Raw genomic sequence first — 45,174 nt, forward strand, 5'->3', positions numbered from 1 at the left:
GTGCTGGGGGTACAAATGGCTGTTTTGGTGTTTTGTACCCTCGGAAATTCTTGGTGCGTGGGTACAGAAGCTTATTTTGGCAATCTGTACCCAAGAAATCTGGGAGAGTTTTGGGTACAGAAGCCGATTATAAGCTTAGTACCCAAAGAAATACAGAAAGTTTGGGTACAGAAGCCGAAAATGAGCTAAGTACCCAAAGAAATTCAGAAATTTTGGGTACAGAAGCCGAAAATGAGCTTAGTACCCAAAGAAATACAGAAAGTTTGGGTACAGAAGCCGAAAATGAGCTAAGTACCCAAAGAAATACAGAAAGTTTGGGTACAGAAGCCGAAAATGGGCTTAGTACCCAAAGAAATACAGAAAGTTTGGGTACAGAAGCTGAATATGAGCTTAGTACCCAAAGAAATACAGAAACTTTGGGTACAGAAGCCGAAAATGAGCTAAGTACCCAAAGAAATACAGAAAGTTTGGGTACAGAAGCCGAAAATGGGCTTAGTACCCAAAGAAATACAGAAAGTTTGGGTACAGAAGCTGAATATGAGCTTAGTACCCAAAGAAATACAGAAATTTTGGGTACAGAAGCCGAAAATGAGCTAAGTACCCAAAGAAATACAGAAAGTTTGGGTACAGAAGCTGAATATGAGCTTAGTACCCAAAGAAATTCAGAAAATGTGGGTACAGAAGTGAAAATAGGGCTCTGTACCCAAAACTCTGCGAGTGCGAGGACGTAGAGGAAGGAGTATGGCAGCTGCTCGAAGATCAGGAGCCTGAGGTGATGAAACAGCCACCCGTAGGGCTTGTCCTTGAGGCTCAAAAATCAGGGCGCTACGATGAAGTGAGTGATGGCGCCACTCTACAGCTGCTCATGAGTCTATCGCCATCGGTGAAAGCGGGGCAGCGCCCTGATTTATGAGGGTCAAGGATGGCGTCCGCTAAATGCGCATTCGCGCTGAAATCTTTGATGTATTCTTTCTTTTCCTCTAAATGTTCACAGTGGACTAACTTCATTTGCTAAAAACACATATGTAAACCACATTTTCGCCTGGTGAGCATATATGTAAACAGAAATATTAATATCCATCAAGAAAAATGGATAATATCACCATGTTTTATTTGCAATAATTTGTGATAACATAAGAATTATCAAAAAACATGTGCAAATTTAACATCGCTCTATTAATTTCTATCAAACAAACCGATATATATTAATATAGCAAGATAAAAAACATCAACTTTTAACTATCTGTATCTCCAAAAACAGTAATAACAAGATCAAAAACAGTAATAACAAGAATATCTGTGATTCATAACAATGACAGATACAAAGAATACAAAATATCAGCATCGGAGGGGAAGATTATGAAGAACGTCGAGAAGTACCAGCGCCAGTATTTTATGCCACCTAAGTCAACCTATGACTGGGTTAAAAAAGACTATGTGGATCATCCACCAATTTGGTGCAGTGTTGATCTTAGAGATGGAAACCAGGCACTTATTGAGCCTATGAGCCTTGATGAGAAGCTTGAGTTCTTTACAATGCTTGTGGACCTTGGCTTTAAGGAAATTGAGATTGGATTCCCAGCTGCGTCAGAGACAGAGTTTGAGTTTGCAAGAACTCTTATCGAGAGAAACATGATTCCTGATGACGTAACAGTTCAGGTTCTTACTCAGGCAAGAGAGCACATCATCAAGAGAACCTTCGAGGCAGTAAAGGGTGCGCCAAAGGCCATCATCCATCTTTACAACTCAACTTCTGTTGCCCAGAGAGAGCAGGTTTTCAAAAAGAGCAAGGAAGAAGTTAAGAAGATCGCTGTAGACGGAGCAAAGCTTCTTGATAAGCTTGCTAAAGAGACAAAAGGTAATTTCTCCTTTGAGTATTCACCGGAGAGCTTCCCTGGAACTGAGGTGGACTACGCAGTAGAAGTCTGCAACGCAGTTCTGGATGTTTGGAAGCCAACAGTTAAGAATAAAGTTGTTATCAACATCCCTACAACTGTAGAGATCGCAATGCCTCACGTATTCGCAACTCAGGTTGAGTATATCAGTAAGAACCTTAAGTACAGAGAGGCTGTAACTCTTTCCCTTCATCCACACAATGACAGAGGAACCGGAATAAGCGATGCAGAGCTTGGTTGCCTTGCAGGAGCTGACAGAATCGAGGGTACCTTGTTTGGTAACGGAGAAAGAACAGGAAACGTAGATATCGTTACTCTTGCTCTTAACATGTACTCCCACGGCGTGGATCCAGGACTTGATTTCAGTAAGATCACAGCCATCGGCGAGACCTATGAGAGACTTACAAGAATGCACATCTACGAGAGACAGCCATATGCTGGCCAGCTTGTGTTTACAGCATTTTCTGGATCTCACCAGGATGCTATCTCCAAGGGCTTTGCATGGCATGAGCAGAAGAAGGACAAGGGAATATGGTCTGTTCCATATCTTCCTATCGATCCAAAGGACCTTGGCAGAGAGTACGACGGAGACGTTATCAGAATCAACAGCCAGTCTGGTAAGGGCGGCGTAAGCTACATCCTTAAGACCAACTATGGCATGATGGTTCCTAAGGAAATGCAGGCAGATATCAGCTACACCATCAAGGATATCTCTGACAGAGAGCACGCTGAACTTTCACCAGCCAGAATATATCAGATATTTGAAGATAAGTACGTTCACAATGACAACGTATTCAAGATTACAGATGTTCATTTCAAGCAGGTTGACGGTATCCTTGCAGAGGTTAACATCATGCATGCTGATAAAGAGCATATGATAGAGGCCAATGGTAACGGCCGTCTTGATGCTGTAAGTAACGCTATCAAGCAGTACTTCAATGTAAGCTATGAGCTTTCAACTTATGAAGAGCATGCTCTTTCAAGAGGATCATCTTCAAAGGCCTGCTCCTATGTGGGAATTACCTGCGATGGAAAGAAGTACTGGGGCGTAGGAATTGACGAAGATATCATCAAGTCCTCCATCAATGCCCTTGTTATTGCAGTTAACCAGATCGAGGCAGTAAGAGACGTCAAGAACACTAAGGATGAGAGAATCACTTCTATCATCAATTACATTCAGGAGAATTACTTAAGCGTTACTCTTGATGATCTTTCAAACCAGTTCTACCTTTCAAAGCCATATCTTTCTAAGTACATCAAAGAAAAATCTGGCATGACCTTTGGTGAGAACGTTAAGAGAATCAGACTTAATAAGGCCAGCACACTTTTAAGAAACGGCAACATGAAGGTTGAGAAGGTGGCTGAGGCCGCTGGATATCAGAATGTTGAGCATTTCAACAGACTCTTTAAAAAGAAATATGGTATGACACCTGTTCAGTACAGAAGTAGTAGATGATTCTGATATATCAGACATGAATCACAGCCAAAAACAGGCTGGTTTGTAACCATATCAACGAACCCAGTAAATAAGCTGCATGTTATAGATTTCACATGCAGCTTATTAATATGTTATAATAACTTGCTAATGTATTATTTGATATGGTATTATTTTTGTCCTTTGGTATCAGTATCAATTTATTAAATAGAGAGATGGCAGCATTTCTCTATATGGAGGTTTTATGTCAAGAGAAGTAGATGTAATTATTATTGGTGCAGGCCCTGGTGGTATTTTTTGTGCCTATGAGTTAATGGAGAAAAGACCTGATCTTAAGGTTCTCATGATAGAAAAGGGACGCTCTATTGAAAAGAGAAATTGTCCTAAGAGAGTAACTAAGACTTGCGCAGGTTGTAAGCCTTGTTCCATCACAACTGGATTTGCAGGAGCTGGAGCTTTTTCTGATGGAAAGCTTTCTCTTTCACCTGATGTAGGTGGAACACTTCCAGATATTCTTGGTTATGATGAGGCTACTAAGCTTATTCACGAGTCTGACGAGATCTACCTTAAGTTCGGCGCTGATACAAGCGTATACGGTGTTGATAAAGAGGCTGAGATCCGTGAGATCCGTAGAAAGGCCATCAACGCTAACCTTAAGCTTGTTGAGTGCCCAATCAGACACCTTGGAACAGAGGAAGGCTACAAGATTTATGCTAAGCTTCAGCAGCACATTCTTGATGCTGGTGTAGAGATCGAGTTCAACACAATGGTTACAGAGATCATAGTTGAAGATGGCGTATGTAAGGGTGTTGTAACAGACAAGGGCGAGACCTATTATGCTAAGGAAGTCGTAAGTGCAGTTGGTCGTGAAGGAGCTGACTGGTTCAAGGATAAGTGCGAAGAGATCGGCATTGAGACTAAGCCTGGTACAGTTGACGTTGGTGTTCGTGTAGAGGTAAGAGACGAGGTTATGCAGTTCCTTAATGAGAACCTCTATGAGGCTAAGCTCATCTACCACACACCTACCTTCGATGATAAGGTTCGTACCTTCTGTACTAACCCATCAGGCGAGGTTGCAACTGAGTATTACGAGGGCGGTCTTGCAGTAGTTAACGGACATGCTTATAAGGGAAAAGAGCTTAAGACTAACAATACAAACTTTGCTCTCCTTGTATCAAAGAACTTTACTAAGCCTTTCAAGACACCTATCGAATATGGTAAAAAAATTGCAGAGCTTTCCAACATGCTCTGTGGCGGTAAGATTCTTGTTCAGACCTACGGTGATTTCAGACGTGGAAGAAGAACAACAGAAGAGAGACTTTGCAGAAACAACCTTATCCCAACACTTAAGGATGCGGTTCCTGGAGATCTTTCACTGGTATTCCCACACAGAATCATGGTAGACCTTGATGAGATGATTCAGGCCCTTGATAAGGTTACACCTGGTATTGCTTCAGATGAGACACTTCTTTACGGTGTTGAAGTTAAATTCTATTCTAATAAAGTTATTGTTAATAAAGATTTTGAAACCAGCATTAAGGGACTTCGTGCAATCGGAGACGGAGCTGGTGTGACTAGAGGATTGCAGCAGGCATCAGCAAATGGTATAAGTGTTGCCCGCAGCATTATGAAAACACTTGAGGCTTAAATTTATTATGAATCTTTATAAGAGAACAAATAATAAAATAGATAAACGCGCTTGTTCACTCATGCGCGTTTTCTCTATATTACTGGTAATTATATGTCTGTCCAGCTGTGGCTTTGACTCTGAGAATAAGCCTAAGGTGGTATTCACCACAGGCTTTTCTGATAGTGAGGTGTTCAGGATCGAGGACTCTGTCTGCAGTATTCAGGAGATGATGGTATATCTTGTTAATACCCAGAATGGTTACGAGGATACCTTTGGAACTGATATCTGGAGTAAGGAGACTGATAATGGCACTGTTGAGGATAAGCTCAAGGAATCTGTCCTTGCCAAGGTGGCCCAGATAAAGGCAATGAATCTTTTGGCAAAAGAGATGGAGATAGAGTTGGCTCCTGAAGAAATCGAGAAGGCAGAAAATGCAGCAACAGCCTACTATGACACACTATCAGAGGCTGATATTACAGCAATGAAGCAGGTTACAAAAGATCAAATTGCGCAAATATACACAGAATATGCCTTGGCAGATAAACTATATGATTATATAATCAAAGACATTAACCCTGAGATTAGTGACGATGAGGCCAGAACCATCACCGTTGAGCAGATCCTTATAAAGAACTATTCCCTTGATGCCAATGGAGAAAAGGTTCTTTACTCAGATATTGAGAGGGCTGAGGCCAGACATAAGGCTAATAATGTCATAGCTCTTTTAGAAGAGGGCAGCAGCTTTGAGGAACTCATGGCTGAGTATAACGAGGCGGATGAGGGCACAATCTCTTTTGGTAAAGGGGATATGGAAGAGATCTACGAGACCACTGCCTTTAATCTTGGTAACGAAGAAATAAGTAATATAGTGGAAACTTCGGAAGGATATTGTATAATAAAATGCATCAGTACCTTTAACCGAGAGGAAACTGAGGCTAACAAGGAGAAAATCGTTACCCAGAGAAAGCGTCAGGTCTTCGGTGAGAAGTACGATGCCTACGTAGCTACCCTTACCAAGGAGCTTAATGTAGATCTTTGGAACTCCATTACAGTGACACCGGATGAGGCTGTCACAACTTCAAATTTGTGGGATGTGTATGAGGAGTTCTTTTAAGATAAATGTTTTAAAAGGAGAAAAATTATGAAGAAAAAAGTTATTGCGTTGGCACTGGCTCTATCTATGGTAGTTGCTGGATGCACACCGGCAAAGCCAGGTGACAACAATGGCGGAAGCGATGCTTCTACAGAGGCTTCTACTAGTGCAGATGCTAGCAGCGATGCCAGCAGCCAGGATTCAGCAGACGACCAGCAGGCCGCAACAGATGCTACTGGTGGAATGCCATGGATTGATTCAGATATTCAGGAGAATATCCTTAGTGTTACTAATCCATCCTACAAGGATGACTTCAATGTAGCTGTTAACCAGGAGTGGGCTAAGACTGCTTCTATTCCTGACGGATACTCAAGCTATGGAGAGTTTTCTGCAGTAAGCGATATCATCAAAGAGAAAGGTATCGCAGCTCTTGAGGATGATTCTATCGAGGGACATGATGCAGAGCTTGCAAGAGCTTACTACAATGCTTACAAGGACTGGGATCAGAGAAATGAACTTGGTCTTACACCACTTAAGGAAATCCTTGATGATATCAGCACAATCTCAACCCTGGATGACCTTTCAGCTTTCTTCTGCGATCCAGAGAGAAGCTTTTATGTAACTACTCTTGTAGGTGTTGGCAACGATACAGACCTTGTTGAGTCAGATAAGTATGTTACTTACGTTACAAATCCAAGCTTTTTGCTGGGTGATGCAGCTGAGTACTCAGAGATGACTGATACAGGTGAGGCTTTGAAGGCTGGTTATTTAGATCTTTTTACAAAGCTTATGACCCGTATGGGATATACAGAGGATGAAGCAAGCGCTATGTACGACAGCAGCTTTGAGTTCGAGACACAGCTTGCAGAGTCTTCACTTACTAACGAAGAGGGTAACTCACCTGATATTTACGACAAGATCCTTAACTACTACGCTCCAGACGAGCTTGCAGATCTTGCACCTAACTTCCCAATTGTAGATGTTATTGCATCTGTTGGATATGACAAAGCTAATAAGTACCTTGTAATGGAGCCAGATGCTATCAAGAAGATCTCAGATCTTTATACAGAGGAGAATGTGGCTCAGATCAAGGATTACCTGTTTGTTATGACAACTCTTTCAATGGCAGGAATGCTTGATGAAGAGAGCTTTAATGACTACCTTGAGATGGAGAACTCAGTATACGGTTCAAGTGGAAGACTTTCAGATGAAGAGTACGCTTACAGCTCAGCTAAGAGCAACCTTTGCGAGCCTGTGGAAAAGCTCTACATGGCTAAGTACGATGCTACTGAAGTTAAGGCTGACGTAACTGGAATCTGTGAGGATGTTGTTGATGTTTACAGAGAAATGCTTGCTGCTGAGGACTGGCTTTCAGACGAGACCAAAGAGTACGCTATTGCTAAGCTTGATAACATCAAGATCAATGTTGTTTCTCCTGATAAGTGGCTTGATTACAGCAGCCTTGATTTCACAGGCATGTCTTATTATGAGATGAAAAGAGCTTTAGCTGACTTCGAGTTGAAGCTTGATGTAAGCCACACTAATGGTGTTGTGGATAAAGAGATCTGGGATTTCTCAACTCTTGATACAAACGCTTACTACAGCCCAGTTGATAACTCAATCAATATTCTTCTTGGTATTCTTGATGGCAACTTCTACAGCCCAGATATGACCAAAGAAGAGATGTACGGTGGAATCGGTGTTGTTATCGGACACGAGATCAGCCACGCATTTGATACAAGTGGAGCTCAGTTCGATAAGGACGGTAACTATGCTAACTGGTGGACAGACGAAGATTACGCTGCTTTCCAGGATAGAGCACAGAAGCTTATTGATTACTACAATGGAATCACAGTATATGGTGATGTTAAGGTGAACGGTGCCAACATCCAGACTGAGGCTATTGCTGATATGGCTGGTATGAAGGCTATGCTTACACTGGCAGCCAAGGAAGAGAACTTCGACTACGAGGTATTCTTCAAGAGCTTTGCACAGGACTGGAGAGGTATCTGCTACTTCGAGATCGAGAGCTACTACCTCCAGCAGGATACACACCCTCTTGATTACCTTAGAACCAACGTAACATGTCAGCAGTTCGAGGAATTCTACACAGCCTTCGACGTCAAGGAAGGCGACGGAATGTACCTTGCACCAGAAGACCGCGTAGCTGTATGGTAATGTGATATTTGAGAGGTGGACAGTAATGTCCACCTTTTTTGTTGCGCAGATTTTTTTTTTGCATTAATATAGAAGTGGTTTACTAAAAAGCGTTAATTTCTTTATGAGGGCGAAATAATAATGAAAGGGGTCAAACGACTCAATGTCGAGTATTTCTCTGAGGAGCTAGAGGGGAAGCTGTCGGAGATAGTTCATTTTCCGTGCACATTAATAGAAGCACCTTCTGGTTTTGGGAAGACCACCGCTGTTAAGCATTACCTTCAGAAAATGGCTGATGAGGGTGCAAAGGTGCTGACCTACAGATTCCTTCCGGAGAATTCCGTTGAGACTTCTTGGGAAGAGCTTTGTAATGCTCTTTATGATATTCAGGTAGGCAAGGTTAGTAAACTTAAAGCTGTTGGTTATCCTAACGAGGATTCTTTGGCAGACATTCGTCACATCATCCAGGATTATACTGGGGATGGCAAAACTGCCTTCTTTTTCATCGACGATTTCCAGGCCTTTGACTGCGAATATGCAGTTGAACTAATTGATTATCTTGCAGGCCATCAGGTAAAAGGTTTCCACATAATAATTGCATCCCATCCCTTCTCTGCAGATCAGAGGGCTAAGCTTGTGCCTACAGGAAAGCTTTATCATCTTTCTGAGGAGGACTTTGTCTTTAACAAGCAGGATGTTACTGAGTACTACAAGTCTGCCGGAATAGAGCTTTCAGAGGAGGAAGTGGAGGATGTAATGGAGCTTACTGGCGGATGGGCCATAGCTCTTTATCTTCAGCTTGATTCCTATGTTAAGAAGGGAAGCTTTGAGCACGGCGGAATGGACGCCCTTATGGAAAAGACTGTCTGGAACAGCCTTAGCGACAAGGACAAGAATACATACCTGCAGCTATCTGTCCTGCCAAGCTTTACCCTGTCCCAGGCCGTTGGCTTTTCAGGCGATTCCATGACCATTTCGGAAAAGAGCTTAAGAGAGACCCACTATTTTATCCAGTATTCCAAACTGGAAAAGCGCTATTATCTCCACACCCAGCTTAAGAAGTTCTTAAATGGCAGGTTTGAGCTTCTATCTGAGGATGAGAAAAAAGAAATCTATCATACTGCCGGAAAGCTTTGCTGGGAGGCAGGAGACCATACAAGAGCCATAAGACTTCTGTATCTGTCTGGATATTGGAGCGAGATATATGAGCTTCCTACGGATATCACGGATTTTTCTGCAGTTAATGAAACCTACACAGTGCCCATGATAATTGATCTCATGGAGCATTCTGATAAAAAAGATACCTATGCCCACCCCGGAGTTCCGATCTATATGATGTTCACCATGTTCATGATGGGACATAACGAGGAGATAATCCGCTTTGCGCCCAAGATGCGTGAAAATATCAGAAACAGTAGCCTGAGCGAACGAGAGAAGGAAGAACTCATGGGCGAACTGGAGCTTCTTTTGTCATTCCTTAGGTACAACAGGATTGATGCCATGTGTAAGCTTCAGAAAAAAGCCTGGGATCTGTTACAGCGTCAGTCCAAGATGTTCAATTGCCATGGTTCCTGGAGCTTTGGAAGTCCATCGATACTGTACCTTTACTGGAGAGAGGCGGGAAAGCTCTCAGAAGAACTGGATCAGATGGATGAATGTATGCCTATATATTGCAAACTTTCGGGGAATCACGGAGCAGGAGCTGAGATAATTGCAAGGGCAGAGGCTGAGCTTAACAGAGGTAATTACGACAAGGCAGAGATAGGAGCCTTCCGCGGAATATTCGATGCTGACAGTAAGGAGCAGACCTCCATTGCCATCTGCGGTTCATTTATTCTTGCAAGGATAGCTCTTTTAACAGGGAATAAAGAGCTATTGTCGGAGGCAGAGACTAATCTTAAGAATCACTCCGGAAGAAAGCTTGAGGACTTCACCCGCTATACCTATGACATGGCAGATGGCTTCATTGCCATGATCGAGGGGGATTACGACAGGATTAAGCCATGGCTTAAGGAGGGCAAGATAGATGCCAAGCACCTGACCTTCACAACCCAGGCTTATGCGTTTATTATCTACGAGAGCTATCTTCTTAATCGCCAGGAATACACTAAGCTTTTGGGAATATCCCAGGTGGTAAAAGAGCTATCATCCACCTTCCCAAATCTTCTATCAAGCTTATACACTAGTATCTTTTGTGCAGCAGCCTATGAAGCCATTGGACAGGAGAAGGAGGCTGCTGAGGAGCTAAATACTGCCCTGGATATGGGGCTTCCGGATAAGATGTATCTTCCTTTTGCGGAGAACTTTGACTCTATCAGGAAGATACTGGTTAAATGCCATATAAAAGCTGACGACAGGATATGCATAGAAAGGATAGCAAGGAATCTTGAAGAGAGTCTGGAGGTAATGGGACTTACAGGTCCGAAGTTATCTGATAGAGAGAAGGAAGTTCTTTCTTTGATCAAGCAGGGGCTTACGAATTCGGAGATAGCCAAGGCGCAACTTGTGTCCCTGTCTACGGTTAAGAAGCAGGTAAGCTCTATACTCCTTAAATATGGCCTGGCCAGCCGTGAGCAGCTTAAAATTATAAACTGAAAAATGACCACATTAATGACCACCGACCCATAGAATCAAAAATCGGAAACCCCTATGATGGTTAATAGGGAACGCCCGCAACATCAAGCCCAGTAGAGGAAACTCTACCCGGGCTTGTTTTTTATTTTGGGTTACGAAAAAGCTTACCGGGCAAGTACCTACGAGGGGTAACATAAATTTTTTCTTTATGAGACGGAGGCATTTTTTATGAGGAACAAAAAACTATGGAAGGGAAGTTTGGCTAAGGGATTGGCTGCAATTATGGTATCAGCATTACTTGCTGGTAGTTTTGGTGGTATTACCACATATGCTGAAGGCGAGGGCGATGGCGAGCCTGTAGTCGAAGAGTACAAGGAAAAACCTTCAGAGCCTGCAAAGGATCCAGAGACACCTTCAGTAGAGCCGGAATATAAAGAACATCCAAGTGATGATCCGGATACACCACCAGAAAAGCCAAAACCTGAGGATCCAGAAGATCCAGAAATTCCACCAACAAAGCCTACTGGTGATGATCCTATAACTACAGATCCTGCATTTTCTGATCCAGAAGATCCAGATAAGCCAGATGTTCCAACTCCAGGCGAAGATGATCCGAAGCCAGATCCAGAGCCTGAGTATGATAGTGACATTACAGAAGAAAGAGATGTTCATTACGATGAGACTTTAGATGATGGAACTCATACTGCAGATGTATACGTGACAATTACTGAAAAACAGTATTATTCTGATAAAGATAGCAAGGATGAAGATGGTAACCAGACTGATGATTATCAGCGTGTAAATAAGTCAGATGTTCAGGGACAGACTCTTGATTATACTGATGCATATGTTGAGCGTGAGGGATGGACCAGCCATATTTATCTTGAAGATGAGAACGGTGACGTTGTCACAGTTAAAAATGATAAAAATGAAGATGTAAGACTTGAGCTTCCGGAAGATTTTGATGTAGAGGAAGATATAGAAGTTGTTCCAAGAATCCCTATGGAAGATGGATCATTTGAACTTCTTTTTGACATTGTAGAAGCTAAAGATATCTTCTATGGTTATTTTGATGACTTTGGACAGTTTGTAGAATGTAAGCCTTCTGATGACAAAGCCATTGCGTATGTAAATACAAAAGAGGGCATGAAGCCAACAGATACAGTTTATTATACCGTTGGTTCAAAGGGCGAAGTATATTGCCTTGAAGAGGAAGTATACAAGGCACTTAAAAATGAAAGTGACACATTAACAGCTAAAAAAGCGTACGTATATAATGGCAAAGGATATTCCAGAGAAGAAATGGAAGAGATGGAAGGAATATCACAGGTCGAAGACTGGAGCTATTGGATTGAGGGTAGAGAGGAAGTTATAGCTACAGAGCAAACACATATCTACAACACTAAGGGTGATGAAAGCTCTGGTGAAGGATATGCTGATTACAAAGCACTATGGTTTGAAGTAATAGGTGAAAGAGTACTTGACAGTGATGGCTGTGATTCATATAAAGCTAAGATTTATATTGAATACGAAGGCGAAGTATATATGTACATTGGAAAAGTAGGTGCCTATGACGATGGTAGATATTCAGGCATTGCATCTGAGTATAATCACTGGCAGATTGGCGATATCGTAGAGTATAGCGCTGGCAGAACACAATATATTAGTACACAATACTACGATCTATACAAAGTAGAAGTAGTTGGACAGGAAGAGGAAGAATCAGATCGTGTTATAGTCATTGTCTGTGATCCTGATGGAAATATGGTCGCTAAGTTTGATAAGACCCTCTTTGAAAATATCCAGACAGGTAACATAACACAGATCAACGAAGATAAGGTTGCTGTAAAAGATGTTGATGGCAACACAGTTATAATTGATGCCAAAGATTATCACAAATATGAGGAATGGGTTTACACATATAGATATATAGAGAAACACAATTACACAGTACAGGATAAGTATCAGGATAGAAACGTTCCAATTACATTGGATGGTAATGATTATAATCTCACAGTTAAGTTCTGGCAGAATGCTAGAGTTGGTATTTCTGGAGTTGAAGTTGAAGAATTTGAGGATGGAACAGCAGATGTGACTGTTTACTACAGATTCCTTGATTATGATTATAATGATCCGATAGTAACAGATATGAACATTGTTGTAACTGTATCAGCAGATAACTTTGGACCAACAAATGAAGCAATCCTTAAGCTTAGTGCATTGCCACACTACTATGCGGAGATGCAAGAATACTGTAAGGTAGCTGTAATGAAGAAGCTTAGCACTGATTCATTAAAAGCATTCCTTGCATTAGAATTATCAGATATACATGAGATCGATCTGTTAGAGGATGAGTATTGGCCAGAGTTCCCAGAGGAAGATGGACTTATGCATTGGGCAGAGATTGATGATCCAGTGTACTCTCTTGAGAAGGTAGTTCCACAGTCTAATCCAGATGGACCAACACCTGGACCAAACAATCCATCAACTCCTTCAACAAGCGTTGTAGCAACAGCTACACCAGCACAGGCAGTTCTTGGAGCAGTTAGAGAAGATACACCAGCTGACCAGAGAGCAGTTCTCGGAGCAGTAAGAGCCGGATCTACAGATGATACTACTATGAGTACACTTTATAGAATCGTTATCCTTATGGTAGCAGCATTTGGAGCAATATTCTTCGTAGCTAAGAAAAAAGAGAATTGATAGATAATAATAAATAACTATTGAGGTAAGGCGGATACTTAGTGTCCGCCTTACTTCTTTTTTGCGCTATTTATGGCAATTAACCGTTTCCAAGGGTATAATCTTCTTAATGGGAATAATATACATCTAATCGCTGATTACTATAAGGAAACGGGGGATATCTTATGGGAAGGAATCACGAAGTTGTTGATAGACACATGCTGCTGGATGAAAAGGGTGAACTGCTTGAACCAGGCTGGTCCAGGAGCCTAATTCAGACCTATGACAGGACCATGATCAAAGCACCTAAGTGGCGCATCAAGGAGTGGGACTACTATCTGGTACTGGCAGATGACTTCGCAGGAGCCTTTACCATTTCTGATGATGGCTATATTGGCCTTCAGTCTGTATCTCTTTTAACATTTGGAGAGAAGCCCTGGGAACATACTGAAACGGTGTTAAATGCCTTTCCTATGGGCAAATTATCCCTTCCTGCAACATCAGAGCAGGGGACAACTATCTACGAGGATAAGCGCATTCAAATGAAATTTGAGGCCATAGATGGCAAAAGACATATCTCCTGCCACTTCGATAACTTCTGCGATGGTAAGCCCTTTGACTGCCATATAACTCTGTCACAGCCGCCAATGGATACCATGGTCATTGCAACGCCCTGGGATCAGAAGCACGCCTTCTATTACAATCAGAAGATCAACTGCATGAGGGCTGAGGGCTTCATGGAATATGATGGCAAAAGATATGAATTCGACCCTAAAAAGAACTTCGGAACCCTGGACTGGGGTAGAGGCGTATGGACCTACGACAACACCTGGCACTGGGGATCTGGTAATACAGATATAGATGGCAAGGCCTTTGGCTTTAATATTGGCTATGGCTTTGGTAACACCAGCGCAGCAACAGAGAATGTTCTCTTTTACGACGGCAAAGTCCACAAGCTTGATGACATAACCTTCCACATCCCTGAGAGCTCCTATATGGATCCCTGGAAGATCACATCCTCTGACGGCCGCTTTGAGATGGACTTTGTGCCTGTCCTTGATAGAGCAGCCTGCCTTGATTACAAGCTGATAGTATCTGACCAGCACCAGGTATTTGGCAGACTTTCAGGTACTGCGATCCTGGATGATGGCACCAAGATAGATGTGAAGGACATGATGTGCTTTGCAGAGAAGGTCCACAACAAGTATTGAGAGGTGACAATGTACACGGAAAAGGATATAGCGGAGATTGTAACTAAACAAAGGAAGTTCTTTAGGACCGGCAAGACCCTTGATGTGGACTTCAGGATCAGGCAGCTTAAGCGCCTTAAGAAAGCCGTTCTTGATCACCAGAAGGACCTCGAGAAAGCTCTTTTTGATGATCTTGGTCGTGACCCCTTGGAGGCGTACTTTTGCGATATTGGAAGCCTTGTGCTTGAGATAAACGAGACCATACATGGCCTTAAGAAATGGGCAAGGCCTGAGACTCACTTTAGTGGTTTCCATTGTTTCCCAAGCCTTTTTACCAAGGTTTACAAGATGCCCTATGGTGTGTCCCTGATCATAAGTCCATTCAACTTCCCTGTGATATTGTCCTTTGGGGTTCTTACAGCCAGCATAGCAGGAGGTAACACGGCGGTCATTAAGGCCAGCAGCAAGTCTCCTACCTGCACTAGAGTCATGATGGACCTGGTAAAAGAGCTATATCCTGAAGAATACATAACTGTCATAGATGGAGGCCATGACGTGGCGGATATGTGCCTGGCCCAGAGGTTTGATAAGATTTTTTACACAGGATCTCCCAAGGTTGGAGTTCACGTCCTGCAGGAAGCCGCTAAGAACCTGACTTCTACAGCCCTGGAACTTGGAGGCGAGACCGGCAACTGGTGCGTTGTAAGGAAGGATGCGGATTTTAGGGATGCTGCCAGGAAGATAGCCTTTTTCAAGATCCTTAACAGCGGACAGATCTGTATCAACATCAATCAGGTGGCGGTGGCTTCTGAGGTGGCAGATGAGTTTGTAAAGGCTTTGAAGGCTGAGTTTGTAAGGCAGATTGGAGAATGGGCCCATGATAATCCCGAGTATCCAAGACTTATAAACAGAGCGGCCTATGATAAGTGCAGTAGTACTGTGGATAACTATAGAGACCGGGTTGTGTTTGGTGGAAAAGGAGATGAGAATACCCTTAAATATTCACCAACTGTCATATATCCGGTGGATATAGATGAGGAAATCGTAAAGAGAGAGCTCTTTTGCCCAATACTGCCAGTGGTGGTATACGAGGATGAGAGGGTACAGGAGCTTCTTGATACTATTGAGGACAGAGAACACGGGCTTTCGTTATATCTTTTTACCAAGGATGTGACCTGGGCCAAGAGGGTGATGCAGACCATGCAGTTCGGAGGCGGTTGTATCAACGAGGTGTGCCTTCATATGATGGTGAAGGGCGTGCCCTTTAACGGTGTTGGACATTCCGGACTTGGGGCATACCACGGAGAGTGGGGCTTTAAGGAGTTCACCCATCCGTCGGCAGTGCTGGTTGGAAGCCGTCACTTCAACCTGCCAATGCGAGAACATCCCTATAATAAGGGCTGGAAAGGCAGTCTTATCAGAAAATTTGAAAGATAAAAATAATTATTAGCACTCATATTGAATGAGTGCTAATTTTTCGTTGACTTTTGTTTATGGCGATACTAAACTAGTATTTGGCAGTATTCAGGTGATGGAATTAGAGTCAGCAATACTACCAGATTCTGGCAATTACCAATATTTGCAGAATTCAATAATACTAAATAAAGGGAGTGAGAATTATGGCTTCAAAAAAGGGAAATCTTTCAATTAACAGCGAGAACATGTTCCCAATCATCAAGAAATGGTTGTATTCGGATCATGATATTTTCTACAGAGAAGTAATTTCTAATGCGTGTGACGCTATCACCAAGATCCGCAAGATGGATATGATGGGTGAGTACACACTTCCAGAGGGCTTCAAGCCTCGCGTGGACGTTGTGCTCAATGATAAAGAGAAGACAATCAAGATTACTGATAACGGTATCGGTATGACAGCAGAAGAGGTTGAGGAGTACATCAATCAGGTGGCTTTTTCTGGTGCTACAGACTTCCTTAACAAGTATAAGGACAAGGCTAATGCAGATCAGATCATCGGTCACTTCGGTCTTGGTTTCTATTCAACATTTATGGTATCTGATTATGTAGATATCGATACACTTTCATATAAGTCAGATGCTGCATCTGTACACTGGACCTGCGATGGCGGCTCAGACTTCGAGATGTCAGATGGCGACAAGACTACAGTTGGTACTACAATCACACTTCACCTTTCAGAGGACTGCCTTGAGTTCTGTAATGAGTACAAGGCTAGAGAAGTAATTGAGAAGTACTGCTCATTCATGCCTTATGAGATCTATCTTTCAAGAGAGAACGAAGAGGGCACTGAGACAATCAAGGAATCAGAGAAGCGCGATGACGATGTAGTTATCGAGACTATAGAGCCTGAGAAGAAAGAGGCTAAGGAAGGCGAGGAGGCTAAAGAGGAAGAGACTAAGCTCAAGATTAAGAGACGCCCTCAGCTTCTTAACGACACACATCCTCTTTGGGCTAAGACTCCTAAGGACTGCACAGATGAGGAGTACAAGGAGTTCTACAGAAAGGTATTCCGCGATTTCAAGGAGCCACTTTTCTGGATCCACCTTAACATGGACTATCCTTTCAACTTAAAGGGTATCCTTTACTTCCCTAAGATCAACATGGAGTTTGAGTCAATCGAGGGAACAATCAAGCTTTACAACAACCAGGTATTCATCGCTGATAACATCAAGGAGGTTATTCCTGAGTATCTTATGCTCCTTAAGGGCGTAATTGACTGCCCAGACCTTCCTCTTAACGTTTCAAGATCAGCTCTTCAGAATGATGGCTTTGTTAAGAAGATTTCTGAGTACATCTCCAAGAAGGTTGCAGAAAAGCTTGCAGGTCTTTGCAAGACAGATAAAGAGAACTACGATAAGTACTGGGATGACATCAGCCCATTCATCAAATATGGTTGCCTTCGCGACGACAAGTTCTGCGAGAAGATGACAGATTACATCCTCTTTAAGAATCTTGATGGCAAGTACCTTACAACACCTGAGGCTCTTCAGATTAACAAGGAAGCTGAAGAGGCAGCGGCTAAGGAAGAGGCCACTGATGAGAATGGCAATAAGGTAGAGGCTGAGGTAGTAGACGATAAGAAGGAAGAGAGCGCAGACTCCAAGGAGGAGAAAGAGCCTCGTACAATCTACTACGTAACAGACGAACAGCAGCAGAGTCAGTACATCAAGATGTTCAAAGCTCAGAAGATGGAAGCTTTCATCATGAACCACTCAATTGATGTACCTTTCATGCAGCAGCTTGAGTCTAAGAACGAAGGAATCTCCTTTAAGAGAATTGATGCTGACCTTACAGATACCTTCAAGTCCAAGACTTCTAAGAAGGCAGCAGCTGAGCTTGAAGAGAAGGAAAAAGAGCTGTCAGAGAGAATCAAGAAGGCTCTTAAGAACGACAAGCTCACTGTTAAGCTTGAGAAACTTAAGGACAAGAAGATGTCTTCAATGCTTACAGTATCTGAAGAGTCAAGACGTATGGCTGACATGATGAAGATGTATGCTATGAACGGCATGGGTATGGACATGAATGCCTTTGCTAATGAAGGTCAGACCCTTATCCTTAACGCTAACCATCCTCTTGTTGAGTATGTAATGAACCATGAGGATGATGACAATACCAAGATGATCTGCGAGCAGCTCTACGATCTTGCCCGCATCCAGAACGCTCCACTTGAGGGCGAAGCAATGACCAAGTTCGTTGCAAGAAGTAACGAGATCATGATGGTTCTTGCTAAGTGATTTATTTGAGTAACAAGTTGTATAGCATATGATGTTAAATAGTTGCTTTGACAACAACATCATACAGTGAATTATTAACTGAATTTGTAATGCGCATGATCCTGAGACACAAGGTCATGCGCATTTTTTCGCTTTCCCGCGCGCTGCTGCGGCATTCCACGGTCTCGTTGACTTGAAATCTGTTAGTGACTGGCGCAATGCGGGGCGCTATGGCATTATGAGTTGTATGTGGGCTTACGGTAATGTGGAAGAAATTATCTGATTTACCGTAGTAAAAGTTGTGTGCAATTGAATTCCATTACGGTATAGGAATGATAACGTGTGTTATATGCCGTAGTATGCGGTGACAAGAGATTTTGTGACTACGGTAAAGATTGTGTATTTATCTTAATATACCGTAGGAATAACCATATTACGACAAGGTAGCTCTTGATTTATTTTTGAAAGACTGCAACATTTCCTTACCATCATCTGTGTTAATAATAGAGACTGGTAATAACAGACATAAGTCTGTGGATTGGGACATAGATGAAATGGAGGGGAAGTGGTATGAAGAGGACTCTGATAAGAATAGTTAGTCTTATGACAGTAGCTTTGTTACTGTCTAATTGCGGGAGTCAGAGTAAAGAGATACCTGTTGCAGGAGATGAACTTGTTGGAGTAAATCTGTTTAATTGCTTAGATGTTGTTGATAATAAGTGTGAAAGCATTGACCTGCTATATGTAAATAATGGTGAGATGTGTGTGGCTGAGTATTCAGTTGGTGACGAAATTGTTGTTTCCGGGAAAACCATTGAGGGCGACAAGGCTACTGAACTTACCAATCTTATTATTTTATACAGCCAGACAGTTGATGCAGGCAAGGATGATTATTGGCCAGACAGCGATGAATATCCGGCAATGATAGATTTGTTTGGATATAAAGTTGATTATATACATGAGGGCCAATCATGTTATATGAATGTGAGTGGAGGGCTTACTAAGCCAGAGGGCTATGACGAGTTTATATCACAGATAAAAGAAATAATAACTGAGGAGTAAGACATGAAAAGAAAGCTTTGTTTAATGTTAGTGGGAGCAGTACTTGCAGGAAATCTGACAGGATGCGGATTCTTTACTACAAGTAGCAACAAATCTCTAGAAGACATCATGGAGGAAGCAGAGAACGCAGATTCAGTAGATTTTGCTACAAAAGAAGATACAGAAGAGAAAGCTGATGCAGAAGAATCTGTAGAAGCATCTACAGAAAACAGTGTGGAAGAGCAAGAAAACAATGTTGAGGCTATTTCTTTTGATGACAATGCCCTTGAAAATGTTATGGTTGCCATTGATAAAGCAAAGAGCTATGAGGAAGCAGCTTATACTGGCAACGACCAGAATTCAACCCAGGCAGATATGACAGAGACTTCTGCAGATGTAAGACAGATGTGGGAAAACACCATGGATGCAATCCTTATGTGTGCTGTAGATGGAGCAGATGAGAATACTGATATGCTGGCTTTCCAGGGCGACTGGGAAGAAAAAGTTGAGAATTACATCAAAACCAAGGTAGCAGCCATGGGCGGCGGAAGTGCCAGTGGTATGGATGAGAACGAGCTTTATGCAGATGCATACAAGAATAGATGTTATGCACTTTACAGAGTAATCTTTAGAGAGCTTGAGACAGAAGAAGTTATCTATGAAAACGAAGAAGAATACATCAAATTCTCAGTCTATTGGCCAGCTCAGGAAGTTCGCCAGGAGTACAAAACTTTTATAGAAGAGAGGTTTACTGAGGAATATATAGAGGAAGGAATGTACCAGAAGGCATGGTTCCTTGATGCTGACAATGATGGAGAGCTTGAACTTGCCGTTTCTTCAATGTATGCTACTCCAGAGTCAATCTGGGATATTGAGGATGGTGAAGTTGTTCTACTGGCACAGTATGAGGGAACAGCTCTTAATCTAATGGTTACCTATGTAGGCGAGACTGCTTATGTTTGCCATTGGGACTGTTCACATGGTGGAAGAAAGTACTACAACTTTGAAAAGTACGAAGGCTACAATAACATGACTGATGAGTTCAGACTTGAGGCAATTTTTGAGGACTCAGATAACTACGATGAGAACAGCACATTCAACTTCAGAGATGAAGCCATAACCATGGAAGAGTATGAAAACCTTGTGTTTTATTACACATATGAGCGTGGATGAGACACTGGATTTTGATATTTAAATAAATTAGAAAACTGGAGGAGTTTAATATGAAAAGATTAAAAGCATTATTAGTGATGGGACTTTCACTTAGCATGACACTTACAGCATGTGGAAATGTAAATCCATCTGAGGAGACAGAGAGTGTTACTGAAATCGAGGAAGAAGATACAGAGGAAGTAACAAAGGATTCAGAGAATGAAGACGAAGAAGATGAAGAAGAATCCGAAGAAGATGCTGAAGAAAGCGATGAAGATGAGGAACAGGCAGATAGCCAGGAAGATGTAGAAGTTAAAGAGACTGTTTATGAAGTAAGTGATGATGTTAAGGAACGTCTTGAGGCACTTGATTCAGATTACAACAAGGTTAATTGGGACTATGTAACTACACCGTTTGATGATGAGGATATTGTTATTTCTACAGTAGTAGCTAAACATGACACTGTTTATACTGTTTTTGTAGGCATTACAAATTTGCATGATGAGCAGTATGATATTGAAGCTGAAGGTCTATTGAAGGACATTTCAGGAGACAAAATTGAAGATGAAGAGGTTTATCTCTATGATTACAGTATCGGATCTGGAAACACCATCATCAAAATGATTAACACACAAGAACCAACTGATGGTGAAATCGAATGGGATGACGATGACATTCATGATGCTTATAGAGATGAATTTTGCCCATTCACAATTGATTGGACAATGCCAGAGAATACAGAGGACTTTGATGGAGAGTTAATTGATGTTGAAGTTAGCTTAGAGGAAGCAATTTATTCCTTTGATATCCAGTGCCTTGTTCTCGATGAAAATGGCAAAGTAATTGGATATGGTGTTCAAGAGATAAGTGATAATGAGGAAGAAGTTTATAGTGATCAAATTAAACTCAATGCTCTTCTTGATCTAGATGTTCAAAGAGAAATGGAAGATATAGCAATGTTCTCTAATCCAACTGTTGTTGATTAAAACTAAAAAAGCTTCGCACGTAATGTGCGAAGCTTTTTTGACCACGAGCGAGATTAAAACGCCGACGTCAAATCCCAGGGCCGAGCCATAGTATCCATCATTTACGAAGGTAGATTGCGTGGTACATTGCACCGACGCACACAGCACCACCTATGATGTTACCGATTGTAACAGGAATCAGGTTGGTGATGAAGAACCCTACGAGGGAGAGGCCTTCTGCGGGTATGTTGTAGAAGTGGGAAGACAGAAGGCCCGCTGGAATAAAGTACATATTAGCAACGCAGTGTTCAAAACCGCAGATTATAAACAACATAACAGGAAGCCAAAGAGCAAATACCTTGCCTGCAAGTTCATCAGCTGCAAAAGAGCACCAAACAGCCATGCATACAAGGACATTACAAAGGATTCCACGAAGAAGTCCATCGGAAAAAGAAATATTGGACTTGGTAACAGCAGTGCTTACTACTAAGTTAGCAAGATCATTGTTGCTGAAAGTGTAGATGTGACTATAGGTTGCGATGGCAGCAATAATAAATCCGCCGATCATGTTTCCAAAGTAAACGATAACCCAGTTTCTAAGCATCTTAAGAACTGTAGTCTTCTTAGAAAGAACTGGAATAGAAATAAGACAGTTTCCTGTAAAGAGCTCAGCACCTCCAACAAGTACCATAAAGAGGCCGATTGGGAATACAACTGAGCTTATCATTCTTCCAGTAGATGGGTCAGGGGCACAACAGCTGGCAATCTGACTTCCAAGACCGCCAAGGGCGATGAAGGCGCCAGCAAGAATTCCAAGTAAAAGAGTTTTCATAAAAGGCAGATCAGCCTTTTTAGTTCCAACATTTTCATAAGTAGCAGCTATTTCTGCAGGTGATTTCATACACATTCTCCTTAACTTCAAAACAAAACTTTTTATACTTTATATAGTATACCATTATATGATAAAACACAAAATATTGTGGTTTTCAGAATGCCCTATTTTAGGGCAACGAAATGATTTTATAAAAAATTTATTATATTTACAAGGTTTTTTCACAGGAATAGTGTCAGAATATTATTGATGCTTTTTAGCAAAATCGGTGTAAAGGTGTGATAAATCAGTGTTTTCCTTTACAAACGTCTGAAAATTTAATAATCTAAATGAAGTTGGGTAAACACTGAATGTTTGAGGTTGTGTAATGAAAAAGTTAGTAGAAATCAAGGATGTATGTAAAATATACAATCCTGGGGAAAACGAGGTAAGAGCCCTTAACCACGTAAACCTCATTATCGGCGAGGGTGAATTCGTGGCGATCATAGGTCAGTCGGGATCTGGTAAATCAACGCTTATGAATATGCTGGGCTGTCTTGATACACCCACAAGTGGAAAGTATTATCTCCATGGCCAGGATGTTTCTGATATGACGGACGACGAACAGTCCGATGTCCGCAACAGAGAAATTGGCTTTATCTTTCAGGGATTCAATCTGATCCCGTCACTTACAGCATTTGAAAATGTAGAGCTTCCTCTTATATATAGAGGAGTTGGCAAAAGAGAAAGAAGCAGACTTGCAAACTACGCCCTGGACAGGGTTGGCCTGGGTAAAAGAAAAACCCATAAGCCTAATGAGATGTCTGGTGGACAGCAGCAGAGAGTTGCTATTGCAAGGGCTATAGCTCAGGCACCGCCAATACTTCTTGCGGATGAGCCCACAGGTAACCTGGATTCAGGTTCAAGTAAAGAGATAATCAGCATTATCAAAAGACTATACGCAGAGGGCAGAACGGTTATCATCATTACCCACGATCCGGGAATTGCCAAGCAGGCTAAGAGAATCATCACCATATCTGATGGTGAGATCCAGAGCGATATCATGAATCCGGATTACGTGGAAGTTTCATAAGGGAGGACAACATGGCCAAGGATAAGAATAAAGAAAAAGAGACCATTGTATATAGTGAGATTGATAAGAAAGAGAACGGATCAGAAGAGATGAAGAAAGAAGAAACAAAGACTGCATCAGAGATTAAAGATACAGCTGAGAGCAAAACAGAAGAAGCTAAAGACGTAGCAGAAACATCAGAAGCAAAAGAGAAAGAATCAGATAAGAAAGAATCAGATAAGAAAGAATCAGATAAGAAGGATTCCGATAAGAAAGAAGACAAGAAAGAGCCTGAAAAGCCAGTATACGAGGACTACGAGGAAGACGAAAAGGCTGGCAAGAAAAAGAAGAAATTCAAGCTTAAGAAAAGATACATTGCCCTTTTAGTTGCAGTTCTTTTAGTATTTTTCTTTATTTCAAGAAGTATGGCTGCAGCTAAGAATGCAGTTACCTATGTAACAGTAGATACAGTAGGTCTTGGCGACATTGAGAACATTATCTCAGTTTCCGGAACAGTTGAGAGTTCAGAGTCCATCACAGTATTCTCAGAGATCACAGCTCCAGTAAGCAAGATCAATGTGGAGGTTGGTGACAGAGTAAGCGCCGGGGATATCCTTATGACTTTTGATGAAGACGCTCTTGCCCTTGCCAAGCAGACAGCTCAGCTTGCCATCACACAGGCTAACGGAACCTATTCAAACACAATGACAGCTGGCGCTGCTGATGCATCCTATGCTGAGGGCATGACACCAGAGCAGATCAATGCAAGAATTGATACTATCCAGTCCCAGATTGATACCCTTAACAACCAGATCACTGAGAAGCTTGCAAGAATGAATCAGACCTTAAAAGAGCTTCAGCAGGTTGCCATGGATATCAACCAGAATGGTATTCAGGATGGAACAGCAGAGAGCGTTCTTGATGGTAACGACGGATACATCACAAGAACAGAGAGCGGCAACAGCGAAGATGAGTTAAGCGAAGACAACAAGCAGATGGCTCTTGCAGTTCAGGAGTCAATCCTTGAGGTTCAGTACGCTATTAACTATGACCCTGAGATCCAGGGCTGGAAGAACCAGATCACAGCTCTTGAGGAGGAAAAGGCACACCTTCAGAGCGCTAAGGCAGCCAATGTGACAGATGGCGCCAAGAGCGCAGCTTATGCTTCAAAAGAGTCAACAACCATCACTAACGAAGATACAATTGCCAAGATCGAAGAAGTTGAAGGCGGAATTGCAGCAAACTTTAACGGCGTTGTAACTGCAATCCCTGTTGTGGAGGGAGCTACCGTGGCACCTGGAACACAGATGATCACAGTTGCCAACATGGACAAGATCGAAGTAACAGTACAGATCTCAAAGAGCGATATCACTAAGATTGCAGTTGGACAGCAGGTTGACGTTACTATCAACGGCAAGGAGTATGCAGGACAGATCACCAAGATCTCTGGCGCTGCAACCAAGAACAGCAACGGCGTAGCAGTAGTTGATACAACAGTAACAGTTACAAACCCAGATGATGGAATCATTCTTGGAGTAGAAGCAAATAACAAGATCCATGCCCAGAAGGCAGAGAACACCATCGTTCTTCCTTATGAGTATGTTCACACAGATTCAGAGGGCGACTTCGTATTACTTCTTGTAGATGGTCTTGTACAGAGAAAGAACGTAACAGTAGGCATTTCATCAAGCACAGAGGCTCAGATCGTAGAGGGCGTAGCTGAGGGAGATCAGATTATCACATCAGATGCAGATATGCTGGTTGAGGGAAGCCCGGTATTTGTAATGCCAGAACAGGGTTAAGCTTTAAAGTAATATGGGAAAATTAGGCGAATACATAAAAAGTGCAGTTAAGCACATCATAAGTAATGGTTACAGAACCCTTATGACCATGCTGGGAATAGTAATTGGTATCGCTGCAGTTATCGCCGTCGTTTCTCTTGGTAATGGAATGACCGCTTTTGTTCAGGACCAGGTTAACGGCATTGCAGGTAACTACGGTATTATCAGCATTGATTCCAAGAAGACCACAGAGAAGCTCACTCCTGCAGATATGGAGCTGTTGGAGGAGCAAATGCCAGACATCAAGGGCGTATCCCCTGATTCCTCCGGCTATGGCAAGGTAAAGGGCACCAAGGGAACCTATGAGGTTCAGGTCTATGGCGGAACAGAGTCCTTCCAGTATGCCTTTGGAAATGAGGTCGTGGAGGGTAACTATTTTACCAAACAGCAGGTGGAAAGCGGCCAGAGAGTATGCGTAATGCTTCTGGACGATGCCAAGAAGCTCTTTGGTACAGAGCATGCAGTTGGCATGCAGGTTGATATCACATTGTACGGAAGTACACAGACCTATACTATTGTGGGACTTCGTGACCATATGAACGAGATGTACGAGTTCCTTATGGAGGGGCAGGATTATTATGCTCAGATTGAGATGCCCTACACCTCCATGGGTCGTGACTATGGTTATTATACAGATCAGTTCTACGAACTGGTTATCTTTGCAGATCAGGGAATCCTTAATGACAAGGTTGATGAGGCAAAAGAGATCCTGACTAACGTTCACGGACTTAGAGGCACCAATGGTCTTACAGCCTACAGTATGGCTGACTTTTCAGAGCAGCTTAATTCAATCCTTGGCTATGCATCCACATTCCTTCTTCTGGTTTCAGTTATTTCGCTGCTTGTAGGTGGAATAGGTGTTATGAATATCATGCTGGTATCTGTAGCAGAAAGAACCAGAGAAATTGGAATAAGAAAATCCATAGGAGCCAAGACCGGCGCCATTATGACGCAATTTTTGGCGGAGGCTGCCATCCTTACCTTTATGGGAGGTATCATTGGCATCATCCTTGGAATAATTGCGGCACATATTATTTGTACCACTATCGGCTTTGACGTTATCATCACTCCAACTTCCGTTTTGGGAGCAGCATTTTTCTCTATAATGATAGGTCTTTTCTTCGGAATCTATCCAGCGAGGAAGGCTGCCAAGATGAGCCCTATCGAAGCACTTAACAAGTAGGAGTCAAAATGGGAACTTTTGGTGAATATATAAAAAGCGCGTTATCCAGTATACGCAGCAATAAGGGCAGATCTTTTTTAACTATGCTTGGTATCATTATCGGTATAGCTGCCGTTCTTACAGTGCTTATCTTAGGTGATGGCATGAAGGCAACTGTTAACAGCGAGATGGATTCTATAGGAGCAGCAACAGTTTCAGTTTCCCTCGATGTGACCAAGACAGATAAGACCTTTTCTAAAGAAGACTTTGATCTGATCGAAGAGAATATAGACAACATCTACGGAATCTCCCCTTCCATTGGTAATTACTTAGGAGAGGTCCACACCAAGAACCAGGTCTATGACCTTTTAATGACTGGTGGATCAGAAGCCCTTATAAATCAGGGCCAGGTTAAGATGCTTCACGGAAGATATTTTAACAAGAACGATGTAAAAGAAGGCAAGCTGGTGTGCGTTATCAGTAAGAGCGCTGCCATGAACATATTTGGCTATGAGGAAGCTGCCGGAGAGACACTGCCTATTACAATGGCTGATATGACTGCAGAGTTTACTGTGGTTGGTGTAAGGGATGACAATACCATGGATACAGCCTATGCCAGCTATTATGATGATCCAATGTTTATGGCTGAGTGTCCATATACAGCCTACGAAAGTGGATTTGGCTTTTATCTGGACGACTATTTTACCAGCTTTACTATATACATGGACAACGACTACAAGAATTCAGTTCTTGCAAAGGCCAGATCAGTAGTTGAGAATATTATGGACCTTAGAGGAGAGAATGCAGTTAAGATCAGCTCCGGCTATGGTTTTGACCAGACCACAGAGACTATCCTTAATATCATTACCTCAGTAGTAGCCATAATTGCAGCCATATCTCTTTTGGTAGGTGGTATCGGTGTTATGAATATCATGACGGTTTCCGTTACAGAGAGAACCAGAGAGATCGGCATCAGAAAGTCCCTGGGAGCAAGGACTTCATCTATCCTTACCCAGTTCCTTGCAGAGGCTGCCATCCTTACCTTTATTGGCGGTGTTATCGGCCTTCTTATGGGCCTTGGCTTTTCATACCTTATCTGCAAGGTCATAGACTTTGTATTTACTGTTAATCCGCTTCTTGTTATTGCGGTTTTAGTAGTTTCATCTTCCATAGGTCTTTTCTTTGGAATTTATCCTGCAAAAAGAGCTGCAACTCTTGACCCAATCGAAGCACTTAGAATGGAATAATTGGCCCCACCTATGGTATACTATTAGATATATTTTTTGTTTTTTGGGGTGAATCGTGAGAGAAGTTATTAATGCGCTGCTACAGGGGAAATATGAATTTGCGGAGAGAAGCCTGGACTTTTCTGCGCCCAGAATAGAGTTATCTCTATCTCAGGGCGAGGTGGCAAGTGGCACCTTCACTATTTTCGGGCCTGAGGGCAGACCTGTAGACGGCCTTATCTTCTCATCAGATGTGCGTATGGAGGTTATTACCAAGGAGTTCTCCGGATCTCCCTATGAAGCCTCCTATAGATTTGATTCAATTGGATTATCCCAGGGCGATGTGCTGGAGGGATACTTTAAGATTATTTCTAATCAGGGAGAATATCTGCTCCCATACACTGTCAATGTAAGGCAGGATCACATTGCATCCAGCCTTGGCGACATCAAGAATCTTTTTCACTTTGCCAACCTGGCTAAGACTGATTGGAAGGAGGCTGTCAACCTCTTTTATTCCCATGAGTTTATTTCAATATTTAGTGGCAATGAAAGCCAGTACGAGTCCCTTTACAGGGGCCTTTCAATGGTGCATGACAACGAGCAGAATGTTGAGGAATTCCTGATTGCCATCAACAAGAAGCAACCCGTTAATTACATCCTTGATCAAAAAGAGCTAATTGTGGACTTCACAGGTCTTTCCCACGATACAGATGTGATCATTTCAAGAAATGGCTGGGGCTATGTACACCTTGATACCAAGGTGGAAGGCGACTTTATCGTTCCTGATAAGACCACCATCACTGAAGATGACTTCACTGGAAGTTCCTGCCACATCAAGATCAGGATCAAGACTGACAGACTCCACGAGGGTAACAACTTTGGAAGGATTACCTTCTACAATGCCTTTGTTAAGGCAGAGCTTCCTATAACTGTGGCAGTGGATCTTACTGGCATGCACCCTACAGCAGATTACCAGGAAAAGAAAAAGCTTAAGATCCAGCTGGTAAGAACCTATGAGAACTTTAGCTGTAAGAAGATAACATCAAGGGCATGGCTCTCTGAGACAGGCAAGATCATCACCAAGATGAATGCCATAGATGACAAGGACTTAGAGTTCAGACTCTACACAGCCCATTACTACATCACTGCAGGAAGAGTCAACGAGGGTAAGTGGCTTTTAGACCAGGCAGCAAGGGAGTGTGAAGCTGCCAAGGGCGATACTTACTACAGCTACTACCTGTATCTTTCCAGCCTTTGCAGTAGAGAAGACAGCTATATCAATGACATTTCAGAAAGACTTGAGGGAATATTCCGCAGGAACCCAGATAACTGGCGCATTGCATGGCTCCTTCAGTATGTTTCTGAGGACTATACTGTAAGCTCCTCCAGCAAGTGGATCATGATGGAGCAGCAGTTCTCCTATGGATCAAGGAGTCCTATCATCTACCTTGAGTCCATGAATATATTAAATGAATCTCCTTCAATGCTGACCAAGCTTGAGGAGTTCGAGCTGTACGTTCTTGAGTACGGCGCTAAAAGAGGTATCATCAGCCTTAACCTTATTGATCAGATCGTATATCTTTCTGTAAGGGCAAGGAACTTTAATAAAAAGCTCTTTAACATCCTTAAGAGCTGCTACGAGACTAAAGAAAATGATGAGATCTTAGAAGCAATGGTATCACTCCTTATAAAGGGCGGTATCACTGATAAGTTCGCCTTTGAATGGTATGCCAAGGGCGTTGATAAAGAGCTTAGGATCACAAGACTTTATGAATACTACATGATGAGTATCTATACTGATGAGGACGGGCTTCTTCCCTGCGAGATCAGTAAGATGGTGCTCATGTATTTCTCATATCAAAGTAACCTTGAATATGACAAGAATGCTATTCTCTACAGATATATCCACGAGAATAGAGAGACCTACCCAGAGCTCTACGAAAGCTACATGCCTCAGATAGAGAAGTTCCTTATGGGACAGCTGGATAAGGGCAGGACCAGCAGAGATTTAGGATACCTGTACAAGAACCTTCTTACCAAGCAGATGGTGGATGCAGCCAATGCCTCCAAGGTTCTTAATGTAATATACACATCAGAGATCAGGTGCGATGATCCAAGGATCTGCAGCGTATGCGTTATCTACGATAAGTGCGAGGATCTGATGCGCTATCCAATGACCGAGGGAAAGGCCTATGTTCCTCTTTATGGAAGCGACTTTGCAATCCTTTTGGCAGATCATGAGGACAATAAATACGCAGCCAGCATTCCTTACAGCAACGTAAGACTCATGCTTCCTGGTAAGATCGCAGGCTATGCTATTCCTTATATCCAGAAGGGCAAGGAGAACCTGGATCTGTTCCTGTGTGACCTTGGTAAAAATGCTTACACCATTGATATGGACAACGTAGGCAGATACAGAGATCTGGCTGCTTCTGAGATTGTTCGCAAGAAGTGCAGAAATGAGATCAGGAACAATCTGGTAAGATTCTACTATGACAATGACTTTACAAGACAGCTCACAGAATACCTGATGGCTATTGAGGTTACAGAGCTTACTAATAATGAGAGAAATGAGATATTGGAGCTCATGGTAATGTCTGGGCTCTATGACAAGGCCTATGAGTGGGTCAGAACCTTTGGAACCTACGGCACAGACCCTAAGGTTATCTTAAGACTTTGTGACAGACTCATGGACAGAGACCAGTTTGAGGGAAGGGACCCGGAGACTGAGATTGCTTATTATGCCTTTAATAATGGCAAGTATGATGAGCAGCTTTTAGGATATCTTGTTAACTACTATCAGGGAACCATCAAGGAGATGCGCAATATCTACAAGGCAGCCATATCCTTTGGCCTTGATACCTATACTCTCTGTGAGAGAATGCTTATTCAGATGATGTACAGTGGCTCCTACGTTGGAGAGAAGGTAGACATCTACAGAAGCTACGTACAGAACGGCCCCAACACCGATATTGAGACCGCCTTCCTTTCACAGAATGCCTACGACAGCTTCGTTCACGGAAGTGTATCTGATGGCTACATCTTTGAGAGAATTGAAAAGCTTGCCCTTGAGAACATCCCACTTCAGGATGTATGCAAGCTGGCTTACCTTAGATACTATGCAACTGAGAAGAGCTCAGAAGAAGTGTTTAACGAAGAGGTGGCAAAGAGCTTCTTGCGAAGCCTGATGCTTAAGAATATCTACTTCCCATTCTTTATGGAGTACGATGAGCTTTTGCCAGATATGGTTCAGTTCCTTGATAAGACAATGCTCGAGTACAGGACTAAGCCCGGTACCCACTGCGTACTTCACTACAGACTGGATCAGGATCCTGACAATGAGTATCAGTCCAAGGATATGCTGGAGATGTATGACGGCATCTACGTATGCTCTTTTGTCTTATTCTTTGGAGAACAGCTTCAGTACTACATTACGGAAGAGGGAGATGGTGAGAGCAGCGGTGCTACAGAAAGCGGAACCATCTCAAAGAGTGATATAACAAAGAGCCAGCTCATTGGCAGATACAACATCATCAACGACATCATGATCGGTGAGACTCTGCAGGATTACAACACTGTGGATAAGCTTCTTTCTGAGTATTCAGAAAAGAGATACACCTGTAACAGGCTCTTTTACCCAATAGAAGATACAAGCAGATAAAGGATACAGACTATGCTTTTAAAGAATTCATCAGCAAAGCGCTTTGTGCTGGGATATGATCTGGGAGATAAGGTCTCTCAGATAAGCTTCCTTGCCTCCGATGCAGACATGCCGGAGACACTCTCAGTACTGGCGGGAGCAGAACTTTATAATATTCCCACTGTCCTTTGTAAAAAGAAGGACGTGAATCAGTGGTTCTACGGCAAAGAGGCTGTAAGACACATTGATGATGGCGATGGCGTCCCTGTCTATGCGCTTGTATCCGCGGCAAGGGAAGGAAAGCCAGTGAAGGTGGCAGATGCTGAGTATGACCCCATAGCTCTTTTAACACTGTTCATTAAGAGAAGCCTGTCACTGTTGTCCATGGAGTTGTCTCTGGACCTGGTGGATTCCATTATGTTCACCACCAAGTCACTGGATCACAGAATGGTACAGGTCCTTAATGCAGTGACGGCCAATCTGGAGCTTAAGACAGAGAATATTTACTACCAGAGCCATGAGGAGAGCTTCTACAATTACATGCTGTATCAGCCAGATGATCTGTGCCAGCATGGAATCATGGCCTGCGACTATGATCTTGAGGATCTTACAGTTTATGAGATGAGCTTTAACCACAACACCACCCCTGTTGTGGCAACTATAGATTCCACAACCTACGATGATCTCTATGTTGGTAAGGAGGGCTTTCCTAAGGATGCAGCTCTTTTCCACAAGACCTGCGACAAGCTGGATGATGAGTTCCTGGCCATTGTTCAGAGACATTGCAGCGAGAAGATCTTCTCAACTATCTACCTTCTTGGAGATGGCTATAAGGAGAAGTGGCCTAAGAGGTCCCTTGAGTATCTGTGCAGAACAAGGCGCGTGTTCCAGGGTAACAACCTCTTTAGTAAGGGAGCCTGCATAGCAGCAAGAGAGAGGATCCGTCCCACAGAGGGAGTGGGCAGATTCGTATACCTTGGTGAGGATAAGCTTAAGTCCAACCTGGGAATGCAGGTACTTAAGTGCGGAACAGAAGTGTATTATGCCCTGCTTGATGCAGGCGTTAACTGGTTTGAAGCTCAGAAGGATTTTGACATTATCATGGATCCAAGCGGGATCCTTAACATTCAGATAACACCACTTACCGGCAAGATGCCAAGGGTGGTGCAGTTCTACTTAGATGGCCTTGAGAAAAGACCTAAGGGAACCACAAGACTTAAGATAGACCTGTACATGAGCTCAGTTAATGAGGTGGAGGTCAAGGTGACAGACCTTGGCTTTGGGGAGATTTTCCCTGCAACGGGCAAGGTATGGGAGCAGCATATTGAGGTATGAGTATGAGTAAACCGATTCTTTGTATAGGTACATATGCCAAAGAACCTTTCCAGATCGAAAGGGTGGGAAGAAATGTATATTGCATTGAGGAGCTGTGCTATGTGATGGTGCAGAACGCCTTCCTTTTTGATGAGGAGAGCATTGGACCTGACATGTTCGACTGGATCGAGAGGGAGTGCTCACTGGAGAAGCTTGCGGACGACCTTAGGAGCATGTACGCCAAGAAGTGTTCCATGGCATCCCTTGCAGGTACCATCCTTGATTATGCAGGCTACAACACCAGACAGGAAATAGATCACACAGAGGAAGTTCTCAGGGAAAACGCTGGAATGGACATTTACAAGAAGAAGCTGTCCAGAGCGGATTTCCTTATGAAAAATGAAAGATACAGCATGGCCTTCAAGGAGTATGAATTTCTTTTACACAATACTCCTGACATCGACAGGAAGATCAAGGCTAAGATCGAGCACAACGAGGGCGTGATGTATGCAAGGCTCTTCTTGTTTGACAGAGCCAGGGAAATGTTCCTTAAGGCCTACGAGGATGGCAGGAATAAGGAGTCTTACCTTCAGTATCTGGCTGCCATGCGTATGTCCCTTTCGGATAAAGAGTATGTTTCCTACATCGCTGATAACGAGGATGCCTACGATGCTTCTCTTACGCTGGAGAAGCGCATGAATGAGGCAAAAGAGCTGTATTCAGCCAGCGAGGATAACCATGTACTTGGTACTCTTTCAGTGTTTAAGGCAGAGGGCAAGATGCATGAGTATTACGAGCAGGTAGGAAATATCACACAGAAACTTAAAAACGAGTATCGAGACATTGTCAAAGACAAAGTGGGGAGTAGCGTAAGGTGAACTTTTTAGAGGGGTTATTTGGCAAATCAAGGGAAAGTGAATTCCAGAAACAGGCTGAGCTTGAGAACTGGAATGATATCGTCTATACCAGAAAAGATCTTGATATGGACGATCCGGTCCAGAGGCGCGAGTACATCAACAGCTGTCTTCAGCAGATGGAGGAAGCTGCCAGGGAACTTGATGCTCTGGAAATAGAGTATAACGACGTTACTAGTCATCTCCGTGATATGGAAGAGATCAATGCGCTTCCTAAGGAACAAAGGGCGGAGATAGATGAGTGCGCCATGAAGATCCTGGAGTCCCAGGAACAGCAGGATAAGTTCAACAAGAGAAAGAACCGCATGACTGATGCGGAGTTTGAAATAATGGAAAGGCTCCATTCCGAGGCAAGCGATGGTATCAAGAGGCTTACCGAGGCTGAGGGCTACCAAAAGAAGATCAAAAACGATCTTAAGAGGCTTGATGGTGAGCATGAAGCCTATCTTTTCAGGGAGGAAGAGCTCCTTAACGCCATAAGTAATGGTAAGAAGCTGATCACCATGATTGGAATAGTCCTGGTGATTATTATCATAGTTCTTTTGACCCTTCAGTACGGCCTTGGTCTTAACGTGGTCTATGGCTATATGATTTCGATTCTACTGGCCGCAGTGGCTATTACCCTTTTATATGTTAATTCCACCAATGCGCAGCTTGAGCTTAAGACGGTCCGCAAGTCCATCTCAAGGCTTATCATGCTGCAGAATTCAGTTAAGATCCGCTATGTGAACAATACTAACCTTATAGATTATCTCTGCCTTAAGTACAGAGTTATGAATTCAAAAGAGCTTACATCCATGTACGAAAGGTATATTCAGGAGGTTAAGGAGCGTGCGGCCCTTGAGGATGCTGAGAGGAATCTGGATGCCAACCAGAAGGACCTTGTTTACATCCTTCGCCACTATCGTGTTAAGGATCCTGACATCTGGCTTCATCAGGTGGAGGCCCTTGTTAACCACAACGAAGAGGTGGAAATCCGCCACAGTCTCAACGTTCGTCGCCAGTCCCTTCGTAAGCGCATGGAGTATAACCGCGACATCGTAGCCGGCAATGCTAAGCTTGAGATTGAGGATATGGCCCGTCAGTATCCTAATTACACACAGGAAATCCTGGATATGGTTTCCCGCTATGAGGAGCGTTATCCGGATATGTAAAAATAGTTTTCTCCAGCCTCTAAAGTTACCATAGTGGCTGGAGATTTTTTGTGATTATAGTGTTGTCAGAACGGGGAGTAAATGTTATTATTTCCTTGTTTGTGGCATAACATTTTGTGTTATAGATGAGGAGATTAAATGGGAAGTTTAGGTAGGACTGAGAATTACAAGCGCCTCGGTGAAGAGTGCGGAGTTTTTGGTATGTACGACTTCGACGGCGGTGATGTTGCCGAGTCCATTTATTATGGACTTGTATCGCTTCAGCACAGAGGGCAGGAGAGCTGCGGTATCGCAGTTAGTGAAACGGAAGGCCCTAAGGGAAAGATTAACAGCTACAAGGATATGGGCCTTGTCAATGAGGCTTTCACACCGGATATTCTTGATAAGCTTAAGGGTGATATCGGTGTTGGTCATGTTCGTTATTCTACAGCAGGGAGCAGTACGAGAGAGAATGCACAGCCCCTGGTTCTTAATTATGTAAAGGGTACCTTGGCTCTGGCCCATAACGGTAACCTTGTCAATGCACCAGAGCTTCGTAAAGAGCTTGCATATACTGGTGCCATTTTCCAGACTACAATTGATTCTGAGGTAATTGCATATCATATCGCAAGAGAGAGACTTCTTTCACAGTCTGTTGAAGAAGCTGTTGGACGTGCTATGCTCAAGATAAAGGGTGCGTACAGCCTTGTTATCATGTCACCTCGTAAGCTCATCGGAGCAAGGGATCCATACGGCTTTAAGCCACTTGTAATCGGAAGAAGAGAGAACTGCTATATCTTAGCATCTGAGACCTGCGCTCTTGATACCATCGGAGCAACCTTTATTCGTGACGTCGAGCCTGGCGAGATCGTAACTATCTCACCGGAGTACGGCATTCAGTCTAATAAAACAATGTGCCTTGAAAAAGAAAAGCACGCACGTTGTATCTTTGAGTATATTTATTTTTCCAGACCAGACAGTAATATAGACGGAGTCAGTGTATATGACGCCAGAATCGCAGCAGGTAGATTCCTTGCCAAGGATTCACCAGTTGATGCGGACATGGTTGTTGGTGTACCTGAGTCAGGTAACGTGGCAGCTCTTGGCTATGCCCTTGAGTCCGGCATTCCTTACGGACAGGCATTTGTGAAGAACTCCTACATTGGTAGAACCTTCATTAAGCCAAGACAGAAGAACCGTGAGTCTTCCGTTCAGGTTAAGCTCAATGCACTTAAGAGCGCTGTTCAGGGCAAGAGGGTCATCATGATCGATGACTCCATCGTTAGAGGAACCACATCAGATCGTATCGTAAGAATGCTTCGTGATGCAGGAGCCAAGGAAGTTCACATGAGAGTATCATCACCACCATTTTTGTGGCCATGCTACTTTGGAACGGACGTACCTGCAAGAGATCAGCTTATTGCCTACAACAGAAATGTTGATGACATCTGCAAGATTATCGGTGCAGACTCACTGGCTTACCTCAACATCGAAAGACTTGAGGAGATGGTTGGTGGCAACCTTGGAATCTGTAAGGGATGCTTTACAGGTAACTACCCTGTAGACCCTCCTAAGGAAGATATTAGAGGCGAGTTTGAGCAATAGGCAGATGAAAATACATATAATCCTGTGCTTGCACAATGGATTATATGTATTTGAAGATGTAATGGACATGAGGAAAGAAGAAATACGAACGAAGTGAGTATTTCGATTTCCGAATGGACATAGCATGGCGAGAACGAAGTGGAGCCGTGCGTTATTGCGTAGTACATCAGAATAATTACTAGATTATCCCAGCTGCCGTAAGTTTATCATGCGGCAGCTGAAATTAATGAATGGACATAAAATGTGTGAGTGAGAGATTTTTCATGGATGAATAAGACTAAGGTCATAGATCTTTTTGGAAAAGAGATTACTATTAAAAACTACATATGCGCTAAGGACGGCGGGCAGTACATGGAAAAGCCCGAGGATCCTAAGCTGCAGTTTTCGATTATTCCTACAGAGGTCTGCGGCTGCAATTGTCCCTTCTGCTGTGCCAGGGATTCAATGCATGGACGGAGCCTTGATATTGAAAGACTTAAGACAGTTCTTTTGTCACTTCAGGAGAGGAACCTAATCCGAGGCATTTCCATTTCAGGTGGAGAGCCATTTACGGATGTCACGCTGCTTAATGAGATCATTAACCTGTGCTTTGATGTATGCGGAACTGAGGTGGAAATGTCCATCAACACTAACGGAAGTGGCATAGGTAGTGTGACTAAGATAAAGAACTATGAGCATATTGATGCCATCCACATCAGCAGGCACCACTATGATGATGCTAAGAATGCGGAGCTGTTTGGCGGGAAAGTGCCTACCACCAGTGAGATAAGAAAAGTGGTGGAAGAGGTGCCTTTTAAGGACTTGTTTGTGTTTAACTGTATTCTTCTTAAGGATTACATCGGCAGCAGGGAGGAGGCCCACAGATTTCTTGATTACGCTATAGATGTGGGAGTTCACAAGACTGGCTTTATCACTGCCATGGAGGTCAATGACTTTACAAGGGGTCAGCGTGTGTCCTACGAGGATATAATATCCAGGGAGGATGAGAGATTTCTTTTTACCCAGTGTTTTAGAGACTTTGAGACCTGTTGTTGTCAGCACGGAATATACCATAACGGGGCCGGTCAGATCTGCGAGTTCTACGGAAGGCAGACCAAACCTGGGACTATAGATTATGTTAGAGGCCTTGTGTATGGGGCAGACAATTACCTTCGTACAGGGTACGGCGGAGAAATCATTATATAGATAACTGGATATCAGATAGAATACGGAAGTTTCCGGAAAGGGACTTAGATGGAAGAAAGAGAAGTTTATGAATTCATTCAGAAGATAATAGATGGCGCTCAGGATTCCAAAAGCGCAGGGTATGCTATTTTGGGAGTTGCAGGGATCATATCAAGAGAGCCCTACAACAAAGAACTGGATCAGAAATTAAGAGATCTTGCCTTTGGTCTTATAGATAAGGATCTTAAGCTTAATGATTACAAATCAGCTATAACGGGGAAAACTATTGGCTGGAGTGCGGTAGTAAATGCAGCTGATAAGCGAAGATATGAGATGCAGAGACGAGAAGAAGAACGAAGAAGATGTGGGTGGTGCTAAGCTATGTTTATGAAATCAGATGGGGATTTTCTTGTCCTTGATGACACTATCGTTTTGTATAAGGGCAAGGGACCAAAGGTGGTATTTCCGGCGGTTATTGATGGCCATAGGATCAAAACTATCGGTAACGAGGTTGTAAGCGGAAGAACAGATATAGAGGAAATAGTGGTTGAAAGAGGCATAGAGGTTATCAATACTCTTTCCTTTGAAAGACTTCCTGAGCTTATGAGGATTCAGTTACCGGATACATTGAATCATATAGGAAGACAGACTTTTGCTGAAGATCATAAGCTTAGCCAGCTTGATTTTATGCTGCATCTGTCAGAGAGTGAGTACAAGGAACTCTTAGAGGACAGCTGCGGCGGATCTGAGGGGCTTAGGGTTTGTGGTTCCTATATTAAGAAATTTGATTTTTACAAAGCTCTTAAGGAGGCACCCATTGTTGGTACCTTTATGTTTAAACCTGTTACCCAGCTTGATAAGAAGGTAAGGACTCTTGTGGCTATTCAGAGACTTGATGTTTACAGAACTATAACCACCAATATAGATCTGGTTGGTGGAGATAGCTTTGAATTCTTTAGCGAAGCGGAAGTTGATAGAAATGATATCACAAGGAAGATAGCTCTTTTGCAAAAGAAGGAGTACATAAATCCTGATACTGCTGATGTGGACAGGTACAATGATCAGCGTTTGAAAAATCATGAGGTATTCAGGGAGCCAAATACTATGCTTCCTTGCTTCCACGAAGACAATGTGTCTTTTGAAAACGGAGAAGTCATCGTAAAGATCGAGATGCTTATTGGAACCTTTTACTGGAACAGCGTAAGAAGGGTGGTTGTACAGGGGAAGAACTATTATTCTGTGGACAGATATTATCTTACGGATGAGGAGTTCCAGTCATATCGCAGAAAGAGAAGTGGCATATATTTTGATGAGAATGGCATTGAGGTTTCAGATCCAGCAAGGATAGAGGCTATTGATCTTAAGAGTAGTGTTTTGAATTATATGTGAGAGAAGATATGAGTAATACACCGATAATTAAAGGACTGGCAGCTCTGGCAACTGTAGGGCTTGCCTATATAGCTCAGGGAGCAGGAATCAAGATTAATGATTCCGTTGAAAAGAATAAGAAACAGGAAAATAAGAAGCCAGAGTATAAGAAATCAGAGAATAATGGTGCTAAAACTAATGGCCAGACCTATAAAAATGATGGCTTTTACAGTGCGGCAGCAGGGATTAAGTCCGAGAACCGCTATGATCTTACAAAAGAACTTCAGCTGACTTTAGATGATAACATAAGCCCAGAGAAGAGAAAGCAGATAAGAGACAAGATATTTGCTTTCAAGCTTTATGTGCTTAAAACTGAGCCTATGTGTGGAAAGATGTTGATGGCCATTGATGTGGTTGAGGATTTCAAAACTCCGAAGGCAGCTACAGATGGCAGGAAGATATATTATAATCCGGCCTATTTTGATGCTATCGGCGAGGATAAGTATTTCTTTATAATTCTGAGCCAGTTTTACCACATTTTGCATGGCTACTGTTATAAAGCAGATGGTAAGAATGAGGAGCTATGGAGTACAGCCTGTGAGTTTGCAGCAAACGCAAAGGCTACGAATTTTAGTAGACGCCATAGAGACATTGAACTACATGCCATGGAGGATGCGCCCTTTATTATGACAGAGGGCTACTATGAAAAGGTTGATGCCGAAGATATTTATCAGCAGATGTCAAAGGCTTCAAACAAGTACAGGCTTTCCGGACAGCCTATTCATTTTATCTATGTATTTCGCTCAGTGTGGAAATACGATGTTAATGTAAGACCAGTGAAGAATCTGATCCTGCCAGTAAATATGGGATTTACGGAGCTTATGGATGCAAAGAGTGAACTGGAGCACCTTAAGAAATGGGCCCAGAATTCAGTGCCAGCAAATATTTCTGATGAGTGTAAGTTCTTTTCAAAGGTTAATTCCTATGATGCCCTAAGTAGTAATGATCAGGACAGGTTAGACAGGATAATAGAGGATGCCTTTAATCAGGGGTCCGATGATAAGACAGTTCTTAGGCTTATGGAGCTACTTGAAGCCAACAGGAAAGTAGTTAAGGAAGCCTTTGCAATATGTGACAATGATAGAATAGATTCTTTTCTTAGAAAATGTTACTATCTAAAAGATGCTAAATAAAGTTTAGGAGGAGTATTATGAGCACAGATCGTTACAGTAGCCCACTTTCAGAGCGCTACGCCAGCAAGGAGATGCAGTATATCTTTTCACAGGACATGAAGTTCAGAACCTGGAGAAGGCTTTGGATCGCTCTTGCAGAGATTGAGCATGAACTTGGACTTAACATTACACAGGAGCAGATTGATGAGCTTAAGGCCCACAAGGACGACATCAACTATGATGTGGCAAGAGCCCGTGAGAAGGAAGTTCGTCATGATGTAATGAGCCATGTATACGCATACGGCCAGCAGTGCCCTAAGGCTAAGGGTATCATCCACCTTGGTGCAACCAGCTGCTACGTTGGTGATAACACAGATATCATCATTATGACAGAGGCTCTTAAGCTTGTTCGTAAGAAACTCGTTAATGTAATCGCAGAGCTTGCTAAGTTCGCAGATAAATATAAGGCACAGGCTACTCTTGGATTCACACACTTCCAGCCTGCACAGCCTACAACGGTTGGTAAAAGAGCTTGCCTCTGGCTTCAGGACTTTACTTTAGACCTTGAAGATCTTGATTATGTTCTTGATAACATGAAGCTTCTTGGATCTAAGGGAACAACAGGAACTCAGGCATCCTTCCTTGAGCTCTTTGATGGAGACCTTACCAAGGTTGATAAGCTTGATCCAATGCTTGCTGAGAAGATGGGCTTCAAGGGATGCATGGCAGTATCAGGCCAGACCTACAGCCGTAAGATTGATGTTAAGGTAGTTAACGTTCTTTCAGGTATCTGCCAGTCAGCTACCAAGATGGCTCAGGATATCAGACTTCTTCAGCATCTTAAAGAGGTTGAGGAGCCATTTGAAAAGAGCCAGATCGGTTCATCAGCTATGGCTTACAAGCGCAATCCTATGAGAAGTGAGCGTATCTGTTCTCTTTCAAGATACGTTATCGTTGATACACTTAACCCAGCTATCACAGAGGTTTCACAGTGGTTTGAGAGAACTCTTGATGATTCTGCTAACAAGAGACTTTCTATTGCAGAGGGCTTCCTTGCTACAGATGGTGTTCTTGACCTTTGCCTCAATGTTGTTGATGGTCTTGTGGTTTATCCTAAGGTTATCGAGAAGCGCCTTATGTCAGAACTTCCATTCATGGCAACTGAGAACATCATGATGGATGCTGTTAAGGCTGGCGGCGACAGACAGGAGCTCCACGAGAGAATCCGTGAGCTTTCTATGGAAGCTGGTAAGACAGTTAAGGTTGACGGTAAGGACAATAACCTCCTTGAGCTTATCGCTGCAGATCCTGCCTTCCACTTAAGCCTTGATGACCTTAAGGCAGCAATGGATCCTAACAAGTACACTGGCTGCAGTGCTCACCAGGTTGATAAGTTCCTTGCTGAGGTTGTAAACCCAATCCTTGAGGCTAACAAGGATGACCTTGGTGTAACAGCGGAGATTAATGTTTAATTGAATTGTCGATAGACATTATTGTAAATGTGAAGGGGCTGCCACACTAATTAGTGCGACAGCCCCTTCTTATATTGTAACGGCTCCGTACGCCATCCTTGACCCACGTAAATCAGGGAGCTTCTGCCATGTCACCGATGGCGATAGACTCATGAGCAGCTGCAAGGAATCACCATCGCATTCACCAGTGTAGCCCCCTGATTTATGTGCATCAAGGACAAGCCTAACGGTGGCTGGTTATTACCTCCGGCTCCAGATCTTTGAGCAGCTGAAAGCATCTTAGGGCATGATCAACCTCTACCAGGGCTCTTTTTCGCTTTCTATCGTGGTATTTCACCATAAACAACCTCCTGTTAGGGACGATATTTACCTCTAACAATACAGTTTTTTCTTTCTATCGTGGTATTTCACCATAAACAACCTCTTGTTAGGGACGATATTTACCTCTAACGATACAGTTTTTTTCTTTCTATCGTGGTATTTCGCCATAAACAACCTCCTACTATTAGTATTAGTCATAGTCTTTCTTTACCTTTTCTATAGGTTCGACTATGCTGTTTAAGATACTGTGGATTGGTTGTTTCCTCCTACCGCATAGACGGTTTCTAACAGGCTCCAACCACAGTCTCTTTGTATATTTGTTAATCAGTTAGTTACCGCATGACGGTTTATCAAGAAGTAGGTTACGATTGCAAGGAGCCCTGTGGATCTGAAACAGTATCAATACTTTTATTAGGGAGGTCCTATATGGTCTATGTAGGAATTGATGTCGCTAAAGACAAACATGATTGCATTATCAAAAACTCTGTTGGGGAAGTTGTTTTCAAAACATTCACTATCAAAAACAATCTCGATGGGTTCAATGATCTTTATCAGAAGATAGAAACCGTAATGGAAGATGCATCTAAAGTAAAAGTAGGGCTAGAAGCCACTGGACACTATAGTTACAATCTTCTTGGATATCTCATTGATAAAGGTTTGCCCACCTTCGTTATCAATCCGTTACATACCAATCTGTACAGAAAAAGTCTAAGCCTTAGACAGACGAAAACGGATAAAGTAGATGTCAATACGATTGCTTCTATGCTCATGTCTGATGTGAACTTAAAGTCCTACTCTGACACATCGTACCACAACGAAGAACTCAAGTCACTAACCCGCTATCGCTTTGATAAAGTAAAAGAGCGGGCAAAGCTTAAAGCTTCTATATCTCGTCTGGTCTGTATCCTTTTTCCTGAATTAGAAAAGCTTGTTCCTACTCTGCATATGAATTCTGTTTATTCATTGCTATACGAATTTCCTGGAGCTAAGCAAGTAGCATTCGCTCATCTTACAAGGCTTTCTAATTTACTGTCCGAATCTTCTAAAGGTCATTACGACAAGGATGTTGCAATAACATTTCGAGAAGCAGCAAGAACCTCTATCGGCTCAAATATGCCAGCAAAATCACTTGAATTAAAGCACACCATTAAGCTGATACGTGAGCTTGATTCCGAGATTGATGAAATCGAAGGAAAAATCAAGGCTATCATGGATACCATCAATTCTCCAATTCTTAGCATTCCTGGAATAAGCTATCGTATGGGCGCCATGATCATAGCAGAGATTGGAGATTTCAGCAGATTTGAATCTGCCGATAAAATCCTTGCCTATGCAGGTTTATCACCATCTACATATCAATCCGGGCAATTAGATAACTGTCATCCTCGAATGGAAAAGCGGGGTTCCAGATATCTACGATATGCTCTGTTTAACGCCACTATCTATGTCTGCCATTGGGATCCGACGTTCAACGCCTACCTTGCCAGAAAGCGAGCTGAAGGAAAGCACTATTATGTCGCTATGTCCCATGCAGCTAAGAAGCTCGTAAGACTGATATATCGGCTTGAAAAATCTAATCAGCCATACAATAAAGCCGTTTAACTAATTCCATACAAATCTTCTTTCAAGAGCATCTTGCGCGATGCTCTATTTGTCATGCAGTTTTCAAGGTACTAATTGCGATGAATAAATCACCATCACTATATTTAAAACATTTCTGTCTTAAAACATTTCTATTGACTTCCTTTAGGTCAAATGAAAAAGTAAATTCCACTTTACCTATGAAAAATGGTCTCTTTTGCGATTTTGAGGAATGATTTCATAAAATTGTGCTTTGAGACCTCTGAAAAACGTGATAAAATCGGTTCATCGTTTCTGTTTGTTGTATGGCAAACAGACGACTGGAGCAGTTTGAGAAAAATTAAATTCCACTCGTCTCGGGATGATTTTTGATGAAATTTGAGACATAAGTGGTCATCTGTCTGCTTACTATTTTTTATTTATTGATGAGAGCCGGTTTTAACATGACTGAGTCTGGGGAGACTTTTTGCTGTCCTGTTAGAGCCGGTATTCTTTTGTCTAAAAGCAGTTCAGCAAGGTCAAATGGAGTTGCTCCATTTAAGCTGTCTCTGGCTGTTGAATTGATGTGACTTGCCATAAGGTTGATGTCTTCCTGAGTGTACTTGTGCATGCTTCGACCTTTTGGAATGACATAGCGAATGTATTCATGGTTCTTCTCAAGTCTGGCCTTCTGGTTAGACACATAAGGATCGCAATAGAATACATAGGTGCGCTGCTTGCCATCTTCAGTCTTTTCTATATCCCAGGGGTTCTTGAATTCCGACCCGTTGTCGGTAAGAATCACAGGAAAGTATTTCTTGAAAAGGCGCGGCCCAAGTGTAGAGTAGAGCTCGTTGATAGCGTTCACGACACACTCCTGAGTACACCTTGGTAATAGGATAACAAGCATAAAACTGCAACTTCTAAACAGAAGAGTGAGCAGGCACTTTCCACTAGCCTGACCACCTTTAACGGTATCCATCTCGACAACATCGAGATCAGGATGATGCTCCATGAAGAACTCAAAGTCCTTGTATGTACGCTTGTTGCGGTATACCTGTTCTATGTTTTTTACTCTTGGTTCAGAGCGCTTCTTTCGCTTTTTATAACGAACTCTTCTGGGCAGATCAATGTTCCTTGCCTGGAAGACGCGTTGGTCGAAGTAGTTGTAAAGAGTACGTCTGCATACAGGTATCTCATCGGCATGCACAGCAAATATATGACTTAATGGCTGCCCGTTGAGAACCAGTGGAGAAACAAGATCGTTTAGCTGCTGCAATTCCTCAGGAGTGAGATTTATTCCTTTCCTTGAGTTGACCAGTTTCTTCTCATACTTTTCTTGTGCGGCCGTGGCAGAGTAGTAGGCTTTTTCTAAAGGACAATCTCTGTAATGATCGCAGGAATTGCACACAAATGGAGCCTTGGTTGGTTTATAACAAACATAGGGAATAAAGTACTTACAATACTTAGTTGGATCCATGCGGTAACAGTAACGACAAGCTTTGTTACATTTGCGGTACTTGTTGTCGCCACATACATCCCGTTCCCTACAGGTTTTGTAGTCCCAGCAAAGTCTGCATTTATCCCACCACTGATATGGGGATTCAATACTTCTGGATCTTTTAACTTCTTTTGAAATGGTAGTAGGATCCTTGTGCAGAACCTTTGCAATGGAATAAAAAGTAGAGCCTTGGTTAAGCTCCTGTTCTATATAAATCCTATCTGACAGTAACAGATGGGAGTGGTTACCTCTTATCGATTCACTCATAAGGAACTCCTTCCTGACAGACAGATGACCTTGAGTAGGATAAGAGATAAAAATGGCATGTGCAAGACTAACTTCTACATCGCCATGTTTTTGACCTGAAATAGCTGAATTTAAAATTTCACTCTACG

The 45,174-nt window shown here is 42.7% G+C and carries 30 protein-coding genes; 28 read left to right on the plus strand and 2 right to left on the minus strand.

Annotated features, from left to right (window positions below; translation table 11 throughout):
* The 13 genes from T541_RS0117840 to T541_RS20960 form a co-directional block, all read left to right on the plus strand.
* Window positions 1-731 (plus strand): hypothetical protein (locus tag T541_RS0117840; protein ID WP_207640292.1); only part of this gene is annotated, 731 nt, incomplete at its 5' end.
* Between the two features lie 628 nt (window positions 732-1,359).
* On the plus strand, window positions 1,360-3,351 hold the full coding sequence (locus T541_RS0117850; RefSeq protein WP_026653935.1) for a 2-isopropylmalate synthase: 1,992 nt from the start codon (window positions 1,360-1,362) through the stop codon (window positions 3,349-3,351).
* Between the two features lie 223 nt (window positions 3,352-3,574).
* Window positions 3,575-4,978 (plus strand): NAD(P)/FAD-dependent oxidoreductase, encoded by a 1,404-nt coding sequence (locus T541_RS0117855; RefSeq protein ID WP_026653936.1) that lies wholly within the window; start codon window positions 3,575-3,577, stop codon window positions 4,976-4,978.
* 7 nt (window positions 4,979-4,985) lie between these two features.
* Window positions 4,986-6,074, plus strand: a complete 1,089-nt coding sequence (locus T541_RS0117860) for a peptidylprolyl isomerase (protein ID WP_242840805.1) — start codon at window positions 4,986-4,988, stop codon at window positions 6,072-6,074.
* Between the two features lie 27 nt (window positions 6,075-6,101).
* The gene (locus T541_RS0117865; RefSeq protein WP_026653938.1) at window positions 6,102-8,231 is read left to right on the plus strand and encodes a M13-type metalloendopeptidase; all 2,130 of its coding nucleotides are present in this window, start codon (window positions 6,102-6,104) and stop codon (window positions 8,229-8,231) included.
* Window positions 8,232-8,351: 120 nt separating this feature from the next.
* Window positions 8,352-10,805, plus strand: a complete 2,454-nt coding sequence (locus T541_RS0117870; protein WP_081780028.1) for a LuxR C-terminal-related transcriptional regulator — start codon at window positions 8,352-8,354, stop codon at window positions 10,803-10,805.
* 207 nt (window positions 10,806-11,012) lie between these two features.
* Window positions 11,013-13,487, plus strand: coding sequence for a hypothetical protein (locus T541_RS20955; RefSeq protein ID WP_026653940.1), 2,475 nt, complete (start codon window positions 11,013-11,015; stop codon window positions 13,485-13,487).
* A gap of 164 nt (window positions 13,488-13,651) precedes the next feature.
* A complete protein-coding gene (locus tag T541_RS0117880) occupies window positions 13,652-14,677 on the plus strand; it encodes a DUF2804 domain-containing protein (protein WP_026653941.1) in 1,026 nt (341 codons plus the stop codon).
* A gap of 9 nt (window positions 14,678-14,686) precedes the next feature.
* Window positions 14,687-16,093 carry an aldehyde dehydrogenase family protein gene (locus T541_RS0117885; protein WP_026653943.1) on the plus strand — a complete coding sequence of 469 codons (1,407 nt, stop codon included), beginning with the start codon at window positions 14,687-14,689 and terminating at the stop codon, window positions 16,091-16,093.
* A 182-nt stretch (window positions 16,094-16,275) separates the two neighbouring features.
* Window positions 16,276-18,366, plus strand: a complete 2,091-nt coding sequence (htpG, locus tag T541_RS0117890) for a molecular chaperone HtpG (RefSeq protein WP_026653944.1) — start codon at window positions 16,276-16,278, stop codon at window positions 18,364-18,366.
* Between the two features lie 549 nt (window positions 18,367-18,915).
* Entirely contained in the window at window positions 18,916-19,407 is a 492-nt protein-coding gene (locus tag T541_RS0117895; protein ID WP_026653945.1) for a hypothetical protein, read from the plus strand.
* Between the two features lie 3 nt (window positions 19,408-19,410).
* The gene (locus T541_RS0117900) at window positions 19,411-20,559 is read left to right on the plus strand and encodes a hypothetical protein (RefSeq protein ID WP_026653946.1); all 1,149 of its coding nucleotides are present in this window, start codon (window positions 19,411-19,413) and stop codon (window positions 20,557-20,559) included.
* A 50-nt stretch (window positions 20,560-20,609) separates the two neighbouring features.
* Window positions 20,610-21,524, plus strand: coding sequence for a hypothetical protein (locus tag T541_RS20960; protein ID WP_051538349.1), 915 nt, complete (start codon window positions 20,610-20,612; stop codon window positions 21,522-21,524).
* A gap of 97 nt (window positions 21,525-21,621) precedes the next feature.
* On the opposite strand, the gene T541_RS0117910 is transcribed toward T541_RS20960, so the two are convergent.
* Window positions 21,622-22,404 (minus strand): formate/nitrite transporter family protein, encoded by a 783-nt coding sequence (locus T541_RS0117910; protein ID WP_026653947.1) that lies wholly within the window; start codon window positions 22,402-22,404, stop codon window positions 21,622-21,624.
* Window positions 22,405-22,702: 298 nt separating this feature from the next.
* On the opposite strand from T541_RS0117910, the gene T541_RS0117915 reads away from it, so the two are divergent.
* The 15 genes from T541_RS0117915 to T541_RS0117995 all read left to right on the plus strand — a co-directional run bounded on the left by T541_RS0117915 (window position 22,703) and on the right by T541_RS0117995 (window position 43,320).
* The gene (locus T541_RS0117915) at window positions 22,703-23,407 is read left to right on the plus strand and encodes an ABC transporter ATP-binding protein (RefSeq protein ID WP_026653948.1); all 705 of its coding nucleotides are present in this window, start codon (window positions 22,703-22,705) and stop codon (window positions 23,405-23,407) included.
* A gap of 11 nt (window positions 23,408-23,418) precedes the next feature.
* Window positions 23,419-25,188 (plus strand): efflux RND transporter periplasmic adaptor subunit, encoded by a 1,770-nt coding sequence (locus T541_RS0117920; protein ID WP_026653950.1) that lies wholly within the window; start codon window positions 23,419-23,421, stop codon window positions 25,186-25,188.
* A 13-nt stretch (window positions 25,189-25,201) separates the two neighbouring features.
* Window positions 25,202-26,410, plus strand: coding sequence for an ABC transporter permease (locus T541_RS0117925; protein ID WP_026653951.1), 1,209 nt, complete (start codon window positions 25,202-25,204; stop codon window positions 26,408-26,410).
* A gap of 8 nt (window positions 26,411-26,418) precedes the next feature.
* Window positions 26,419-27,636, plus strand: a complete 1,218-nt coding sequence (locus tag T541_RS0117930) for an ABC transporter permease (RefSeq protein WP_026653952.1) — start codon at window positions 26,419-26,421, stop codon at window positions 27,634-27,636.
* A 55-nt stretch (window positions 27,637-27,691) separates the two neighbouring features.
* On the plus strand, window positions 27,692-31,276 hold the full coding sequence (locus tag T541_RS0117935; RefSeq protein ID WP_026653953.1) for a DUF5717 family protein: 3,585 nt from the start codon (window positions 27,692-27,694) through the stop codon (window positions 31,274-31,276).
* 12 nt (window positions 31,277-31,288) lie between these two features.
* Window positions 31,289-32,590, plus strand: a complete 1,302-nt coding sequence (locus T541_RS0117940; protein ID WP_026653954.1) for a DUF5716 family protein — start codon at window positions 31,289-31,291, stop codon at window positions 32,588-32,590.
* Window positions 32,591-32,592: 2 nt separating this feature from the next.
* Window positions 32,593-33,447, plus strand: coding sequence for a hypothetical protein (locus T541_RS0117945; protein ID WP_026653955.1), 855 nt, complete (start codon window positions 32,593-32,595; stop codon window positions 33,445-33,447).
* A complete protein-coding gene (locus T541_RS0117950; protein WP_026653956.1) occupies window positions 33,444-34,637 on the plus strand; it encodes a hypothetical protein in 1,194 nt (397 codons plus the stop codon). Before T541_RS0117945 ends, T541_RS0117950 begins: the two co-directional genes overlap by 4 nt.
* 138 nt (window positions 34,638-34,775) lie before the next feature.
* Window positions 34,776-36,221 (plus strand): amidophosphoribosyltransferase, encoded by a 1,446-nt coding sequence (gene purF, locus T541_RS0117955; RefSeq protein ID WP_026653957.1) that lies wholly within the window; start codon window positions 34,776-34,778, stop codon window positions 36,219-36,221.
* 267 nt (window positions 36,222-36,488) lie between these two features.
* The gene (locus tag T541_RS0117960; RefSeq protein WP_026653959.1) at window positions 36,489-37,406 is read left to right on the plus strand and encodes a radical SAM protein; all 918 of its coding nucleotides are present in this window, start codon (window positions 36,489-36,491) and stop codon (window positions 37,404-37,406) included.
* Between the two features lie 48 nt (window positions 37,407-37,454).
* Window positions 37,455-37,763, plus strand: coding sequence for a hypothetical protein (locus T541_RS0117965; protein WP_026653960.1), 309 nt, complete (start codon window positions 37,455-37,457; stop codon window positions 37,761-37,763).
* 3 nt (window positions 37,764-37,766) lie between these two features.
* Window positions 37,767-38,774, plus strand: coding sequence for a leucine-rich repeat protein (locus tag T541_RS0117970; RefSeq protein WP_026653961.1), 1,008 nt, complete (start codon window positions 37,767-37,769; stop codon window positions 38,772-38,774).
* 8 nt (window positions 38,775-38,782) lie between these two features.
* Window positions 38,783-39,946 carry a DUF2201 family putative metallopeptidase gene (locus T541_RS0117975; RefSeq protein ID WP_026653962.1) on the plus strand — a complete coding sequence of 388 codons (1,164 nt, stop codon included), beginning with the start codon at window positions 38,783-38,785 and terminating at the stop codon, window positions 39,944-39,946.
* Window positions 39,947-39,963: 17 nt separating this feature from the next.
* Window positions 39,964-41,397 carry an adenylosuccinate lyase gene (gene purB, locus T541_RS0117980; protein ID WP_026653963.1) on the plus strand — a complete coding sequence of 478 codons (1,434 nt, stop codon included), beginning with the start codon at window positions 39,964-39,966 and terminating at the stop codon, window positions 41,395-41,397.
* A 747-nt stretch (window positions 41,398-42,144) separates the two neighbouring features.
* A complete protein-coding gene (locus T541_RS0117995; RefSeq protein ID WP_026653964.1) occupies window positions 42,145-43,320 on the plus strand; it encodes an IS110 family transposase in 1,176 nt (391 codons plus the stop codon).
* 394 nt (window positions 43,321-43,714) lie between these two features.
* Here T541_RS0117995 and T541_RS21265 read toward each other — a convergent pair whose 3' ends face one another.
* On the minus strand, window positions 43,715-45,046 hold the full coding sequence (locus T541_RS21265) for an IS30 family transposase (protein ID WP_026652973.1): 1,332 nt from the start codon (window positions 45,044-45,046) through the stop codon (window positions 43,715-43,717).
* Window positions 45,047-45,174 lie beyond the last annotated feature (128 nt).

The organism is Butyrivibrio proteoclasticus P6B7 (assembly GCF_000622085.1).
GTDB classification, from domain to species: Bacteria; Bacillota; Clostridia; order Lachnospirales; family Lachnospiraceae; genus Butyrivibrio; species Butyrivibrio proteoclasticus_A.

Bases quoted from the DNA above. Each gene is read 5' to 3' on its own strand.
- T541_RS0117850 (WP_026653935.1), top strand. From the start codon at position 1,360: ATGAAGAACGTCGAGAAGTACCAGCGCCAGTATTTTATGCCACCTAAG.
- T541_RS0117855 (WP_026653936.1), top strand. From the start codon at position 3,575: ATGTCAAGAGAAGTAGATGTAATTATTATTGGTGCAGGCCCTGGTGGT.
- T541_RS0117860 (WP_242840805.1), top strand. From the start codon at position 4,986: ATGAATCTTTATAAGAGAACAAATAATAAAATAGATAAACGCGCTTGT.
- T541_RS0117865 (WP_026653938.1), top strand. From the start codon at position 6,102: ATGAAGAAAAAAGTTATTGCGTTGGCACTGGCTCTATCTATGGTAGTT.
- T541_RS0117870 (WP_081780028.1), top strand. From the start codon at position 8,352: ATGAAAGGGGTCAAACGACTCAATGTCGAGTATTTCTCTGAGGAGCTA.
- T541_RS20955 (WP_026653940.1), top strand. From the start codon at position 11,013: ATGAGGAACAAAAAACTATGGAAGGGAAGTTTGGCTAAGGGATTGGCT.
- T541_RS0117880 (WP_026653941.1), top strand. From the start codon at position 13,652: ATGGGAAGGAATCACGAAGTTGTTGATAGACACATGCTGCTGGATGAA.
- T541_RS0117885 (WP_026653943.1), top strand. From the start codon at position 14,687: ATGTACACGGAAAAGGATATAGCGGAGATTGTAACTAAACAAAGGAAG.
- htpG (WP_026653944.1), top strand. From the start codon at position 16,276: ATGGCTTCAAAAAAGGGAAATCTTTCAATTAACAGCGAGAACATGTTC.
- T541_RS0117895 (WP_026653945.1), top strand. From the start codon at position 18,916: ATGAAGAGGACTCTGATAAGAATAGTTAGTCTTATGACAGTAGCTTTG.
- T541_RS0117900 (WP_026653946.1), top strand. From the start codon at position 19,411: ATGAAAAGAAAGCTTTGTTTAATGTTAGTGGGAGCAGTACTTGCAGGA.
- T541_RS20960 (WP_051538349.1), top strand. From the start codon at position 20,610: ATGAAAAGATTAAAAGCATTATTAGTGATGGGACTTTCACTTAGCATG.
- T541_RS0117910 (WP_026653947.1), bottom strand. From the start codon at position 22,404: ATGAAATCACCTGCAGAAATAGCTGCTACTTATGAAAATGTTGGAACT.
- T541_RS0117915 (WP_026653948.1), top strand. From the start codon at position 22,703: ATGAAAAAGTTAGTAGAAATCAAGGATGTATGTAAAATATACAATCCT.
- T541_RS0117920 (WP_026653950.1), top strand. From the start codon at position 23,419: ATGGCCAAGGATAAGAATAAAGAAAAAGAGACCATTGTATATAGTGAG.
- T541_RS0117925 (WP_026653951.1), top strand. From the start codon at position 25,202: ATGGGAAAATTAGGCGAATACATAAAAAGTGCAGTTAAGCACATCATA.
- T541_RS0117930 (WP_026653952.1), top strand. From the start codon at position 26,419: ATGGGAACTTTTGGTGAATATATAAAAAGCGCGTTATCCAGTATACGC.
- T541_RS0117940 (WP_026653954.1), top strand. From the start codon at position 31,289: ATGCTTTTAAAGAATTCATCAGCAAAGCGCTTTGTGCTGGGATATGAT.
- T541_RS0117945 (WP_026653955.1), top strand. From the start codon at position 32,593: ATGAGTAAACCGATTCTTTGTATAGGTACATATGCCAAAGAACCTTTC.
- purF (WP_026653957.1), top strand. From the start codon at position 34,776: ATGGGAAGTTTAGGTAGGACTGAGAATTACAAGCGCCTCGGTGAAGAG.
- T541_RS0117960 (WP_026653959.1), top strand. From the start codon at position 36,489: ATGAATAAGACTAAGGTCATAGATCTTTTTGGAAAAGAGATTACTATT.
- T541_RS0117965 (WP_026653960.1), top strand. From the start codon at position 37,455: ATGGAAGAAAGAGAAGTTTATGAATTCATTCAGAAGATAATAGATGGC.
- T541_RS0117970 (WP_026653961.1), top strand. From the start codon at position 37,767: ATGTTTATGAAATCAGATGGGGATTTTCTTGTCCTTGATGACACTATC.
- T541_RS0117975 (WP_026653962.1), top strand. From the start codon at position 38,783: ATGAGTAATACACCGATAATTAAAGGACTGGCAGCTCTGGCAACTGTA.
- purB (WP_026653963.1), top strand. From the start codon at position 39,964: ATGAGCACAGATCGTTACAGTAGCCCACTTTCAGAGCGCTACGCCAGC.
- T541_RS0117995 (WP_026653964.1), top strand. From the start codon at position 42,145: ATGGTCTATGTAGGAATTGATGTCGCTAAAGACAAACATGATTGCATT.
- T541_RS21265 (WP_026652973.1), bottom strand. From the start codon at position 45,046: ATGAGTGAATCGATAAGAGGTAACCACTCCCATCTGTTACTGTCAGAT.